Raw genomic sequence first — 57671 nt, forward strand, 5'->3', positions numbered from 1 at the left:
GCGAGGTCTGAACCAATATTTCTTTGAGACATCTTCTGAAATCCCCTTGACAACTGCCATACAGGCTTAACTTGTTACGAATGGGGTGCGATAGCCCTCAAAAAAATCCACGTGTAAATAATCTGGATTTTTAACAAATTGGAGTTTAGACTAAGCACGTCTTAAAGCGCGGTTAGATTTCAAATTAAGAACGGCAATGGTCGCTGGTGAAGAGCTATGAGGCGAGGCTCAACCACTAGCATAGATGCCGACGACCGTTGACGTTCTCTTCGGCTGACAACCTCACAAAAAACTGTCTGCCATAGTTTCAAAAGACAGTGTAAGGGTAGAAAATTGAGAATTCAGCAAAAAATCTCAAATCTACCTGCCATCTCTGTTTGAACAATTACGGGAATTTCGTCAACTTGCTTATGAATGTCTCGGCAATGCCTGCATATGCCACCTTTGAACTAGCAGACGCGATAATGACGAGGCGCCACGTCTCATGTTTACGAAATTTAGCCTACATCCTTTATTTCGGCGTGAGTGATCCAGCGTCTACGAAGCGCTGCAAGATTGTAGACTCGCCCCTTGACCAATTGATGCAACTATACATCCAGCAGATGTCACAAGTAGAACGTCCAGTATTAGCGATCGATCATACAGCATGGTTAAGACCCCATGCACCTACCCTCAAAGAACGTACCTATGAACATCAACCCACAGCCTTACCTCACGGCATACCTGTTGGTATCGGTCAAGGTATTAGGGCGTTGCTGAGTTAGAGTATGAATAGGAGGAATAATTTATGCAATGCCCAGAATGTAAATCAACCCATATCCGTAAAAACGGCAAGAAGAAAGGAAAACAGAATTACATTTGTGTCCAATGTGGTCGTCAATTCATCAATGAGTATGAGCCCCAGCGAGGTTATAGCGAAGCCATCAAACGTGATTGCCTAAAAATGTATGTCAATGGTATGGGTTTACGGGCGATAGAACGAGTTAAGGGTGTTCATCATACCACAGTAATAAATTGGGTAAAACAAGTCGGAAAACAGTTGCCAGATGTTTATGACCCTGAAGTCATTCCAGAAGTTGGTGAGCTCGATGAATTACAAACTTATGTAAAAAAAAACAGACAAGATATGGCGAGCGACGGCGGTTGACCACTTTAAACCAGGAATTTTAGGATGGGTATTAGGGGATCATAGCGCTAAGACATTTGAACCATTATGGGACCAACTAAGTGCATGGAAATGCTATTTTTATGTAACTGGTGGATGGTCTGTATATCCCATGTTTATTCCTGATGGTGAGCAAATTATTAGCAAGACTTATATGACCCGAGTAGAAGGGGAAAATACCAGACTAAGACATTACACAAGCTCGGCTACATCGTAAGACTATTTGTTATTCTAAATGTGAGGAAATGCTCAAGCATTCTATTAAGTTATTAATACATTACTTGAAGTTTGACGATATTCCCATTCCTGGGGCATTCATACCTTGATTCAGCAACGCCCAAAAATCTACAACTACTTCACCGACATTGCCACGATGAAAAGACAGCCAACGATGGAAGTCTCGGCAACAAATCTGGCTGTAATAGCGCCAAGCCTAAGCCCGTCAAATCGGGTAAGAGAGGTACTCATGAAAAGAGCCTTATTACTGAGGAGCCGTGTGATGGGAAACTATCAAGCACGGTTTTGGAGACGAGCGGTTCTCGTGAGGGAATCGCTTAGTTTAACCCTTGCTATGACCATGCCAACCGTAGCCGATCCTTGAAAACTTCAATGTTTACGCAGGCTTTTGGCATATCGCAGATTTATCGCACTTTATGTTTGAGTATGTCAGATCTTGTCATCCCTTATTGAGAATGACAACCGGCTGCGAAATTTACAAAAAATAATGGAACCCTTAGTGTATAAGGATTCCATCTATCGGAGCGGCGGGATTTGAACCCACGACCCCTACTACCCCAAAGTAGTGCGCTACCAAGCTGCGCTACGCCCCGACAGCTTTAACAGCTTAGCATAGAGTTCCCGAAAAAGTCAAAAAACTTTTAAAACTTTTGCGGCCTGCACCAAACTCGGAACCGCAGCCGCCGGCCAAAAACCCTCGCACCTCCGGCCAGCATTCAAGATCAATTGCACGCTGTAAGCTTCGGGATAGCCTTCCACCTGCACCCACAGCAAGTCGCTTTCGGCTTCAATGGCGATTTTTTCCTCGTCCATTAACTCAGAGGCCATGTGACTCATTGTGCCGGCTAATTGCCCCAACAATCGGCAAAAATCGTTCAACTCAGCCTCCGTGAGTTCGATCGCCCAACCCTCCCCAGCTACCAAACCCTGAAACTCCTCCGCCTCCGGGTTCCATCCCAAACGCCATCCGCTACCCGTCTTAATTACACGTTCCACCATTGAAGGATTTTAGATTTTAGATTTTGGATTTTAGATTTTAGATTAGTAGGACTGACCCATAAATACGAAAGAAACAGGGTTTTTTACCCGTGTTAAAGGCTCAACAGCAGTATTTCCGTAAAAAACCCGGTTTCTGCATCCCTGAGTATTACGGTAGTAACAACTTCGCATCTCCCGGCTGCGGCTGCGGTATTTCCGGGGAATTCGATCGCCCTTGTGGTTTTTCCCCCGTCGCAGGTGTGCGCCCACCCCCGGAATTCTCCGTAAAAACATCAACCAAAGCTTGAACCAAAGCATCTCGCTGTGCTCTATTTAACCTTTGAATAGCAGCACGATCCTGTTCCATTGGATTTGAGCGCAAAACGTCCTTTCCCGGATAAACGCTTTCAACCAAATAATCAGGAGTTGCCCCCAAATAGTCAGCTAAACTCAACTTCCAATCAAAGCGGTAATTGGGCGGCCGTCCTTTGACAAATACGTGATATCGAATCAACCGCCCGACTAAAGTATTGGTAGGATCGACTTTTCCTGTTTCCTGAGAAATGTAGTTATTTTCGATCGGGAAATCCGGCAATTTTTCGTACACCAATTTCCACGCATCTTGCACCCTAACTTGCGGCGGCGCAGATTGTTGAGCCACCCGCTGCACTGAGGCAGACTCAGAACTCCGCAGCAGCGAAGGTTCCAAAGCGGACATACTCAGTTCCCCGGATTCCAAGACCCAACTCAAAAGCGTGAAAATCGCTACACTCAAAGTAACAAACAGAAAACTTAAGCCCTGCTTTAATCTATTCACGGTTTTGACAACAATTTGAAAAATAGAATAATTTCATACACTTAGCCCCAGGAGATGTCCTAGTTTATACTTTTAGGATTTACGCTCATCCACCCGGTTTATTAGTAAAACAATCAGAGGTTTTTTAACGAGGCAGCTAGGAATAAACCGCGTTTCTCGTCCCGCGCGCCCAAGTCTAGTTTAAAAAAGTTGTGAGTTTTGAGTTGACAAAAATTGCTGGCAATTCACCACTCAAAACCCAAAACTCCTGAAGTCTAGATGTCTCCGATAATTTCCGGCTGAGTCAGTTCGTCCGACATCTCAAATATCGCCCGCATTACAGGTTTCATTTGATGGTCGTCCATATTGTCAAAATCTTCATAGCGACGGCGTTTTGCGCGGTTCGCCACCTGCACCGTAATCCGATAGCGGTTGGATGCACCGTTAATCAACTCTTCCGCCCGACGGGTTAGCTGAGTTGAATCGAAAGTTGGACGCTTAACCATGAGACTCCCTACTTTAGGTAATGTTACATTCTAGTTTAGTATGTCAAGATTCATAATTTATTAACTGAGTATCATTGCTTATGCAGGCAGCAACAGCCTATTTCTTTGGTAACTTGCATCGGGTAAATTCTCATCCCCTCAAATTGGTTGCTTTCGGCGACAGCTTAATCTACGGTTTTGGCGACGGTGTAGGCGGTGGCTGGGTGGAAAGATTGCGACGCCAGTGGATGTTACCGGAGAGTGCAGGACACGTTTTATACAATTTGGGCGTTCGGGGCGATCGCACCTATCAAGTCTCCCAGCGACTCGAAAACGAGTTTCGCCACCGTGGCGAGCTCAGAAACCGTGTCCCGGATGCGATTATTCTTTCAGTAGGTCTCAACGATTCGGCGAGAGTGCAGTCGCCTACCGGGCGCAGCTACACTGATTTTGAACATTTTAAAACTGTTTTGGATCATTTGTTAAACCTGTCCCAACAACTTTGTCCGGTGATATTTGTGGGGATGGTGCCGGTGGATGAAAGTAAAATGCCTTTTCAAGATTGTTTGTATTACAGTCATGCTGACCAATATCGGTATAAAGAAGCAACGAAATTAGCTTGTGAGTTGCGGGGAATTCCCTATTTAGATATTTTTGATAAATGGATAAATCGGGGCAGTGATTGGTGGCAATCGCGTCTGATTGCAGACGGGCTTCATCCCAATGCAGCGGGGTATCAATCTTTATTTGAAGATGTGACAAGTTGGGAGCCACTCGCCAGCATTAGTCATTAGTCATTAGTCATTAGTCATTAGTCATTAGATAAGGATTCATGTCAGGGGGTATTGACAAAGATGATTCTGGAGGGAGATTATTAGAATTAGGAAAAAAGAGCAGCCTCTCAAACTAGACAGTGAAATATTGAACCAGTTGGCTCCCTCGCCACTGGTAGAGATAATTATGGAGGAGGCAAAGGCTATAGAGCAATTAAAATCGAGAGTAGTAGAACTAGAAAAAAAAATACAGGAACTAAAAGTCAGCATAGATTTAGAAAGTACAATATCATCAAAACCTCCATCGGCCGACCTCCTCAAAAAAGCAGAGAAGAAACCAGAAGATCAACCATCCAAGAGGCAAACACCAAAACGGAAACCAGGAGGGCAACCAGGACATCCGGGAAAAACCAGAAAAGGGTTTGACCGAGTAGATAGAGAGGAGATATTACGGCCGCAAGTGTTTAGATGCTGTGGTCAACAGGAATTCAGTGGCAAACCAATAAAAATAGAAACACAGCAAGTAGCACAGTTAGTGAAGCGGCCAATTGAAATTGTAGAATATCAAAAATATACCTGTATTTGCAGCCAGTGTGGGGAAACACTCTTCAGCAGACTGGTCAGCCGAGATAGTACCAGGACAAGATATCGGAATCAGACTGCAAGCTTTTTTAGGATGGCTCAATCATTACGGGCATTTATCCTACCAAAAACAACAAGAACTATTATGGGAATGGGGAAAAATAGAAATCGGGGTGGGAAGATTAGTAGCCACAAATGAACGAATAGACGGTGCAGTAAATCCAAGTATTGACCGGCTTAAAGAGTGGCTCAAGCAAACACAGCCAAATATCAATGTTGATGAAACACCTTGCTTAGTCAAAGGGATAAAAGAATGGCTATGGATTTTTGCCAATACCGACTTCGGTCTATTTCATGCGGCTGATACTCGTTCTCGCGCCGAGTTAGAGGCCATCCTGGGTTCGAGCTACTCAGGGGTACTGAGTTCTGATGATTATAGCGCTTATAATGGTTATCCGGTGAAAGCAAGGGCAGAAATGTCTGGCGCATTTATGCCGTCATTTCAAGAAGCTGATCAAACCTCCCGGATTAAATAACCAATAGATTGGGGCCTTCTTTCTCAGTCGGGTCGATGAAACATTAAAAAACTACGCTTTATTCCAATAGAACCAAAATAGTGATGAATTCTTGAGTTGGACATCAGGGTTTCAACTTTTAGTTGAAACTTCAATTCATTCCTGGATGGAGCAAGCCGGAGGGGAAGCTGGTAAACTTTGGCGCTCCTTGCAAAAGAAATCCCATCAGTGGTGGTATTTTTTAGAGCACCCGGAGAGCCCACCGGATAATAATTTAGCCGAACGAACATTACGTAAGAGCCGTCACAAAAAGAAATTTTAGTGGAGGTTCCCGCTCAATGGAGCGGTTCCAAGATACTGCCAATCTATTGACAGTTATACAAACTTGTCGTCGTCAAAGACGTTCTGTAATTGAGTTTTTTGACCAGGCTATAAAAGCAAGGGTTAAGGGTTAATTCGGCTGTGCAGACCCCATCTTTAATCCCTCAACTTGAGACCTGAATCCTTACGAATAAAGACCAGTCTGGACTGTTGATGTATCCGAGTTACCACCTCTGCATAATCAAAAATTATGGAGGGGATTAAAAATAGCTGTCATGATAGTTAGTGAACGACGGGTGTGGAATAAAACCACGACTGAAGCTCATTTTTACGCTTAGTAGTTTAAGCAGTAATGCTGAGACAATTGCTGGGGCGCTCCGCAGTCATTGGGGCATTGAAAATAGCTTATATTGGACGCTAGACGTTACATTTTTTGAAGATGAAAGCCGAATTCTGAAACAGAACTCTCCCGAAAATTTTGCACTTCTACGTCGCGAGTGCTATAAACTTACTGAAACCAGAAAAAACTTCAAAACTAAGTCTAAAAATGAAACGGTATCGAGCAGCAATGGACAATAATTATTTAGTGAAAATTTTAAACTCTGCCAGTTAATACTCGAAATATAATAGGAATCTAAGAAGGAAAATTAGCCGGCTTTAAGAAGTTCAGAAAATCTTAAGGTTGTGATTTAATCTGCTCAAGTCGGGTTAAAATTAATAAGGTTTTTTTAGTTATTTAGTAATGCACAAATACACGTTTTTGTCAAATGAATTTAGATGCGTTTACCCTGACCGCAGAAGGAACCTGTGCGTGGGAAGTGTTTTTTTATTTAGTTGATACTTGTCGCAAAAAAAAGTGAATTTTTACCACTATATTCTCGATCGAATTACACAAGCTTTTGAGCTACCTAAATTGGCATATATCATCAGAAATGCGGCTGTTTGAGCTGACCCACTCATCACTATTTAACATCTATTCTTCCCCTGCCTCTGAACAATTATAGCGACGATCGCACCTCATGAGCTGCACCTGATTCTCTCAATTTAAGGATTGAAGAGCCTTTTTCTATACCTCACCTACCACCTGAAAGGCGATATTTTTTAAATGGCGATCACACCCAACATTTAAGACACAAAAAAACCACTGCCCCGACTCGTCATACCGGGCGCGGTAGAGAGTCGGGGCAGATTGGGAACAACGATCGCAATATTTGATTCTGATTGCCCTGGCCATTGTTACTCAGTTTCAAACAATAACGGATTCTTGAGGACGGGCGAATATCATGCGGCCGGCGCTTGTTTGCAGGGCGCTGGTGACTACAACTCGGGCTTCGCCGCCGACATAGCTGCTTCCTGCTTCCACGACAACCATTGTGCCGTCATCCAAGTAACCGATTCCCTGAGAGGGTTCTTTGCCTTCTTTGCGGATTTTTAGTTCGATCGTATCTCCCGGCAAATAAGTCGGGCGCACCGCATGAGTCAAATCGTTGATATTCAAAACCGGCAGTTTTTGGACGGTTGCTACTTTCGATAAGTTGTAATCGTTGGTGAGCAAAATACCGTCGATATCCAAAGCGAAGCGGACTAATTTCGCATCGACTGTGGCAATATCTTCGTAGTCAGCCGAGTGAATTTGAATCCGTTCTGGATATGTTTCTTTGATACGGTTGAGTACATCTAAGCCGCGGCGTCCGCGCACTCGCTTTTGATCGTTGGCGGAATCAGCTACCAGTTGCAGTTCTTGGAGCACGAATTGCGGCACGATAATTTGACCTTCGAGGAAACCTGTTTCTAGCAAGTTTTCAATTCTGCCGTCAATAATGCAGCTAGTATCGACAACTTTGGCAGTTGCTGGTTTGAAAGTACCTTCGGTTAGCAACACCGTGTCAAAGCTTTTGGGGTTTATCAGTCGCAAGAAAGCGCGGCCGTGGGTGTCTGTCAAACTGACGCCTGTGAAGCCGAACATGACGCTACCCAAGACTGCGACTAAAGGTTTGATGAAGCCGAACTCGCGGGGTATTGGCAGCAGGAATAGCGGAGCCAGCATTAAGTTTGCTACTAGCAGTCCGATGATTAAGCCGATCGCCCGCGTCAGTAACATCTCCACTGGCATATCGCGAACTTGTTTTTCCAGCCGGCGGTAGGTTGTTTGAGCCACTAATCCCATCACGAAGCCGATTAATGCTCCAAAGGAACCTAGTACAGAACTTAAGCCTTGTATATTTGTAACTTGCAGCAGCAGATTGCTCGGCAGGAGTTCGACTCCGTAATAGCCGATACCTCCGCCTGCGATTATGAATGAGATTATTATGATTGCGTCTAGCATTAGTTCTAGGTTAATGAATTTATTCCTATTATATCTTTCCAGTGCTGATACTTGTTTTCATGCTTTGGTCGGATCTCGCTATATCTACTCAAGGATTCTCATAAACTTATATTTCGGGGTTGTACCCTCTGAGGGATGTGCGATCGAGCATATCGGCGTTTACCACGCCGGGGCGAAAGCAGGCACGAGGTGCGAATAAACCGCCCTGCGGGCTGTTCGGGAATTGTGACGCAGCGAAACTGGTACGAGGTTAAATTACAAGAGCCGATCGTTCGCAGCGCTTTTTTGGTAAGCAAATGTCATAATATACATAATTATTCATGATGGTTTAATTAAAACTTTAGATTTGAAGTTGCCCTTTTGGCTTGAAATGTAATGAACCCTACCACAGATTATTTAACATTTAAATTAAAAAAAAGTGTGCAAGCGACAAATCCCAGCATTCCCACTTCGGCTTACCTGCACATACCTTTTTGTCGCCGCCGCTGTTACTACTGCGATTTTCCGGTTTTTGTGGTGGGCGATCGCAAAAATGGCGAGAATTCCGGCACAATTGTGCAATATGTTGCCGTACTGTGTCAAGAAATTCAAGAAACTAAAAATTTAGGCGCATCTCTGAAAACAGTTTTTTTTGGTGGAGGCACACCTTCGCTGCTTTCTGTGAGTCAGTTGAGCAATATTTTAGAGACTCTCGACGGCAAATTTGGGATTGCTGCTGGGGCGGAAATTTCTATAGAAATAGACCCGGGTACGTTTACTTTAGAACAGTTGCGGGGATATGCAGCGGCGGGAGTAAATAGAGTTAGTTTGGGAGTGCAGGCTTTTCAGGATGATTTGCTGCAAGCTTGCGGGCGATCGCACTCAGTCGCTGATATTTTTGAAGCAGTGGAAATAGTGCGATCGGCTGGTATTGTCAATTTCAGTTTAGACCTGATTTCGGGACTGCCTCACCAAACTTTAGAAAACTGGGAAGCTTCCCTAAAATCGGCGGTGGAAATTAGCCCGACTCATCTGTCGAGTTACGACTTAATTGTTGAGCAGGGAACTGCTTTCGGGCGCTACTTTGAAGCCGGCGCGCAGCCGCTACCAGCAGATGAAACCGCTGCTGGAATGTACCGTTTAGCGCGGGAAATTCTGACCGGTGCTGGCTACGAACATTACGAAATTTCTAATTACGCTCGCGATGGCTATCAGTGCCGCCACAACCGCGTTTATTGGGAAAATCGGCCTTATTACGGCTTGGGAATGGGGGCGGCGAGTTACGTGGAAGGCCGGAGGTTGACAAGGCCTCGCAAAACTCAAGAATATTATCAGTGGGTGCGATCGATGTCTGGCCTCAATTCCCCAGCTACTCCTCAAATTGGGGGGGAAACCCAGCCCGATATTTACCCAGCAATTGAGCCAAATTTTCAAGTCTCAGAAAATGACGTTTTGTTAGAAACGCTGATGCTAGGTTTGCGTCTAGCAGAAGGAGTTAGCCTGTCGGCGCTGACTCAAAAGTTTACTCAGGAAACGGTTGATAAAATTTGGCGTTGTTTGCAGCCCTACTGGCGGCAAGGATGGGTGGAAATTATAACTGCGGATGGGGCGATTCCCTACGGGATAGCTCCGCTTCACGCAACTTTAGGCGAGGGCGCGAAACTGCCACTTTCGGGCCATTTGAGGTTGAGCGATCCCGAAGGTTTTTTATTTTCTAATACAATTTTAGCCGATTTGTTCAGCAAGTTAGGCGAGGATAATTAACTCTGTCTGAGGAAGTATATCCCCAGCAAGCGCGATCGACACTAAAGCTGGGGCCGCCAATGCGATGGGAAGGAAATTCAATTGCTCCCTAGCTTGATTATCTCCAAAATAATATATTTTCTATTGATCCCTAAACAAATCTTAAAGGCGAAGTAAGCCTTGAGATAGACGCAACGACTGCACTCCAGCCGCCATACTTAATACTGAACATTTAAAAAGTAATTTAATGAACACTTTAACTATCGAGCGCAACCAAACCCAAAACCAGCCGTGCCTTGTGATTAGCGAGCGCGCTTGCAATCCGGCTTCCAAGTGTAATTTTTGCGGTCACTACCAACAGGCAAGAGGTTCAGTCGGTCACTGTCAATTGTTGAACGCACCTGTTAGAGGAGGATGGAAATCTTGCACTTTAGCAATGCCGGCTTTTGCACCTTCTTGGGAATAGGGGGAAGGCGCTGATGTTTCCCCCGTGAAATTTATTAATTAACCCAAACGATGTAAAAAAAATGGTAAAAAAAATGTATAAAAAATTGTGTTTTAACTGGGAAGCTGCTATACTAAGCTTAGGCCCTTCGCCGATCGCTCGCACAATTGCACACACAAGTTAAAAAGATGAATTTGACACTAAATCAGGTAATTTCCGAAGGTCATACGCGCATTTTGTGTTGGTATCTTAATAATACTAGCAAAGTGCAAATCGCTCGCATTACAAATATTCCTAATTGGTATTTTGAGAGGACGGTGTTTCCGGGGGAACGTTTTTTGTTTGAAGCACTGCCGGAAGCTCAGTTAGAAGTTTGCAGGAGTGCGGATACGGGTGCTATAGTGTGCGAGCGAATTTTGTGCGATCGGCTGCGAGTTGAAGAATTAAGCACGGCTGATTAAACATAATCCTTAGACTTACCAACGAGGGGTAGAAACCCGGTTTTTTTTCAGAAACCGGGTTTCTCTGTATGATTATAAAAACTTAGTTGGCTTACGCACTCGCGACCTCAAAAACCTCGTTTCTTCGTATACTTCTGGTTCCTCGTCGCAAAATTCGTAGAAAGCGGGTTTATAACCCTCATGCGTCAGCCCTGAAACTGTCGCAAATGTTAATCTAAGCTAAATTATAAAAAATCCACCACTCTTCAATCCTAAAACCCGATGTCCCTCACCGAACAAATCCTCTCCCAACTGCCAGGAGACGCCCTCGGAGGCCTGAGAAAAGTCGATCGACTCTGGGAAAACCTCAAACAAAACACCGCACCAGCACCCCAAGCAGTCAAACACAGCCAACAACCCCTGGAAACCCTCGACTTCGACATAGTTATCGGCGGCGGAACCCTAGGAATATTAATCGGTACAGCCTTAGCCGTGCGGGGTTGGCGAGTAGCCTTGCTCGAACGTGGCACTCTGCGAGGCCGCGATCAAGAATGGAACATTTCTCGCAAAGAATTAGACGCATTCTTAGAACTAAATCTGCTATCTGTTGAAGAGATAGAAAAAGCCATAGCCACCGAATACAACCCAGCCCGCATCAGCTTTGCCAACACCCCAGACATTTGGATTTCGGGCGTACTAAACATCGGAATAGATCCAGTTTACCTCCTCGAAACCCTCAAACAGCGATTCCTCCAAGCTGGAGGAAAAATATTTGAAAATACCCCATTTAAAATTGCCACAATTCACCCAGATGGAGTCCTTGTAGAATCTGAAAATACCGATTTACAACTTGGTAAAAATTTATTTAAAAGCCGATTATTCTTAGACGCAATGGGACATTTTTCACCCATTGTCCGCCAAGCTAGACAAGGCAAAAAACCCGACGCGGTATGCTTAGTAGTCGGCACTTGCGCTCAAGGATTTCCCAAAAACGACACGGGCGACTTATTTGCATCCTTCACCCCGATGCAAAATCAGTGCCAATATTTTTGGGAAGCATTTCCAGCCAGAGACGGCCGCACCACCTACTTATTTACCTACATAGATGCCGACACAGAAAGATTCAGTTTAGAAACATTATTTGAAGAGTATTTGCGCTTGCTTCCCCAATATCAAAACGTCGAACTCGAACAGTTAAAATTCCAAAGAGCACTCTACGGATTCTTCCCCTGCTATCGCCAAAGTCCTCTAAAAACGCCTTGGGATCGCATACTCCCAGTCGGAGACAGCAGCGGTAGCCAATCTCCCCTCAGCTTTGGCGGTTTCGGCGCAATGGTACGCCACCTCAAACGCTTGACTCTAGGAATTGAGGAAGCTTTGACAAGCGATAGTCTCAGCAAAAATTCCCTGGCACTTTTGCAACCCTACCAGCCGAATCTATCAGTTACCTGGTTGTTTCAGCGTTCGATGAGTGCTGCGATGAATCAAAAAATAGACCCCAATCAAATTAATCAACTTTTGGCTGCCGTATTTCAGGTAATGGAAGAGTTGGGAGAACCGGTACTCAAACCGTTTCTTCAAGATATCGTGCTGTTTCCGGCTTTGTCCAAAACCCTGTTTAAAACAGCAATTAACCATCCCGGATTAGTTATGAAAATTATCCCGCAGGTTGGAATAGCTAATTTGCTCGATTGGATGGTTCATTATGTGAATTTAGGAATTTATACGGGATTGCAGCCTTTGGGGAAAGCCGTAGAACGGCAGGTAAAAACGTTAGAGCCGGAGCAGCAATACTATTTTCACCGATTAGTTGAAGCGTGGCAATATGGCGCTGGAGGTGATTATTAAGTGAACAGACTATCCGGCCTGTTGCACAAGAAAATTACTCGTTACCAGGCTCCAGCCTGGTAACGCAGATCCCGAGGAAGAGCCTCCATTTTCGACAGCGAGGCAGAGCCTCTAGATATGGGTTCCCAGGCTGGAGCCTGGAAACCAGTTAAAAACATTAGAGCTGGAGCAGCAATACTATTTTCACCGATTAGTTGAAGCGTGGCAATATGGCGCTGGAGGCGATTATTAAGTGAACAGGCTCTCCGGCTTGTTACACAAGAAAATTACTCGTTACCAGGCTCCAGCCTGGTAACGCAGATTCCGAGGAAGAGCCTCCATTTTCGGCAGCGAGGCAGAGCCTCTAGATATGGGTTCCCAGGCTCCAGCCTGGAAGTTAACTGATATATTTATGAAGGAGCTATAACTGCTAAAGCTTGAGGAATTACTCGGAATTTTGCAGGGGTGTAAGTTGTGATTTCACCGTCGGTATTAATCGGACGACGTTTGCTAGTATTAACCTCAAATTCTTGAGCTTGCAATGTGCGAACGTTAGGCCGACTGGTATGATTGCCTTGCTTCATAGCCGGCAGTAAACCAATGATTTCCCACCAGTTTTTTGTTTCCAAACTGTACAAATCTAGTCGCTTGTCGTCGATGGTGGCATCCTCGGCCACTGTCATCCCGCCGCCGTAATAGCGACCGTTGCCAATGGCTATTTGAATAGTTTTAACATTAAAAGATTGGTTTTTTACCTTAATTTCTGCTCGAAACGGTCGCGCTGACAAAATTGTCTGCAAAGCAGTAAAAGCATAAGCTAAAACTCCCCAGCGCTGCTTGACGTTTTTAGTCAGCCGCTGGGTAATTTGCACGCTCAATCCCAAACTCGCCACATTAAAAAAATGCTGACCGTTCACCCAACCTAAGTCTATTAGCCGAACTTTACCGCTGGCAATTACTTGACAAGCTGCGGATAAATCTGTAGGAATTTTCAGAGTGCGAGCGAGGTCGTTAGCAGTTCCCATGGGCAAAATACCCAAGGGTAACTTGGTGTCTATCAAACCTTCTATGGCGGCGTTGAGAGTGCCGTCGCCGCCGCCGATTATTACTAATTCGACTTGATTTTGGTAGCGCCGAATTGTTTCGGGAAGTTCGCGGGCGTGGTCGGTAGATTCTACAATTAACTCAAAACCCAGTGCTTCTAATCCGACAGTGGCTTGAGATAATAGCTTTTGCCCTTTTCGGGAGTGCTGGTTTACTAAAAGTAGAGCTTTCTTCATTTGTTAATTTTTAATTGGGAATATGGAGTATTTTTAACTACAAAAAGTATAGCTTGATGGCTTAACTGCATGAAATTAATGCTTTAGTTCGATTTTACTGGTTATGATGGATTGACAAAAATGTCAAAAAATGGATAATTGTAGCAAAAGATTCCTAAAAAGTACCTCCGGTCTGGGCTAGCAGCAAACAATCTCGCTTTTAGATCGAAGCCAAACTAAAATTATGTCTAATTTTTTAGAACAAGCGCAAGTCGCTGCCGATCGCAAAAACTGGCCCTTGTTAGTCGAATGCTTGCAGCAAGTGACAGCCAAGGGGGGCAAGCCGCAGGAACAACACATTTTAGAGCAAGCTGTCAGTTTAGCAATAGAAGCCTTGGAATGGGGTGATTTTCAAGACCGCTGGGAAATTGCTAAAGTATTGCCCAATCTGGGAAATGGCGCGATCGCACCTTTAATTTCGATTCTGGAAGACGAAGAGGCAGACACGGAACAGCGGTGGTTCGCCGCCCGCATCCTCGGAAAGTTCGATCGCCCGGAAGTGATTCAAGCTTTAGTAGAATTGGTCAAAAATTCCGACGAAGAATTGAGCCAAATCGCCGCCGAAACCCTAGGGAATTTCGGCCCTCGGGCCATAGAATCCCTCGCAACTCTCCTACTCCAAGAAGACTCGCGACAGTTTGCAACAGCAGCACTCGCCCAAATTCGGCGCACCGAAACCATCGCACCGCTTTTGAGCGTAGTCGGAGACTCTCAAGTTGCGGTGCGGGCGCACGCAATCGAGGCCCTGAGCAGCTTTCACGACTCCCGTATCCCGCCGGTACTGGTAGCAGCACTCAAAGATCCGGCGACAGCAGTCAGAAAAGAAGCCGTGCGAGCTCTCGGGGTGCGCGCCTATTTAGACGCAGAATTAGATTTAGTTAACTTGCTCAAACCTTTGCTTTCGGACATCCGATTAGAAGTTTGCAAGCTGGCGGTGATCGCGATCGGGCGAGTGAAAACCGATGCAGCAGCGGCTGCTTTATTTGAATTGCTGCGATCGCCCATAACTCCGCTTGAATTGCAAATCGAAGCTGTGCGCGCCCTAAGCTGGAGCGAAACTGCAGTCGCTTTAGAATATTTGCAGCAAACCTTAATCGCCGAATTTAATAACACAAACTCTCTTGTTTGTCAAGAGATTGTCACTGTTTTAGGGCGAGTAGAAAAGCCGGAATTAAAAGCCAAAGCTGCTGAAATTACGATCGATTTGCTAAAAACCGCTCATCCCGCCGTGGAGTCTGTGGAAATCAAACAATCTTTAGCTTTAGGGTTAGGGCAATTAGGGGATATGAGAGCGCTAGATGTCCTGATTGAAATGTTAGCAGACGCCGACACTAGCGTCAGGCTGCACTGCATGGCAGCGCTCAAACGGCTAGGTGCTGCCGAGGGGAGGCGGCAATTAGAAAGTTTAGTTAAGCAAGAGAGTCTTGAGCCAAAATTAAAACAGGGAATTGCGATCGCATTAAAGGAATGGTAGGAAAATTAATCAAAAGACAGAATACCCAAATCCCCAACTTCTTGAAGAAGTCGGGGATATAATAGCGATCGCATCTTTCTTCTTCCTGCCTCCGTTACATCCGTTACAAAATCCGTAGCCGAACTTCCTTCGGCTATATCATCGATTTTCTTTGTGAATTTGGGCGATCGCACTTGTCACCCGCTCTAAATCTTCATCAGTTAAATTAGAGCCAGAAGGCAAACAAAGCCCGTACTCAAATAACTCTTGGGCCACCGCACCTTCAATACACTCGCAATCGGCAAATACTGGTTGTAAGTGTAAAGGTTTCCAAACCGGACGCGCTTCTATTTTCTCTTGAGCAAGTGCTAAACGAACTTGTTCTCTATCTGCACCGAAAGCGGCCGGATCGATTGTTAAACAAGTCAGCCAGCGAGTAGATTTTCCAAAATCAGCTTCCGGCATAAATTCGATCCCCGGCAAGTTTCCTAAAGCTTGTTGGTAAACTTCAAAATTGTGTCGTCTAGCTTGAACTCGCTCCTCCAACACCCGTAATTGACCGCGACCAATTCCCGCCAAAACATTGCTGAGACGATAATTATAGCCAATTTCTGAATGTTGGTAATGAGGAGCGGGGTCACGGGCTTGTGTTGCCAAAAAACGAGCTTTTTCTACCAGTTTTTGGTCATCGGAAACTAACATTCCGCCGCCGGAAGTGGTGATAATTTTATTGCCGTTGAAGGAGAAAATGCCGATTTTACCAAAACTTCCAGGCGAGCGATTTTTATAGCTAGCCCCTAGAGATTCTGCTGCATCTTCTATTAGCGGAATTTCATAAGCATTGGAAGCTTCTAGAATTGGGTCGAGATCGCAACTTTGACCGTAGAGGTGTACGATTACAACAGCTTTGGGTAATTTACCAATTTTTGCTCGTTTCTCAAGTGCTTCTCGGAACAAATCGGGGTTGAGATTCCAAGAAGTGCGATCGCTATCGATAAAAACAGGTTTTGCGCCAAGATAAGTAATCGGCGTCGCAGTCGCAATAAAAGTTAGAGTCGAGCAAAAAACCTCATCTCCTGAACCGACACCAATTAATTGTAAAGCCAAATGCAAAGCTGCGGTACCGGAACTAACAGCCGCTGCGTGTTTAGCGCCAACTACTTGGCAGAATTATTGCTCGAAAGCATCCACATGGGGGCCGACCGGGGCGATCCAGTTGGTATCAAAGGCTTCTTTGACGAACTCCTGTTCGAGGGAACCCATGTGAGGTGTTGAGAGGAGGATTTGTTTGTTCATTCTCCTGTTCGAGGGAACCCATGTGAGGTGTTGAGAGGAGGATTTGTTTGTTCATTTTATCTTTAGTTGGGAGATGGATAGGCAGGAAAAAAGTTTGACTTGAGGAGTTCTTTAGGCTGAATGTTTAAAATTTTGACCCGCAATCCCACTAAATAATTATATTTTTTTTTGTGTCGTTTTAGTGTCTTATAAATTGAGCAATCAGAGAAGCCAGGGGATTTAACCCCGGGCTCATATAGCAATCCTAAATGATTTTCTCTATCTAGAGCAATCCTAAATTATTTTCTCTGTGTAAGTATATTGACGTATTTTGGGGAAATCAAATTTATGTTCGTTAGTAAAAAACTCAAACAAAAACTTGACAATCTTAAAAGATCTACATAAATACCAATACTTTCTTAAAAAGTTTTTAGCTTGTAGCCAAATATCTTCAACGGGATTCTGTTGGGGAGCATTGGGAGCAAATAACATACAAGTAATTGACCAATTCTCAGGTTCTTTGTCACCATTTAGTTCTAATAAAAAGTCTCTAAATTCTCCATATTTATGATAACTAGCTCCATCCCAAATCAAGATTATCTTGCGATTTTGATATTTATTTTGTAAGTATTTTATGAATTTAACTGTGGATTCTCCATCACCAGATGGATGGCTCTGAATATGGAATTCTTTGCTTTGATAATTGAGGGCGCCAAAATAAGTTTGTCTATCTTTTTCATTGGTAATTGGGACTTCAATTCTGATTTTAGATTGACCCCAAACATAACCAGTTAGATCACCATGAAGTAGATGACATTCATCTAAAAACAATACTATTATTTCCCCAGACTCTATACCAGCCTTGTTTTTAAATAAAATATCGTTAATCTCTTCCGTCTTTTTTTTTACCAGTTCTTTATCAAATTTAGGATTAGCTTTTTGAGTTTTTTTCCAACTTATTTTCGCCCGGTCGAAAAGTTCATAATAACTCTGTTTTGATTTATACATCACACCAAACTCTTGAGCTAAATAAGTAACCAACTCATCTAAATTCCAATATTCTTTATTCTTTAACCACTCGATTACTTCCGTATTTTGTCGAGCTGTTAAATACCCTTTTGACCCTTTATGTCCTAGTTTGATTCCGGCGATGCCTTGGGTTTTAAATTGTTTTTTCCAATAACCAATAAAAAATTTACTTACACCTAATATTTTGCTGATTTCATGGTAGATATTACCTGAAAGCGCCATCCTTACAGCTATTGCTCGTTTGAGTTCTCTTGCATCGATATCGCTTTTAATGAAATCTTCTAATTGGGCTATTTCTTTTTCCATATCTTTTTCTTGCAGTTGTAAGTTATTCATCTTTTTATTCACGATCGAGTATTGCATATAATTGTATCATAGTCTTGATAATGATTTAGGATTGCTATAGCTTAAGTCCTTTTTAGAAGACTCTCCTATAATAACTAGGTTAGAAACTAAAAAAGCTACCATAAAAAATTTACTCTACCAACAAATACAACAAGTTTTAGGTGGTCAACAGCCGTTGCCAAATCAAAGTTTACAGATAGGAGACGTGAAACAAAAACTGATCGAATAATTTATCAAGGTAGATGTAGAACGCCAGGGTTTGGCTGAGCGAGTTACTATTCTATCAAATGCTCTAGCTGGCTACAAGCAGCGGGTAAAAGTTTTGCCGAAGCTAGAGAAGGAAAAGCGGGAACTAGAAAGAAAACTTCAATAAGCCGAAGCTGATTATAGCGACTCACTTTATTGATTAAGCAATTTTCGGCTACTTATGATGCAGTGATTATTGATGCTCCTGCTCTGAATGTTGCTGCTGAGGCTCTGATTCTCGGGAATAAAGCAGATGGGATTTTATTGGTTGTGCGGCCTGGAGTTCTTAATTCTGGTACTGTGGCTTTTGCGAAGGAGCTATTGAAGAAATCAAGCCAGCACGTTCTGGGCTTAGTCGTGAATGGAGTAAGTCCTAAAAACGAACCGCACAGCCATTACTAGTTTACCAATGAATCTTACGCTCAATAGCAGAGTCCTGGTATCAATAAAGTAACGAATAACCAGTAACCAATAACAATAGTTAACTGTTAACTGACAACTGACTAAATTGGGAGCCGCACTCCGAAAGTCGAGCCGAGTCCTTCCCCAGGACTTTCGGCCCAGACACTGCCGCCGTGGAGTTCCACGAGATGGCGGACGATCGCCAATCCCAGTCCCAGCCCGCCGTAATTGCGCGTAGAAGTGCTGTCAGCTTGGCGGAAGCGATCGAACACAAAGGGCAAAAACTCCTTGCTGATGCCAATTCCCGTATCGCTGACAACGATCAAAACAGAGTGAACCGGAGACGGCCCAGACAACATAGCGCCACCCGCTGCTCCCGGTTCCCCCTCCTCCGAGAGCGTGATTTCCACGCGACCCGATGGCGGCGTAAACTTAATAGCATTCGAGAGCAAATTCCATACCACCTGCTGCAAACGAGTAGCATCGCCCCTCACCAAGCTCACCCCTTCTGCACAAAAACTCACCAATTCAATTCCCCTAGCTTCAGCATCAAGGCTCAGCGCCTTCACCGCCGTTTCTACAATCCGCACCAAATCCACCGGGAACAGCTTCAAACAGACTTTGCCGCTCACAATCCGGGAAACGTCGAGCAAATCCTCAATCATCTGAGTCTGCAACCGCGCGTTTCGCTCAATAGTCTCCAAACCGACAGCCGTTTTTTCGGCACTCATCTGGCGCTGCCGCAGCATCTGCGCCCAGCCCAAAATGGCGTTCAGAGGCGTCCGCAACTCGTGAGAAAGCGTTCCCAAGAACTGGTCTTTAATCCGGTTAGCCTCCGCTGCTTCCCGGTAAAGCCGCGCATTGTCGATCGCCACCGCGGCATCCCGCGCCAAATCCTCCAGCAAAACCAAATCCTCCTGCCCGCAGCGGCGGCCCGACTCCCCGCACAGCAACGAAATCGCTCCCAGCGTCCGCCCGCGAGCGATCAGCGGCACGCAGATTGCCGACAGCACTTGGGATTGGGATCGCAGCACCAACTGCAGTTCCTTGTCCGGCACAACCGCTTCGATCACCCATTCCGGTATTTCTGGGTAGAGCTTCGACTCACCAGTCCGCAGCACCTTTGCTACTCCGTGCCTTCCCTGGGGGTCTAGTGGCATACGCCGATCGATTTGCCGCAGCAGAGCGACTTTGCTCGGATCTGAGTGAGCAACTGCTTGCAAGCGGATCGAGCCGTCGGCATCAAGCAAATGCACACAGCACCAATCCCCCAGCTCCGGTACTGTTAAATCTGCCAAACCTTGCAGCGCCTTCTCGTAATCCAGGGAAGCCGACGACAGCAAAGCCAAAGCTTGAGCGTTAAAATAGGCTGTTTGGGCCGATCGCTGGCGATCGTCAATATCAGTACAAGTCCCGAACCATTTGAGAATTTTCCCGTCAGCGTCCCGCACGGGCAATGCCCTGCCCAGATGCCAGCGATAAGATCCGTCAGATGCCCGTTTAAAACGGTATTCCACCTCGTAAGTCTTCCCTGTCTCCACCGAGGTCTTCCAGCTTTCTACGGAATTTTCCACGTCATCTGGATGCAGGGCTAGCTGCCACCCCCAGCCTTGAGTTTCCTCCAGGGTCAAGCCAGTATATTCAAACCAGCGCTGGTTGTAGTAGTCGAGCCAGCCGTCGGCTTTGGCAGTCCAAACTATTTGTGGGATGGCTTCAGCGAGGACGCGGTACAACTGTTCGCTGGCTTCGGCTTGGCGACGGGCGGCCTGTTCCCGCGCCAATGCCCAATTCCGCTGTTCTTCGGCCTCTTTGCGAGCGGTGATGTCGCTAATCACGCCGATCCATTTGTAGGGATTGCCTTGTTTGTCAAGCACTGCTTTGCCCCGATCGATCCAGTGGAGCAAGCGGCCCCGCTGGCACTGAACGCGGTATTCCTGAAAAAATGGGGCGGCAGAACTGTCTGGCGCACTCAAATACTGATCGACTGCGGCCAAAACTCGATCGCGGTCGATCGGGTGCAAGATACTGTTCCAAGCTGCTCTTGTCCTCGGAAATCCGCCTTTTGCGTACTCCAAATGTTCGTCTACGTGACCGAACCACAGCACGATCCCGGTTTCGATATCCCATTCGTAAATCAAATCGCTGGCACTTTCTGCAGCAATCCGAAACCGCTCTTCAGACTGTCGCAGCACTTCCAGAAATTTAAAACGTTCCGTCACGTCCAAAACCAGAGACAGCACCGATACCAACTGTCCCGAATCGCTGTAAAAAGCCGAATTGTACCATTCGCAGTGTACCAACGAACCCCACTTATTATAATTGCTGTTGCGAACTACATTGCAGCGATTTTCGGGTTTTTTTAAACTATAAATTGCCGATTCTACCTCTTCCAAATCGCCCTTAGAAATAAAGTTCCATTCGCTAAAATGCTTGCCTAAAACTTCTATTTTTTCCCACCCGAAAATCTTCTGTGCAGCCGGCGACCACCCGCTGAGACGAAAATTTTCATCCCACTCAATCACCGCTAGGGGCGTATTTTCAAAATGAGAAGTGAGTTTTTGTAGCGCCTCGCGCAGGGATGCTTCTACTTGCTTACGCCCAGTAATATCGCTAAAAGAAATAGCAATGCCGTCGCCCAATTTAACGGTCATAATCCGAAACCAGGCGACAATGCCTTCGTTGTTGTAATAAATCTCGGTATCGAGGGGAATTCCTGTTTCTACAACTTGCACGTAACGGTCGAACAAATTGTTATCTTTATGACCAGGCAGCACTTGCAGCAATCGCTTGCCCGTTAATTCTTCAGGGGTACGGTGTTGCATTTTTGCCGCTGCGGGATTGACGTATTCCCATTCAAAATCCACAATTGTGGATTCGTCGCGGATGCTGCGGAATACGTTAAATCCGTCTAGAGATAATTCCTGAAAAACGCGGAAGCGTTCTTCGCTTTCTTGCAACTTGTCTACAGTGTCAAGCAGGAGGTCCTCGACTCGCTCGCGCTGTGTTATTTCTGCAAGCAATTGCTGGTTAATTTGCTGGAGTTCGGTTGTGAGGGAGGGGACGGAATTTGTAATAGCAGAGTTGGCTTGCAGTTGATCGACCTTTTCAGTTTCCAGCGCCGTATTTGCTGGTAAAGAGGCCGCCCCAGCCAAAGCCAACACTTGAGGAACCCAGGGTATCAGGGACGCTACAGCCCACAAACAGATGATAGCGGTAACGGCGGCGATCGAACTTGACAGCCAGTAGCTGGGATGCACCAGCATCCAAACTTGCATCAAGTGAGTTGTCCCGCCGCAGAAAAACCAGGCTCCCAATAGCAGAAACCCCTTGCTCAAAGGCACGTCCCGCTGCTTCCGGGCATAGTATGTCAGAATTGCTGGAATTGAATAATAAGCCAAGGCAATTAACAAATCGCTGACCGCGTGCAGTCCCATCAACTGGGGTTGCCACTGGCAACAGCCATCTTGGGGAATAAAATTGTGGTTAAATGACATAATCTTAATAAATGGCAGCATTTCGGCTTTCCTGTGCGATCGATCCTAGTTGCACTTGTGTTGCTGAACCGCTAATTTCTAGTTTATACACAAAAAAACATAAAACAAGAGTGACTTTAGTCCGGGGAGGAAAGTTCACAGCAGGCTTTAACCTGCCTGAAATATTCGTAAATTTATTGAGAGGTTAAGGGAGAGTGAGGTACTATAATTCCCCAGGAGGTACGAAATTCAATGCTATATTTTGAATTCACAACTTACGGAAAAACAAAGCAATTGAGCGCACGGGATGAAGGGATTACTAGAGTGCCGTTCATTGACACGGTTTAGCTAGAAGCTGGCAATATTCGATAAATTCATCTTTATTGAATCTATTTTTTGATAACTTTGCAGATTCAGAAATCCCTTCAACATAGGAGAATCGACCTCTACTTCGAGGCTCAGAAATCCTGCCGGAGCAGATTCATACTTGGAGCGAACCATCCCCGCCTCTCGCCTCGGAATGAAAACTAATCTGTACCTGTATCAAAGTCTACTAAATTCTGCTACTAAATCGGTTAATGTCACAGATTATCTTCCAGTCAAATTTCTGAAACCATCTCGAATTAAACCTCCATGCGCTTAGAGCAGCTTCAAGCATTTCTTTCAGTTGCTGAAACTGGTAGCTTTCAGCAAGCGGCCCGGAAGTGTGGCGTTACCCAATCGACTATTAGCCGCCAAGTGCAGGGATTAGAAGCGGAAGTGGGTTTGTCGCTGTTTCACCGCACGGCCCACGCGAAACTGACTGTGGGAGGGGAATGCCTGCTACCTCACGCTCGCAAAATCTGTCAGACTTGGCAAAATGCTGCTGAAGAATTGGGAGACTTACGGGCGGGAAAGCAGCCGGAACTTTGCGTGGCTGCGATTCACTCGGTTTGCGCTGCTTATTTGCCGCCTGTGCTGCAAAAGTTTTGCCGCGACTATCCAGACGTGCAGTTGCGGGTGACTTCCCTCGGAAGCGATCGAGCTCTGAAAGTCCTCAAAGACGGTTTGGTGGACATAGCGGTGGTGATGAACAACCGCCATTTTACTCAAGCCCCGGAAATGTTGGTTGAGGTGCTCTACAATGAGCCGATCGAGGTGTTGATGGCGGCGGGTCATCCCCTGGCTCAGTACGAACGAGTACCTTGGCCGGAATTGATTTGTTACCCGCAAGTGGTGTTTAAGGACGGGTACGGAATGCAGCGGATGGTGCAAGAACAATTTGGACGCATCGGTGCTAAACTTCATGCTGTTTTGGAACTCAACACTCTTGATGCTTTTCGGGGTGTGGTGCGACAGGGAGAGTTGATTGCTTTGCTGCCGCATTCAGCTTTGCTGGAGGCGAAGGGCGATCGCACTTTAGCTATTCGGTCGATCGCCCAAGATCGGTCAAATTCCAAGGTTTCGACGATCGGTCAATTGGCAGCAGATCCCACTTGGACTCGCGAAGTGGTGTTGGTGACAACTCACGATCGAATGCAAATTCCGCCGATCGCCCATTTCTGGAATCTGGTACGCGAATTTGTGCCGCCATTTGATTTAATCAAGCTAGAAAAATCAGGGAGTTAATTCGATAATTTTGAATTGAATTTTGGGAAGTTTAAATTTAAACGGATTCAAATATTACCAATTACTAACTACCAATTACTAACTACCAACTACCCATTACTAACTTCAAAAGTTATGAGTGACGCATTTAGAGAACTGCTGCGAAAAATTGGCAGCGGAGTACACACAGGAGAAAACTTAACTCGCTCCGAAGCAGCAGCAGCCACGCGGATGATGCTGCTGGGGGAAGCAACACCAGCTCAAATCGGAGCTTTTATGATTTCCCACCGCATTAAACGGCCCACCGGCGAAGAATTAGCCGGAATGCTCGATGCTTATGAAGAATTGGGGCCTATGCTTGCCCCCCCAAACCGAGAAAAAGGTTTTTCCGTCTCAACCGTCGCCGTGTTTGGCGTTGCTTACGACGGGCGATCGCGCACGGCTCCAATTAGCCCTTTAACAGCCCTAATTTTAGCCGCCTCTGGCGTCCCAACTCTCATGCACGGGGGGGATACCATGCCAACGAAAGAAGGCATTCCCCTGATTGAAATTTGGCGTGGTTTGGGAGTGAATTGGGGAAAACTCAGTTTAGAAAAAGTCCAGCAAGTTTTTGACAATACAGGTTTGGGTTTTGTTTACCTTCCCAAGCATTTTCCTCAAGCCACCGCTTTAGTTCCCTACCGCCGCGAAATTGGTAAACGGCCACCTTTTTCGACAATGGAGTTGATGTGGTGTCCCTGTGCCGGCGACGTTAACGTCATCTCCGGCTACGTCCACCCGCCCACAGAAGGTATGTTTCAAAAAGCCTTTGAGTTGCGGGGAATCAAAAATTATACCACAGTCAAAGGATTGGAGGGAAGCTGCGATTTGCCGCGCGATCGTACTGCGATTATCGGCATTGCTAAGCCGGACGCTGAGTTTGAACGAGTGCTTTTAGCTCACGGAGATTACGGTTTTAGCAACACAAATCCTGCCTTTGAATCAGCCCCAGAGTTATTCAAACAAATGCAGGAAGTGTTGCTGGGAAAACCCTCGGAATTGATGCAGTCCGCTATCTGGAACGGCGGATTTTATCTGTGGCGCAGCGGAGTTTGTTTGGATATAAACTCGGGTTTGATTGAGGCCGAAACTTTATTAAGTCGCGGTCAAGTGGTGCAAAAACTTGAGGAAGTTAGCCAAGCCGTTAGTGTTTTGAGTTGACTGTTGACTGTTAACTACTGACTACTGACTACCAGACATCTCCAATAATTATTGTGGAACAGGCATCTTGCCTGTTCAAAACAGGTAATTCTTGCGATGACTACTGACTACTGACTGCTGACTACTGACTACTGACTAATGACTAATCATAAAATTGCTGTAATTGTGCTTGCAGGCGGTCAAAGTTCGCGGATGGGTAAGGATAAAGCTCTACTGGAAATTGAGGGCAAATCCCTATTGCAGCGGGCGTTGGAAGTGGCCGCAGTTGTAACCCCCGAAGTTTATGTTCTGACTGCTTGGCCCGATCGCTATCGATCGACCTTAACCGAAACATCCCAATTTCTGGTAGAGTACAATCCGGGCTCCGGGCCCTTGGTTGCATTGACTCAGGGATTGACAGAAATTGCCGCCGAGTGGATTTTACTGTTAGCTTGCGATTTGCCTTTGTTGGATGCCCAGATTATTCAGAATTGGGCAAGTCAGTTAACAGAATTTTCCCCATCAACTTTAGCAGTTGTGCCTTATCAAAATTCGCGCTGGGAGCCTTTGTGTGGCTTCTACCGCCAACAATCTCTGCCCAGCTTGCAAAGTTTTATTGACAAAGGGGGACGTTCCTTTCAAGTGTGGTTAAATCAAATCTCCTCAATACCTCTACCTGTAGGGGAACCAGAAGCAGTAATGTTATCCAATTGCAATACATTAGAAGAGTTTGAGCAATTAAAAGGTAAAATGGTTAACGGTTGACAGTTGACTAATGACTAATGACTAATGACTAATGACTAATTACTAATTACTAATTACTAATGATTAACCAATATTGGTTGCTTGATCGCAATATAACTTTCCTCAATCACGGCTCTTTTGGGGCCTGTCCCATTCCCGTACTCGAAGCGCAAACCATTTTTCGAGAACAACTGGAAAGAGAACCATTGCGCTTCCTTCTGCGGGAATTTGAACCCTTGTTGGATAATGCGAGAAATCAGTTAGCAGCATTTCTCGGTGCGGCTGAGGATGACTTGGCTTTTGTGCCGAATGCCACGACGGGAGTAAATGCTGTTTTGCGATCGCTCTGTTTTTCTCCGGGCGACGAATTGCTAACTACAAATCAGGAATACAACGCTTGCCGCAATACACTTAATTTTGTAGCCGAGCGTACAGGCGCTAAAGTAATAGTAGCAGAAGTCCCCTTTCCAATTGAATCACCCGACCAAATTATTGAAGCAATAATTAAGTGCGTTTCACCGCAAACAAAGTTAGCTTTATTAGACCACGTTGTTAGCCAAACAGGTTTAATTTTTCCCATCAAACAGTTAGTGGGCGCGTTAGCTAACCGTGGCGTGGATGTATTGGTAGACGGAGCTCATGCGCCGGGAATGGTAGCACTGAATTTAGATGAAATTGGCGCGGCTTACTATACGGGAAATTGCCATAAATGGCTGTGTGCGCCCAAAGGTGCGGGCTTTTTATACGTGCGGCGCGACAAGCAAGATGCAATTCGCCCAACTACGATCAGTCACGGTGCTAACTCGCCGCGCGCTGATAAATCGCGCTTTCAATTAGAATTTGACTGGATGGGGACAGTCGATCCTAGCCCCTATTTGTGCGTACCTGTAGCTATTGATTTTATGGGTTCTTTGTTGAGCGGCGGCTGGCCGGAATTGAGGGCAAAGAATCATGCTTTAGCATTGGCGGGGAGAAAAATATTGGCGGACAAATTAGATTTGCCGCTGCCTTGTCCTGATGAAATGGTGGGTTCGATGGCTGTTGTGCCTCTGGCAGACGGCCAGTCTGATGAGGTTGCAAAGGGAGGAATTCCACCTTTGCAAGAGGCGCTGTGGGAGATTTTTAAAATAGAAGTTCCGGTGATTCCTTGGCCGAATGCTAGTAAGCAGTTGGTGAGAATTTCGGCTCAGTTATACAATACTTTGCCGCAGTATCAATATTTAGCTAAGGCGCTGGTTGAGCTGACGAGAATTTGAGCTGGAGCTTCCCCAAAAGAAACATCACACCCAGCTACAAACAGTTATAAGTTTGTAGTTAGGGTGTCGGTTCTCATAGTTTGGGAGAAGACAGACTATTCCTCCTTACTATAAACGTAGTAAGGGTTATATAAATAAGCAAAATAAGAGGAAAAATCCTGCAATTAATCACCTTTATTCCTATTTAATTTTGCTACTTTTTACCTCACAAAAAATACTCAAAAAAAATTGCTCTAAAACCCCATCGCCCTCAACTTCGCCCATCCACCCAAACCGAATAAAATTTTTAAATAACCCGGAAAAATTCCTAAGTTAAAACAGGCTGGTCAAAGCGGATAGCGCACAACTTCCGCGCAACAGAATATAATGTATCCACACTTGCATTTTTGCAAACAAAACATAAGGAAATGAAAAGAGGCGAATACCATGTCCAATGCCATGATGGTAATTTACCCCTATCGCGAACAGTACACCTGGGTTTTTGACGACGAGCGAGTCGGACTTGTCCGAGAACCATTTGTTCAGGGCGTCCCCGAAATGATTAACGCGCTTGTCGCAGACATTCCCAATGCCGCTCAAGGTTTCCGACTTTTATTTTCAGCCAATCCATTTCCCGGATATCAAGCAGAAATGCTGTGGTTGAAAGCAGAATACGGCGGTAACTGGTATCGGTGGGAATCGAAAAATCTCGAAGGCTGGCTGTGTCCGGCTATGTTCAAATACTTTCCCGAAGCACCGCCCAAGTTTTACTGCAAAGCTGAAAAACTGCAATAACCAACAGCAAGTCAATGAAAAACTTGTCAATTTTTAAAAGAAACTTTGTTGAACGAGTCGATAAAACATCTCGAAAAAAGCCTAAATTCTTCCTGTATATAGTGGGGCTATTTTTCTTGGTTTTCACAGCCGCCATCTCGGCCACTATGGGGGCAATTACTGCCCTGTTAGCTCCCGTGGAACCGCCAATTATCAATAGAGTATTAGAGGCGACTGGCTTTGACTATCTATCCTCCAACCGCTCTGGATACCGCCTATCGCGGCCCGTTAATATCTTGATATTGGGAATTGACCGCGTGCCGGAAGCTGCAGCCAATGGCCCTAAGATATTTAACGGTCGCAGCGATACAATACTCTTATTACACCTCGATCCTAGAGATAAATCTATTAGTTTGCTTTCAGTTCCACGAGATACTAAAGTCGAAGTTCCCGGAATTAGCTTCAGCAAAATTAGCGAAGCCAATGCTAGAGGAGGAGCTGCTTTGGCGACGCGATTGGTTAGCAGTATGCTGAACAATACGAAAATTGAACGATACGTGCGAGTCAGCAGCAGTGCGTTTCGGGAATTAGTGGATTTGTTAGGCGGAGTAGAGGTATTTGTACCTCGACCAATGTCCTATACAGATACCGCCCAAAAGTTAAAAATAAACTTAGCTAAGGGATGGCAAACTGTCAACGGAGAACAAGCAGAACAATTTGCTAGATTTCGCAACGACGGTTTAGGAGATATCGGCCGCATTCAGCGGCAGCAATCTTTAATTCAAGCTATTCGCGATCGCCTCGCAAGTCCATCAGTATTGGTGCGCTTGCCACAAATTGTGCGATTGATGCAAAAATATGTGGATACAAACCTAAATTATGAGGAAATATTGACGCTGGCAAATTTCGGTTTGCAATTGGATCGAGAGAATTTTAAAATGGTAATGTTGCCGGGAAGTTCTAGTTCAGAACAAGCCGATTTGAGGAGTTATTGGATTGTAGATGCGATGGGGCTCGATCGCATTATGACACAATATTTAAACCCGGGCGTGCCGGATTTTGCACAAGGACGATTTCGCAACCCAACCGAGTCCGTTTTGCCCAAAAACCTCAAAATAGCTGTCCAAAATGCTTCTAACAAAGCGACAACCGCAAAAAATGTTGCTGACTTTCTCACAAAAAAGGGCTTTTTTAATGTATCTGTAGTGCAGGATTCGCCGGAGAAGCAGCGTCAAAGTCAAATTATTGTTCAGCAAGGAGATTTAGAGGCAGCGAATTTACTGCGAAAAGAGCTAGGCGGCGGTAAAATTGAAGCCTCTTCTACCGGTGAAATCAATTCTGACTTGACGCTTCGCGTCGGCGAAGATTGGGTAAAGCGATTTTAATTAGTCATTAGTCATTAGTCAGCAGTTAAGCGTCAACAGGTAACAGTCAACAGTCAACTATGCCCAATTCCCCATTCCCCTCATCATGAAAAGTGTTTTCCGAATTGTTCTGAGCCTGGTTTTAAGTTTAGTGTTGGCTTGTGCGTGGGTGCTGCTGAGTGCTACTCCGGCATTTGCCCTGCCGAAAACAAGTATTAATTACACAAATATTAATTTGTCCGATCGCGATTTTTCAAACTCGGATTTAGCGGGGGGAACATTTGTCGCTGCTGAAATGCGGGGAACAAATTTTCAAGGTGCTGATTTAACTAATGCAATTTTGACTAAGGGAGTTTTGCTGAATGCCAACTTGTCAGGTGCTAACCTCTCCGGTGCTTTGGCAGATAGAGTTACATTCGACGGCGCTAATTTGACGAATGCTAATTTTTCCGAGGCAATCATGACTCGAACTCGGTTTTTTGATGCTGCAATTTCCGGGGCTGATTTTACTGACGCGATTATCGACGCTTATCAAGTGAGTATCCTGTGCGAGAAAGCAGATGGTGTCAATCCCGTGACGGGAGTGTCTACCCGAGACAGTTTGGGATGTCCGTAGAAATTCACACTAAAAAAATCCCTGGCTAATTATTTGATTAGATGCACTTGTAGGGAAGTGAAATACACAAATTAAAGCCCCTCTCCTGCAAGGCGAGGGGTTTGAGGAAATTTCCAAGTATTGGCTCTATCGAGCGCTACAAATGTCTGTGCTGGCAGTACCAACTACCAAATCGGAATTCAGAAGCAAATCTAAATCGGTGTCAGGATTAACAGCATACAAATCGACTTTATCTCGACCCAAAAATACTCCGATCAAAGTCCCAATTCCCGCACCGCCGAGCACCTCTTCAGTCGCGATCGCCCGATCGCCCGTAACACCTGCGATCGCCGCCGCTGCTGCTGCACCCAACGCCGTATTCTTAACCAGATTACCAACATTAACGCCCTTGGTAACAGTTTCTTTCCTAGTAATCACTTGCGAAGTGGCATTGAGAGGCACTCTGCTGCCGTTGAGTATACTTAATTCTTGAGCCACAAACTGAACGCCCGAAGCAGTCGATCGCAATTCGCCGCTAATTTTCGAGCCTTCCGGTATCACCACTTGGCCATTATTACCCGTGATATCCGAAGCTACAGTCAGCGTAATCGGAGACTTGTCATTGGGGCCGAGCAAAATCTTGCCTTTTGTGTACTCAATGGGGATAGTCACCCCCCTAGGAATTTGCACAGCAACCGACTCGCTAACATCAATCTTAGCAATGTAAGGAGAATTAATTGCTCTTGCTTGATTGGTACTCACTAATGTTTGATAGATAAAAGCAGCTACTTCAGCTCGCGTTGCTGACTTGTTGGGTTTGAGAGATTTAGGACTGGGATAGCTGACAACCAACTGTTTTTCAGTAGCAGCAGCAACGCTTTTAACAGCATAACTTTGAATCTCACCCGCATCATTATAGTAGCTGAGAACATCTTGAAAATCGCACTTAGGCTCATAGCCCATGCCGTTATTTAAAGCGACTACAACTTGAACGCGAGGAATCTGCTGTGTCGGCCTGAAAACATTGCCGGGATAGCCAGACATCCATCCCATTTCGTAAGCTTCGGCGATCGCCCCGCTTGCCCAAAAATTAGACGGAACATCGGCAAACCTTACAGCAGCGCGGGTTTTTGCCTTTTTCACAGAACGGATCATTGCCGCGAATTCAGCCCGCGTTACCGGTGCATCCGGGCGAAAACTGCCATCGGGAAATCCTTTGATAATGCCTCTTTCTGACAAATCTTGAATAAAATCTTTTGCCCAGTAGTTATTATTAACATCCGAAAAAGCTGTCTGAGCAAAAGAAGGCGCGGGAGCTAGCATCGGCGCTGCGGTTGCGGCAACGGTTCCTAATGTTAATAAAACAGATGTACCGGATTTGATGCGATGTAATACAGACATTTTTTGATTCTCCAATTTACACATTTTTTTATTGAGGAGAACTAAGCTTTTAATAGGCGGATTTATTCGACCAGAACTTGCTCTTTCCCTCAGTTATGTAATCATTATTGAATTGTTTTATTTTTCGTGCGGGGAAGATACGGTCTTTTAAAATAAATATTTTTATTTTTGGTGTGGAATTGTAAAATGCTTAAATTCCTTAAAATCCTTATGTTGCTTATCTCCCTTATCTACCATGTCTGTGCAATTAACAGGATTTAGGGACAAAGCCCTTTGATATTAGTTAACGATATTAACTAAAAGTGAATATAATTGACTCGATCGAGAAATACCTGTTTGTTGCTTATGAGTAGCCTGACGTTTGCCTCTGCCCATCAGCTAGCGCGAATGATTCGCGATCGCGAAGTCTCTGCCGTCGAAGTTCTCGACGCTTACCTTACTCAAATCGCCAAACACAACTCGCAATTAAACGCCATTTGTACGCTGGATGAAGACAATGCCCGTACTAGAGCAAAACTTGCGGATGAAGCCCTAACCAGAGGAGAAAACTGGGGTGCTTTGCATGGGGTTCCCATCACGATTAAAGACATTTTTGAAACAGCCGGACTCCGCACCACAGCAGGCTATATTCCCCTCAAAGATTATGTGCCTCAACAGGATGCAACTGCTGTTGCGAGATTGCGGGCAGCAGGTGCTGTCATCATGGGAAAAACCAACATGGCGGAACTAGCAGCCGATTATCAAAGCACAAATTCTCTGTTTCCACGGGTGAATAATCCTTGGCATCTTGACTACACACCTGGGGGCAGTTCTGGAGGAAGTGCCGCGGCTGTCGCCGCCGGACTTTCACCGTTAGATTTGGGCAACGATTTCGGGGGTTCGGTGCGTCAACCCGCTCATTTCTGCGGCATATATGGTTTAAAGCCGACAGATCGCCGTATTTCTACAGCAGGGCAGATTCCTGAAGTGCCGGGAATGCCACTATCTATTCGGCAAATGATGACCGTTGGGTGTTTTGCTCGATCGATCGAAGATATCCGGCTTTGTTTTTCGTTAATTGCAGGCGCGGATCTGCGACGCCCCGATGTCCCGCCGATGCCGCTCGATCGACCCTCTGGCAAGCCTTTGCAGCATCTCAAAATCGCTTGGACGGCTGAATGGGCAGAAGTTCCGGTTGCTTCGGAAATTCGAGCAGCTATGGAGTCGATCGTCCAGACACTCTCTCACGCAGGTGTCCAAACCGAACGCTGGCTTCCCAAAGACTTTGACCTTTCCAAAATATTGAATCTCTATGGGCGGATGTCAATGTACCTTACTATCTATGCTCAACCGCAGGATAGATATAACGTGCGTCGTAGTTTAGAGTTAATCTTCCGCACCGCAACCCAAGGCGACAAGGAACTCCGAAAATTGGGAGATTTCAGCAGATTCCTACCTGAGATATTGAATCCAAGTTTGAAAGGATATTTCGAGGCACTCACACAGCGCGATCGCTTCACTGCCCATATAGATGAGGCATTAGAACCGTGGGATGTATGGCTTTATCCAGTTGCGGCAACCACTGCGTTTACTCACCGTCCCGCTTGGAGTGCCGTTGACATTGATGGCAGATCCTATCCTTATGCAGTGGCCAACGGGGCTTACACCATGCCTTCTAATCTTAGTGGACATCCTGCGGTGGTAATTCCTATTGGACAAACTCAAAATGGTTTACCGATTGGAATGCAAATTGTTGGTAAGCGGTGGTGCGAAATGGAGTTGTTGGCGATCGCGACTGAGATTGACAAAGTGGTTGGTAGCTTGCAACACCCACCTGGTTACTGAGCATTTTCTCAAGTTTCACTTGATGGTCAATGTTTACTCTTGTGGTAGCGTGCGTCAGGTTTGAGATTTTTAATTGGCACGGAAAGTATTAATTTAACCCACAGTTTTTTGCGGGGGTGCGTCAGTTGTTAGATTATTAGTTGGTAATCAAAATAATCCTAGCTGACGCACCCTAATTGATTGTTACTGATGTGTAATGACTACCTTGTATCTGCCATTAACAGGATTTACGGACAAAGCGGTTTGAGAAGAACTGTCTCTGTTTTTTTAAGTTGAGTTTACCTAGAGAGAGCGATCGCACCCAACATTTTGAGCAAGTTCGTATTTTTATCTCTTAAATGTTGGGAATCGGTAAGTGAAAACAATCCTTTGTACTTCTACGGCGGCACTTGGAAAACCAGCAAGAAAAAATAGCAATTACCAGCTTCTTCTTCTGTTCTCTTCCTTCGCGTCCTACCCTACGGGAACGGCTTCGCCGAAGGCGTCTTCGCGGTTCGATCGCCCTTTTTCAGCTTTCCCCCACAGTTTTAACGACGGCGCGGGGCCGGAAGCCTCGCGCTATTGCCATTTTGCGGTTGCGGTTTTTCTTGCAGCTTCATTGTCAAACTAACCCGCTTTAACTTCTCATTCACCTCCAAAACCCGCACTTTCACAACTTGTCCGACTTTAACAATCTGTTTGGGGTCATCTACAAAGCGATCGGCTAATTGAGAAACGTGAACCAAACCATCTTGGTGCACTCCCACATCAACAAAGGCTCCAAAGTTAGCTACATTCGTGATTATGCCTTCTAATTCCATCCCAACTTGCAAGTCGGAGATTTCTTTGATTCCTGCTTGGAAAGTGGCATATTTAAACTCGGCGCGCGGGTCTCTTCCCGGTTTTTCTAGTTCGGAAATAATGTCTCGAAGTGTTGGTTCACCCACTTTTTCAGTGACATATTTCTTGATATTTACAGTCTTGATTTTTTCCGATATTTGTGTTATTCCTGTCAGCGGCAAGTCTAAATCCTTGGCGATCGCTTGCACGACAGGATAACTTTCGGGATGAACTGCTGTATTGTCCAGGGGGTTTTCGCCGCCGCGAATGCGGAGAAACCCGGCTGCTTGTTCAAAAGCTTTTGGCCCGAGTTTGGGAACTTTCAGAAGTTGACGGCGATTTTTAAATGCGCCGTTTTCGTTGCGGTAATTGACGATATTTTTGGCAACTGTTGCCGTCATTCCTGACACAAATGTCAGCAGTTCTTTGGAAGCTGTGTTTAAATCAACTCCCACATAATTAACGCAGCTTTCGACTGTTTCGTCGAGTTTCTTTTTGAGCAATTTTTGGTCAACGTCGTGCTGGTATTGACCGACTCCTATTGATTTCGGGTCGATTTTCACGAGTTCGGCGAGGGGGTCTTGCAAGCGCCGTCCGATGCTGACTGCACCGCGGACGGTGATGTCGAGGTCTGGAAATTCGGCGATCGCCACCTCGCTTGCGGAATAAATCGATGCACCGGATTCATTCACCATGACTTTAATCGGTTTCCTGTCCATTTCTGCCAAAACTTCCGAAACAAATTCGTCTGTTTCCCGGGAAGCTGTACCGTTGCCGATCGCGATTAATTCAATTTTATATTTTTCAATTAAATGCTTGACAATTTTACCAGCTTGCTGTCGCTGAGCGGCTGCTTGGTGAGGAAAAATTGTTTGATATTCTAAAAATTGCCCGGTTTCATCGAGGGCGGAAACTTTACACCCCGTGCGAAATCCCGGATCGATCGCCAATGTGGGTTTCATGCCCGCCGGCGCCGACAGCAGCAACTCGCGGAGGTTGGTTTCAAAAGTGGCGATCGACTCGATATCAGCGACGGCTTTGTTGTGCGATCGTACTTCTGTAATTAACGAAGTCTTCATCAGTCGGTTGAAGGCATCCTTCAAGGTCGATCGATAAAACTCTTTAACTTCCGGTATCCTAGTTCTAATTTCCTGAGCTTCCAAATAAGCCATCACTGCGGATTCATCAAAAGCCAGTTCCAAATCTAAAACCCCTTCCGTTTCCCCCCGAAACAGCGCTAACATATTGTGCGATTGAACGCTTCTCGCTGCAACTTGGTAATTGCGGTACATTTCAAATTTAGTGCTTCCTTCAGGGAAATCATCTTTAATTTTCGAGACAAAAACTCCTGTTTTCATCAAAAAATCTCGTAAATAAGCGCGCAATTCGGCTTTTTCCGAAACCGCTTCCGCCAAAATATCCGCAGCACCTTTGAGAGCTTCTTCTGCTGTTTTCACTCCCTTTTCTTCCGAAATATATTTAGATGCTTCCGCATCAAAATCTGCTGGTTTAGCCGTCGGTAAATTCAGACCTTTGATAAAATTCGCCAGCGGTTCCAAGCCTTTTTCCCTAGCAATTGTGGCTCGCGTCCGCCGCTTGGGTTTGTAAGGCAGATAAAGGTCTTCGAGTTCGTTCTTTTGCAAACACGATTCGATTTTAGCTTGCAGTTCTTCCGTGAGTTTCCCCTGAGAGCTAATCGTCTCTAAAATCGATTTTTTGCGCTCTTCAATTTCCGTCAGATACGTGAAGCGATCGGAGATGTCTCGCAACTGAATTTCATTCAGCAAATCCGTGCGTTCTTTGCGGTAGCGGGCAATAAACGGAATAGTTGCTCCCTCGGCGAAAAGTTCCAGAGCATTATTGACTTGAGACAGATTAATGGAAAGTTCTTGAGCAATCAGTTGAGGAATGTCGATCATAGTGCAGAATTTCAGCTCAGTCGATTTGAGATTTGAGAGGTAAGATTTACTTCACCAAATAGAGGAAAAAAAGTTTGAAATAAACGTTTTACAGGGTGTTGGCGCTCGTCCTGCAAGTATTAAAATGATGTTAGCATAAATGCAGTCATTTCTCAATATTATATGTTGCCTTTTAAATATCCTGTGCCGCAAACCGATCCGCCGCGATCGCCCAGAGAAACGCTGCCGACAATGTATGATTTACCCAGCGAAGACCCGGAGGAACCTGGTTTGCGGGACGAATTTCACGATTTGCAGCCGCAGTTGTTGAGTCTGACGTTTCGACCTCGGAATTATCCAGCTTCTGAGATATTTAGCGGCACCGACATGAACCTTTATTATGACGTGAATCACACTCTGTGGCACAAGCGACCGGATTGGTTTGCAGTTGTGGGAGTTCCCCGACTTTACGATCGCTCCTAACAGCGGATGAGTTACGTTGCTTGGCCCGAAGGCGTGAATCCTTTTGTAATTGTAGAACTGCTTTCGCCGGGAACATAAAAAGAAGATTTAGGCGACAATACCGATGAGGAAAAGTTGCCACCTCAGTCGGAAAACGCTGCGGGTAACAGGCAAGTTTTGGAGGCCGAGACGAAGGAGGAACCGCCGAGAAAATGGGAGGTTTACGAGCAAATTTTGCGGGTTCCTATTTATGCCGTTTTCAGTCGCTATACTAATAAATTGCGAGTGTTTGAATTGAAGGGCGGACACTATCAAGAATTAGAATTGCCAGAGTCGCGAGTGTGGATTGCTGATCTAAGTTTGGGCTTGGGTTTGTGGCAAGGAGAGTTTCAGGGAATCGAGCGACTTTGGTTGCGCTGGTATGATATTGATGGCAATTGGATTCTGACTGAAGCGGAACAGCAGCGTCAGCGGGCCGAGTCAGCAGAAGCTCAATTGCAATCTTTAATTCGGCGGCTGCGGGAATCTGGCATCGATCCCGATCGATTTTTAAACAGTTAGAGAAGACTGAAGTCCTGACTAAAAACGGGTTCGCAGTCAGGACTTTTGTTTTTTTACTTCACAAGAAGACTGAAAGCCTCACTATACACAGGCTTTAACATTTGATCAAAACTTGATTTGTTGTGGCTTGTTTGTTTGTTGCTGGTACTCTTTGCGGTTAAGTCATCCGCGTAGGGAGAGTGATGCAAATGAGCTTTACCGACAGAACCGAAAAGTTGCAGTTTGTCAGAAATGACCCATCGCATGGCATTGATAGATTTTTCCATTATTTCCAACAAATCCGGATTTGCCTCAGAAATGCTACTTTTTAACACGTCCATATAAGCTTCGCGAACTTCTGTATTCACATTAAATTTCGATACTCCGAATTTAATACATTGATGAATCATTGAGTCCGGCAAACCGCTAGCACCGTGCATCACTAACGGCACTGAAACAGCATCCCGGATTTTTGCCAGACGCGGAAAATCGAGTTTCGGTTCGCTTAGATATTTGCCGTGAACGTTACCAATTGTTACGGCTAAAAAATCCACCTTAGTTTCTTTGATAAACTCTACTGCTGCTACGGGATCGGTCATCCTTGCGGCTTTCTCATGGATTGTCAAACCGTCTTCCCTGCCACTAATTCTGCCGATTTCTGCTTCCACTGCCGCACCGTTAGCGTGGGCTAATTTAGTCATTTCCCGGCTAAATATTAAGTTTTGTTCGTATGGCAAAAAAGAACCGTCTGCCATAATTGATTTAATGCCCGCAGCTAGGCCCAGGTGAATGTCTTTTTCTGAGGTGCTGTGATCTAAGTGTACTGCGATCGGCACTAAAGATTTGCGGGCGGCTTTGATGCACAGCGCGACTAAAGGCGATTGTCCGTATTGGAGGGCGCTGGGGTGAAGTTGCAGTATAGCAGGGCTGTACAGCGCTTCGGCCGCATTGATGACGGCTTTTACTCCTTCGAGGTTGTAGACGTTAAAAGCGCCGATCGCATAACCATTTCTCAAAGCCGTGTTCAGCAATTCGCTAGTTGAGGCGAGCATATAGTACCTACTTTAAAAACTTTTGTGAATGTCGATCATTCTATGTCGATCATTCTATCAAAGCTCTATGGCAAACTCAGCTTAATTTGTGTTTATTTTAATTGCGAATTCTTCCGCTAGCATTTATTCTGAATGTCGATCGTTCTATCAAAGTTCAAGGGCAAGCTCAGCTTAATTTGTGTTTATTTTAATTGCGAATTATTCGGCTACGATTTATGTTGTGAAGTGCATTTATTATTGGGTAAGGTGCGCCTAGCGCACCCTACTATTTGTTTGGTGCGCTGCACCTTACTCCTTAAGTGATTTACTATTTTTGGGCGTTACCAGCGTGCAAACCGCATTCTTTTACGGTCGCTTCTTCCCACCACCAGCGACCTTCGCGTTCGTGTTGGTTCGGCAATACCGGCTTCGTACAAGGTTCGCAACCAATACTTACAAAACCCCGTTCGTGCAACTTGTTGTAAGGCACATCCAAAGCGCGAATGTATTCCCAAACCTCTGCTGAAGACCAGTTTGCTAAGGGGTTGAATTTAATTAATTCATGGTCAGGAGTTGAGAATGCAGTGTCAACTTCAATGACCGGAATACCGTTGCGGGTACTGGGACTTTGGTCTTTCCGCTGACCAGTAATCCAAGCATCGAGAGTATTCAGTTTGCGGCGCAGCGGCTTGACTTTCCGCACGCCGCAGCATTCTTTGTGACCGTCTTGATAAAAACTAAACAATCCCTTTTCTTCTACTAGGGCTTGTACTTCTGCTGCATCGGGAAACATTACTTCTAATTTAATGCCGTAATGTTTTCTGACTTGATCCAAAAACTGATAAGTTTCCGAGTGCAATCGTCCGGTGTCTAGGGTGAAAACGCGGAAATTCTTGGTAATTTTTGAGGCAAGATCGATCAGAACTACATCTTCAGCCCCGCTGAAAGAAATTGAGATATTGTCAAAATTTTCTAGGGCAAATTTGAGAATGTCTCGCGGTGTTTTTTGACTGTATTCTGCTTCTAGCGCGGCAATGTTGAGATTTCTTTGGATGGCAACCATATTTTCGGGTTTTCGGTGTTCTTTTCCTCTAGCCCTTTATTATAGCCGATCGCCGTCTCTCTCTCACCGACTAATTTGACAATCAAGCAATGTCGTCCGGGGCCCCCGGATTCATCCGTGAAGCGAGAAAAAAGCTCCGACTGCTCATCACCCGCCCCGAATTTATCAGTGTGAGCGCTTCTTCAATTCTGAAACCTAAAATCTAAAATCTAAAATCGATTGACCGCCTCTTGCAGCAGTCTTTTCGGCTGAGCCCACAATCAAGCTCAAGGATGGTAGTCGCCTTCTGGTAGTAGTTTTAGTGAAACCCACACTTCTCTACTGGGTAAAATGGGACTGCCGCGCGGTCAGTTTATTTTCCCCCAAAATTATAAATTACAGACAATAAAATTCTTTAAATGTCATTGTTACCATCCTCAATTTGGGCATTAATTATTAATTCAATAATAGCGACAACTCAGCAATATAGTGCTGTATATTAAGTTAAAATTTTTATATCAGTACCAGTATTAACTGCGCCCTAGCTACTTTTCAAGGGCTGTTATTTGGACCAATGAAATAACTTAACCAGCACGACTTAGGCAATGCGCTGAACTAGACTATTGGGAACAAATCTCAAAAAAATACGTAGAAAATCCCGCTTTGGTACCCCAGTCGCTCTTTCTCATAAGAGCTGTTGGTTTCAACACAGCGAATTACCAATAATCAATTACCACTTACCGATTAATTTATTCAGACCGATTCCGTTAGCAAAGTAAATTTTTATCGTTTTTAATCACTGACAGCTAACCTTCAGCCATGCGATCGGCTATATTGTATTTGGAAGTACATTAATTTGTCCGCAAAGCGGTATAGTCCCATCGCCGCCGGTCGCGCCAGCTTCTGAATAAACGTAGTCCGCTGTCAACAACAGCAAGGAAGTGTGGAATTATGTCAAAAATTTTAGTAGTGGACGACGTTAAGACCGAACTAGAAATCATCTGCCGCATTCTTCAAGATGCGGGACTGGATGTGATGCGGGCAGGCGACGGCGAAGAAGCGATCGCCATGATCCGCAAAACTCCTCCGGCTTTGGTCGTTTTAGATGTAGTGATGCCACGAATGAACGGGTTTGAAGTGATCAGAGAATTGCGGGGCGATCGCGCAACGGCAAAATTGCCCGTAGTATTTTGTACTCATAAAAACACCGAGATCGATAAAGCTTGGGGAACTGATTTAGGCGCCGACGCTTACGTTAGCAAACCCTTTGAACCTCAGCAACTGGTCCACATAGTGCAGCGTCTGCTTTCGGCGTAGTCCGAATATAAAGTGATCGCCAGCTTTCCCAAAAATATTATACCGATAAACCCCGTTTTTTTTTAATAAACTGGGTTTTTGAATTCCATAAAAGTTTATGTTTAATGATAAAAACCTGCTTATTTGCCCAGCCGAGATTTATTTAACGGAAACATTTGAGGCACCCAAAGTTATCCTGAAAAACTCGATCGGCGATCGACTTTAGGGTCTAAGCAAAATTCTAATTTGTAAGCTACACTATAAACTAAAAATAAGCCATGAAAATAACGGCTTCCCCCGCTGGGGGGAATCAGACAAGTGGAACAAAGCAATTTCTCCTGTTCGGTCAAGGAGGCAGTCTGTTCGCTATAGACTTAGAGGCAGTGCGGGAAGTCCTTTCCCTCAAGGAACAACCGATTTCCCTGGTTCCCAACACCCTGCCATTTTTGCTGGGATTAACCAACTTGCGGGGCGAAATCTTAGCAGCAGCAGACTTCGGACTGTTCGTCGGTATTGAGTCGGTTGACATCCACCACCCAAACAGCCGCATCTTAGTTGTAGAAGCCCCCGATCCACGAGACGTGAGATTGTTGTCGAGAATCAGCCTGGGATTAGCCGTCTCCCGCGTCGAAGGAGTTTTACCTCTCAATCCCGATCGCATTGTCTCAGCACTAGATGTCAGTCCCGACCTAGCTCCATTCTTAAAAGGTCTGTACAATTCCGAAGGACGTTTGCTAATGATTGTCGATGTAGAAGCGATCGCCCATTCCGAACGCTGGTAAAAAGCAACCATACAGGTAAGTCTACAACTGCTTTCCATCAATAATTTTAACTAACGATCGCCCGCATCCGATTTGCCCATCCTTAATTTTATGATCAAAATTCTCTATACCTTGATCGCAACGACTTTAACCCTGACGTTGCCTGACTTCTCCCAATCGGTGCTAGCTGGAGCTGCTAATTGCATCATTTGTGTGTGTTACTTTGCCATCGCCTGGATAATCAGCTTAGGTTTGTGGCGAAACCGTCAATTCGGGTTGGACATCTTCGCCACAGCCACAGCAGCCATATTTTGGACCTGCGCTTTCGGCCACAGCGGCCACGCCGCCGAATACCTAGGGCTGCCCCACTCTCCAGTGGCACAAACTGTGTTCGATTGGATCACTGTAATGGCGGCGCTCGTTTTTTTGAGTTTGTCCAACCGCTACGGATTCTTAGTAGGTTCTACCCGCATCCTTAACGCTAAAAAAGAAACAGAACAAGCACTGAGCGAAACTAACCAGCGATTTCACGCAATTTTCGACCAAGCTTTTCAAGCGATCACATTATTGGAGCCAGACGGTACTGTGCTCGAAGCAAATCAGACAGCGCTAGAAGTGGGCGATTTCCCAGCATCAGAAGTGCTGGGGCTGAAATTTTGGCTGACACCTTGGTGGGCCTCAACTCCAACCAACCAGCAGCGCCTAAAAGCGAACATTCAACAAGTTTCGGCCGGTAATTTTGTCCGTGAAGAATACGAAATCATCGGCCCCAATAACCATGTGACAGTAATGGACGTGTCGTTTAAGCCGCTGTTAAATGCAACAGGAGAAATATTTCAAATCCTCGCCGAAGGCCGCGACATTACCCAGCGCAAAAAGGCAGAAGCCGCATTGCAGCAGCTAACTGCAGAACTAGAGCATCGAGTGAATGAAAGAACCGAGCAGCTCCTGCAAACTAACGCACAAATGGAACAGGAAATTCGCGATCGCACCGCAGTACAAGAGCAATTAAAAGCCTCAGAACAATTCTTAAACAACATCCTCAACAGCATCCCCGACCCGATTTATGTCAAAGACCAACAGCACCGTTGGATCATATTAAATGATGCCTTTTGTCAATACATAGGTCATAGCAGAGAAGAACTAATTGGCCAATCCTACGACCAGTTTTTGCCCAAAGAGGAAGCAGAGACATATCGAGAAAAAGACGAATTAGTTTTTTCGACAAATACCAGCACCGAAATCCAAAAAACCATCACAGATCCAGCAGGAAACACCCGCTTTGTCTCCGCCAAAAAATCTACCTTTGTAGATGCCGACGGCAGACAATTTCTCGTTTGCGCGATTAGAGATATCACCAATCGCGTGGAAATGGAAGAACAACTGCGGCACACACTCGCCGAAGCAGAAAGCTCCCAAAACTTGCTGCGTACAGTCATTGACGCTACGCCAGACTGCATTTTCGTCAAAGATCGAAACTTGCGCTACACCCTAGTCAATGCAGGTTTCGCCGCCGCATTCGGCAAAACTCAAGCAGAAATTATCGGCAAAGACGACGCAGAAATCGGCATATCGGTCGATCGCATCTTCCCCAACTTCCACGCTCAAACCGATTCCGAGAACCAAATCCAAAACTTCCGGGCCGGCAACCACCTCGCCCCCGGTTCCAACGACTTAGCCACCTTAGCCGACGGCAAAGTACACAGCTTCGACACCCAGAAATTGCCCCTCAAAGATGCAGAAGGCAATATTTTAGGAATGCTCGGCATGGCGCGCGACATCACAGAGCGTCGCAAATCGGAAAAAGAACTATTGCGGTTCAAAGCAATTTTAGAAACCACAACAGACTGGGTAGGCATCGCCGACTCCCAACAGCGCGCCATTTATCTCAACCGCGCAGCCAGAGAAATGTTGGGAGTTGGCGACGACGCAGATTTAACTGGAATCAGCATTTCTGACCTGACATCCCCCAAAAGTATCGACACTATTGTGAAAGTCGGCATCCCCGCAGCTTGCCGAGACGGGGCGTGGAGTGGCGAGACAGTTTGGCAGAGTTTAGACGGCGAAGAAATACCAGTTTCTCAAGTAATTGTTGCCCACAAATCCGAGAATTCAGAAGTTGAATTTGTCTCAACGATCGCCCGCAACATTACAGAACGCAAGCGCGCAGAAGAAGCATTGCAGCAGAACTTGCAAATGCTCGACCTTGCCAGCGACGCCTTGATCGTTCGGGATATAGACGGCACGATTAATTATTGGAGTCAGGGAGCCGAACGGATGTACGGCTGGACAAAAAAAGCAGCCTTGGGAAAAGTCACCCATACTCTATTGCACACCATTTTTCCCCAGCCTTTCGCAGCTATTTCGGCACAGTTAGAAGAGCAGGATTATTGGGAAGGAGAAGTAATTCACACCACAAATTATGATGCCAAAATTACCGTATTTAGCCGCTGGAATTTGCAGCGAGACGAACATGGTAAACCCAAAGCTATTTTAGAAACTAACAACGACATCACGGATCGCAAGCAAGCCGAAATAGAAAAACAAAGATTGATTTCGCTCGTAGAAAGTAGCTCTGATTTTATCGGCACGGCTACCCTAGAGGGAGAGGCAACATACCTGAATGTCGCGGGAATGAAACTAGCAGGATTGCCAAATATTGAAGAAGTAAAAAGCAAAAGCGTTTATGACTTCTTCTCAGCAGAAGATGTTAATATTTTCAAAGAAGAAATCCTGCCGGCTACTGTGCGAGACGGTTTTTGGCAGGGCGAATTCCGCTTGCGGAACTTTCAAACCGGCGAAAACTTTCCGGTTGACTTCACCCTATTTACCGTCAACAACCCAGAAACGGGCGAGCCTATGGGGCTAGCTACAGTTAGTCGCGACATCAGCGATCGCAAACGTGCAGAACAGATGCTGCGCGATCGTGAAAGACTCTTCCGAGCCATTTTCGACCAATCTTTCCAATTCATAGGTCTGCTCAAACCGGACGGCACCGTTTTGGAAGCCAACCAAACAGCCTTGGCCGCCGCAGGCCTGCGGAGCGAAGAAATAATAGGCACTCCGTTTTCCGAAACCCTGTGGTGGCAGATTTCCCCGGAAACCAAGCAACAGATACAAGAAGCGATCGCCCTCGCAGCGGCCGGCGAGGTAGTCCGTTACGAAGTGGATGTGCTGGTTGCCAACGGTGCAGTGGCGACCGTTGACTTCTCCATCAAACCCATCACAGACGACAGTGGCAAAGTCTTGATGCTAATTCCAGAAGGCCGTGACATCAGCGATCGCAAAGCCCTAGAACGAGAATTACTTTTGCGTCAAAGCCGCTTTGACGCATTTTTCACAGCCGCCCCCACCTCAATGTGTATTTTTGACGAGCAGTTGCGCTTCGTGCAAGTCAACGAGAAATTAGCGGCAACCACCGGCGTCTCAGTTGCCGAACACTTCGGTAAGACGGTGAGGGAAGTTATACCCGAAATGAGCGATACCCAAGTGCCGATGTTGCAGCAGATTCTCGCCACCAACCAACCGTTGTTAAACGTTGAGGTATCGGGATCATTCTTCAACGAACCGGGCGTCCTGCGAGATTGGCTGGCGTCATACTTTCCTTTGCCCGGCCCTGACGGCAAACCGATAGGTATCGGGGCTGTGGCGATCGAAATTACCGATCGCAAAAAAGCAGAAGAAGAGCGCGATCGATTTTTTACCCTTTCCCTAGACTTGGTTTGTATTATAGATTTTGAAGGCAAATTCAAGCGCCTCAATCCCGCTTGGCAAACAACCCTAGGCTACAGCCTAGAAGAAGTGAAAGACCAATCTTTTCTCAATTTTCTCCATCCAGACGATCGCGAAGAAAGCATAGCCGCAGCAAAAAGAATAACCGAGGGCACAGAAATAAAGTTCTTTGAAAATCGCTACCGCTGCAAAGACGGTTCCTACAGATGGCTGTCGTGGAAAGTGCGACCTGAAACCGAACAAAAGCTCATGTATGCAGTCGCTCGCGACGTTACCGAAAGCAAACAGGCGATGGTGCAACTGGAAAAAGCAACAGCTCAATTAGCCAGTTCCGAAGACCAATTTCGACAGCAAAGCAATCTCTTGCAACTGCTAATAGACAGCATTGGCGACGGCATAATTGCTGCCGACGAAAAAGGCAATTTTCTTTTGTTCAACCCCGCCGCCGAAGATATCTTTGGCATGGGTGCGACAGATGCTGTTCTCAACGAATGGTCGGCAAAATATGGTTTATTCTTGCCCGATACGGTAACTCCCTACCCCCCAGCCGACATACCTTTAGCGCGCACGGTTCGAGGAGAAGCCGTTGACGACGTAGACCTTTTCACCCGCCACGCAGGCAAGCCAGAAGGCCTGTGGGTGAAAATTAACGGCCGGCCACTCAAAGACGAAACGGGGGCGCTTAAAGGCGGCGTAGTAGTTTGCCGCAACGTCACTGAACAAAGAGCATCTCAGCAGCGAATGCAGCAGTTGGCAGAGGCACAGGAACGCTTGCTGCAAGAACTCAAAACTCGGCAGAATGCCCTAGACGAATCGGCCATCGTCAGCGAAACTGATGTCCAAGGCATGATTACCTACGTCAACGACAGATTCATTGAAATCTCCGGTTACAGCATGGGAGAACTCCTGCACCGCAACCACCGCCTCATCAATTCCGGCTACCATCCCAAATCATTTTTTGAAGAAATGTGGGTGACACTTTCTCGCGGTTTGGTGTGGCAAGGGGAAATCAAAAACCGACGCAAAGATGGCTCGTTTTACTGGGTATATTCAACGATCTCCCCCATCTTTGATACCAGCGGCACAATAGTCAAATATATCGCCATTCGCTTTGACATCACCGAGCGCAAAGAAGCAGAAGAACGACTAGAAAAATTGGCCGCCGAACGCAAAGCTGAAGCTGATTCTCTGACGCAGCAAGTCCTTAAATTGTTGGGAGAAATTAAAGGGGCTGCTCAAGGCGACTTGACAGTCAGGGCGGAAGTGACTAACGACGTTTTAGGTGCTGTCGCCGACTCTTTCAACTTCTTAATCGGTTCTCTGCGGAAAGTGGTAACGGGAATTCAAACTTTAGCCGAACAGGTAACATCTGCCACCGACGAGTCAATTACCAATACCAGTCAACTCACCCAACAGGCAGAAATTCAAGCAGCAAAAATATCTGCTATCATGCGCGAAATTGAGCGGATTGTGAATTCGATCCGCGACGTGCGAGATGTTTCGGTGCGTGCCGAAACAGTCGCCCAGCAGTCTTCTCAAACGGCTGAAGTCGGCGGTATGGCGGTTGATCGAGCTGTCGAAGGCATTAACGGGCTCCGGTTGACGATCGCCTCTACCTCGAAAATGATGAAGCGTTTGGGCGAATCTTCGCAGCAAATTGGCAAAATTGTAACTTCGATTTCTCAACTTGCTTCGCAAACTAATTTATTAGCTCTGAATGCTACTATTGAGGCGGCGCGAGCCGGCGAACAAGGTTTAGGCTTTGCAGTTGTTGCCGAAGAAGTGCGGAAATTAGCAGAAAGATCCGCCGGGGCTACTGAGGAAATCTCGGAAATTGTCGGTACAATTCAAGAAGAAATCAGCCGCGTGATGAAGGCAATGGAATCGGGAACGCTGGAGGTAGTGGAAGGCACTAAGCTAGCAAGCGAAGCTAAAACTCACCTCAATGCCATCATCGAAGTTAGTCGAGAAATGAATGCTTTGGTGCAGAATATTACTAGCGCATCTGCCAAGCAAACTGTTTCGGCTGAGGGAATTGCTAACAGTATGCAGCAAGTCAACGAGATTGCGAATACGACCGCACAAAAAGGTGCGGATGTCAAAGCATCTTTGGACGAGTTGTCTGGTTCTCTGGGCCAATTGCAAAAGTCGGTGGCGAATTTCCGCAGTTAGTTCAGTTGACAGTTGACGGTTGACGGTTGACGGTTGACTGTTAACTGTTCACTGTTGACAGTTATACGAATCACTAATAACTATCGTTGTTGCCGGGGCGGGTTGAGAAATATCCTGAAGGCGAAGTTATAGATAATCGTGAACCCGCCCCGAAAACAATTACAGTTAAATAACGGGACATCATATATAAAAAAACTGACAACAGTTAACAGTCAACAGTTAACTGTCAACAGACAACAGACAACAGACTAATATGAATGATGACGATTTAAACGAATTAATAGATGCTTTTACCGCAGAATGCGAAGAGTTTCTCCAGTCAATGGAGACGAATCTGCTGGCGATGGAAGCTGCGGGTTTGAAAGAGCGACAAGCGGCAGTTAAAGAAATGTTTCGGGCGGCGCACTCGATTAAAGGTGCGGGTTCGATGTTGGGCTTTCAAAACGTATCGGCGGCGGCTCACACGCTGGAGGACTGTTTTGTCATTTTGCGCGATCGCACAGACTTGTCGGCTCTGGAACCGACTACTGTGAGTGTTTTGCTGCAGGGGGTGGATGCTCTCAAAAAGATTACGATCGAATCAGTTCAACACTCCGATGTCACAACTCCGGATCAAACGGAAAACTTGGAGGCGATCGCCCAAATTTTCGCCCAGTTCCAGGCCAAGTACGGCGAGTCAGAACAGCCGCCAGTCCCCGCAGCCAGCCAATCGCCCGCCCCCGACACCCTGAAACTGATTTTTGAACAGCAAGTGCCGGCACTCTTCAATCGCCTAGAAACCGAGCTTTCCCAAGCTTCCGAGGCAGATTTGGCAAAAAGTGTCACCGCCCTCAACCAGGTTTACTACCAACTCTCCGGTTTGGCTGGAATGCTGCTATTGCCGGAATTTGGGAAAATCGCCGCAGCCCTCAGCGCTTTGATCGACTCTCCCGACTTGACTCTACAACGGTTGCAATCCGAGGGTTGGGCGATCGCCCAAAACTTGCAAACCGCACGCCAACAAATATTGGAAGGAAGGGCGATCGACATCCCCGACATCTCCCCCTCCCCCACTCCCCCCGACTCCCCCCCACTCTCCGACTCCCCGCCATCCCCGGAAATCTCCCCCTCCCCCTCCCTCTCCCTCCCCGACTCTCCCTCTCCCTCCCCGACTCTCCCCGACTCCCCGACTCTCACAGTCTCCAACCCGCAAAGACCGACCATCCGGGTAGACTTGGAACGCTTGACAGAATTAGTGAATCTAGTCGGAGAATTAGTCATCAACCGTACAAATTTAGAACTTCAAGAATCCGAACTGCGTGGTGAAGTCAAGCGCATCCGCCGCAATATCGTAGATTTAAACCAATTCGGCGGTCAGTTGCGAGAAGAATACGACAGACTGACTTTTGCAGAGTGGAGAGGGGGAAACGGGAACTCTGGATTCGGAAAACTTGCAGCAGCAGAAACTGAATTCCCCATGATTGCTAACGGCAAATCCTCTCCGGTTCATGCTCACTTCGATATCTTAGAGATGGATCGTTATACAGAGTTCCACTCGACAGCCGCAGAAGTCATCGAAACTGCCCAAGCAATTTCTCACTCCGCCACCAAATTAGACACCTTAGCGATGAAATTCGAGCGCAGTACCGACCAACTGCGCCGCATTACCGAACAACTACGCAGCCGCGTCATGCAGTTGCGAGTCGTGAGTTTCAGTCGCGCCGTCGATCACTTGCCCAGAGCGCTCCGGGAAATGTGCCTCACATACGATAAAGATGTCAACCTGCTGCTAGTGGGAAGAGACACCAAAATTGACGAAAGTTTGCTCGACGCTTTGCGCGATCCCTTAATACACTTAGTGAGAAACGCTTTCGACCACGGTATCGAAATGCCCGAAGTTCGGAAAGCAAGTGGCAAGCCCGCCAGCGGTCAAATTGAAATAGAAGCCCGCCACCAAGGCGGCCAAACGATTATTACTGTCGCCGATGACGGCAAAGGCATTGACCCGGAAATGATTCGCCGTAAAGTTGTCACAAAGGGTTTGGCGACGGAGGAACAAGCTCAAGAATTTTCCATTGCCGAACTCTACGATTTTCTGTTTTGGCCGGGTTTCAGCACTGCAGAAGGGGTCAGCGACCTTTCGGGGCGGGGAGTCGGGCTCGACGTGGTGCGAACAAATTTGCGGACTGTGCGGGGGACTGTGAAGGTAGACTCTCGCCTGGGAAAAGGTACGAGTTTTATTATTAAACTGCCACTGCTGCTGTCGATTACTGATGCTTTGATGGTGAAGACCGATCACAATAAAATAGCAGTGCCGCTGGATGCAGTCGAGGAAATTCTGCACATTAAAGCCTCGGAAGTTCACATTGCCGGCAATCAGCCAATGCTGTGGTGGCGGGAGGAATTTATTCGTTTGGTGAGGATGCAAGATTTGCTCGAATATAGCGTCGTCGGGCCGGATGCCCCCTCTCCTGACCCTTTGACCCAAGACGAAATTCCCGTCCTGGTTTTGGCTTCTACCGAAGGAATGCTGGCGGTGGCCGTAGAACGGCTCATCGGTCAGCAGGAAATAGTGGTTAAACCTTTGCCACCGCCTCTATCCAAGCCTCGCGGCGTTTTGGGGACTACGATTTTGGGGGACGGGCGCGTGGTGAATATTCTGGATGTGGACGATTTGGTGGGCCAACCTGGGGTAAATAGTTCGATCGCCGCTGTCTCCGGTAAAGTGCAGGAGATAACGCCGAGTTCGAGTAAGTCACCGCTGATTTTGGTAGTGGATGATTCCTATACAATTCGCCAGTTGCTGTCTATGACGCTGACTCGTGCTCGCTACCAGGTGGTACAGGCTAAAGACGGTGTGGATGCCCTGGAAAAGTTGCAAAATGGTCTTGATTGCAGTTTGGCGATCGTGGATATTGAAATGCCTCGGATGGATGGATTTGAATTGTTGCGATCGATCAGATCGACTGAGCGGTTTGCTAAGATTCCCGTAGCCATGCTGACATCCCGTAGCGGGGAAAAACATCGGCAAATGGCAATGGAATTAGGCGCAAATCAATACTTCACCAAACCTTACAGCGAAGCCCAACTTTTACAAGCCATCCCCAAATTAATCCACCAATCAATAATTTAATCCATAATCTCAAATTTCCATCAAATAATCCCTAATGTCAAACAAAACTTAGGTCAAAAGTAATTGAATACGCAAATAAGAGTGGGAACTACGCACCCGACTCACCTACTCAAATCGAATAATCTAAAATCTAAAATCCAATAATCCTCAATCTAAAATCTAAAATCCAATAATTCTTAATCTAAAATCTAAAATCGAATGACTCACGCCAATTACAATCGCCGCTTTCGGAGCAAGAAACAAGCCACTGTTAGAATTGCCCCTAAAAAATTTGTTTCCTTTGAACTGGGAAATATTTACTATGCTGTTCCTATCGAACGAGTGGAGCGCATTGTTAAAAACTTTAAGGCCTACGGTCTTTTACCGAACGGTAATAGTCTACTGCGGCATCAAGAAGAACTGATTACCATAATTAATTTATCCAAAATATTTCCCAGCAGTCCGAGCATTGCTGACTGCAAATACCTGATTATTTGTACCTTAAATAAAAGCGATCGGTTAGGGATTCCCCTTCCTGAGATGCCAAAAATTTTGGAAATTACCGAAGAAAGCTTCTGCGAGATTCCCGAATTGTACCGTCAACAACAACTGCCTCCGGTAATAGAAAAGTTAATTCGCGCACCTGATGGTTCCGAAGTTTTTTATCTAAATTTTGATTTATTTAGCGAAATGTAGGGTTTTCACTTTTCGAGGTATTATACCATATAAATGGTATTTTCGCAAACAAAAAGTTATAGATTTATGAAAAAACTCACCATAATGTCGATCGCCCTACTAATTTTTGCAGCAACTCTCGAACTGCCGAAGGTGGGGCTGCAACTAAGTGCGATCGGGCAAATAGAAACACCCCAACCAATCCCAACACCCCAACCAATCCCAACACCCCAAACAATCCCAACACCCCAACCAATCCCAACACCCCAACCACAAACACCCCAACCACAAACACCCCAACAAATCCAAACACCCCAACAAATCCAAACACCCCCAATACAAACACCCCAACCAAAACCAGCCGACCCCAAAAACCTCGGCTACGTCTCCCCAGAATTTGCCGAAAATTTCTCCCAGCAACAAATCGACCAAATCAACGCCAACGTCGAAATGCTGCTGCTAACTCAAAGCTGCTCCCGCTGCGACCTCCGCGCCGTAAAATTAGTTAACATTAACTTAAAAAATCCCATCCTTACAGGAGCAGATTTATCAGATGCCAACCTCAGCGGTAGTCGCTTCGAGATCTCAGATTTTGTCAACACCAATCTAGCTCGCACAAACTTAAGCGGAGCCGAATTAGTAGGAGCGAGAATCAGCAACGCTAACCTCAGAAAAGCTAACTTGACAAAGACAAATCTAGACGGTGCAGACCTGCGATTTTCCGACTTGAGAGATGCCAATCTTTCCGATGCCAACCTCCGCAATGCTAATATAGATGGCGCTAGTATCGATCGAGCAAGTATGGCCGGCACCACAATGCCAGACGGCAGGAAAAATCAATAATAATAGAGGTAGTCTTATGTCGCCGATTAAACAACGCCTTCTCGAAGCGATCGAACGGACTCCTGAGCCACTTTTAGAGCAAACGCTGGCATTTCTGGAATTTTTGACCAGTCGGACACAATCCGCGATCGCCCCAGACTTCGACTCAGATTTTGACTCAGATACCGACTCCAACGAGCAAATCCTCGCCGATCTGAAAGCCTCCCTCCACCAAGCCAAAGCGGGACAAACCTTTCCCATATCGGAACTCTGGGACGGTATCAATGTCTGATATGTCAGTCCAAGTCACATTCACGGTACTCTTCAAACGTCGCCTCAAAGGACTCGCTAAAAAGTATCGCCAAATTCAAACCGATATTCAGCCAGTCCTTGATGAGCTTATCCAATGAAACTTCATAGGAGACCAGATTACAGGGACTCAATACACCGTTTACAAAGTCCGGGCTAAAAACAGTGATTCCCAAGTTGGTAAGAGCCGCGGTTATCGCTTGATTTATCAAGTTGAATCACCGACTCAAGTTGTTTTACACCTGATTTACTCGAAATCAGAACAAGCAAATGTGTCCGCCGAGGAAATCCAAACTGCGATCGCAGAATACCAAGCGAACCCAGACGAATAAGCCATTTTTCAAATCTAAACGCTTGCCCTTCTTGCTCTTTGAGGCGATCGCTGTCATCGTCAAAATCCGTATCGTGCCTTCCTTCAATTCTATTCAAACAGCCAAAAACCTCTGAATCACCTCATCACTTAACTCCCTAGTGCTTCCAGAAGCCACAATCCCGCCTTTTTGCATAGCATAATACCAGTCAGCTTGCCGCACAAAATGCAAATGTTGCTCCACCAACAAAACAGAAATTCCCCTAGTAGCAACCACACGGCGCACCGCAGCTTCTATGTCTAAAATAATAGACGGTTGAATCCCCTCCGTAGGCTCATCCAAAACCAGCAACTGCGGCTCACCCATCAAAGCCCTAGCAATAGCTAACTGCTGCTGCTGTCCCCCGCTCAAATCACCTCCCAGGCGATCGAGCATAGTTTTCAAAACAGGAAATAAATCAAAAATTTCATCAGGAACTTCAGGATTTTTGATTTTGGTTGGTTTCGCTTCCAAACCTAACAAGAGGTTTTCCTTCACCGTCAAACGGGGAATAATTTCGCGCCCTTGAGGCACATAACCAATCCCTAATCTAGCCCGCTGGTGAGTCAACTTAGAAGCAATAGATTCTCCGCCAAAAGCAATAGTGCCGCTGCGCGGTTGCAGCAACCCCATAATCGTTTTTAGCATAGTAGTTTTGCCCACACCATTGCGGCCGATCAAGCAAACCATTTGCCCCGCCATGACGCTTAAATCGACATCGCGCAAAATGTGACTTTCGCCGTAATAAACATTCAAATTAGAGACTTGTAGCATAGTTTTTAATTGGTAATTGTGCCTGAAATTAGTAGCAACTAACAAATAACTTCTTCCTTCTTCCTTCTTCCTGATATCCCTTACATCCGTTACATCCGTTACATCCGTTACATCCGTTACACAATCCGTTGCCGAACTTCCTTCTTCCTGATATCCGTTACATCCGTTACATCCGTTACACAATCCGTTGCCGAACTTCCTTCTTGTTACTCTTCCGGTTTGCCCAAATATACCTCAATTACCCGATCGTCATTTTGCACCTCATCCATAGTCCCCTCACACAAAACCGCACCCTGATGCAACACCGTAACCTGCCGCGCAATTTGCCGCACAAACTCCATATCGTGTTCAATTACCAACACCGAATGACTTTCCGCTAGCGAAATTAGCAACTCACCAGTTAACATCGTTTCCTCATCCGTCAAACCCGCCACAGGTTCATCTACCAACAACAAATCAGGAGATTGAGCCACCAACATTCCAATTTCCAACCATTGCTTTTCCCCGTGAGAAAGCAAACCCGCCGAAATATCAGCTTTAGCAACTAAACCAATTGTTTCTAACAAACCGGCAACCGTGCGTTTTTCAGCAGCAGAAGCAGGCTTGAACAAAGTCGAAAAAACATTTTTATGGCGGCTGCAAGACAATTCCAAATTTTCGCGTGGCGTTAAATTCAAGTAAACTCGCGGCGTCTGAAACTTGCGACCAATTCCCAAGCGCGAAATCCTATCTTCGGACAGCTTACATAAATTCTGTCCCTTAAATAACACCCGGCCCTCTGTCGGCTGCACTTTCCCGGTAATCGAATCGAGAAAAGTTGTTTTGCCCGCACCATTGGGCCCAATAATAACTCGTAGTTCGCCCGCATCCATGCTGAAATTTAAACCGTTAATGGCTTTAAAACCATCAAAACTAACAGTCAAGTTTTCTATTTCTAATACTTTGCCATTCATAATTAGCAATTAACTCACTAATGGATAACAACTGATACCTTTTGTAGGTACGGAGAGAAAATTTTTCCTTGGTTTAGCAGATTTTATACCCTGCCGTAGCACCATACTTTATACTTTTTTTTAGCAGTTTCTTCTCAACTAAAACTGCTAGAACTGCTCGAAATAGGAGGGGGAGCTGCTGCTAAAATGCGCTCAGCTAACTTCGAGAGGGGCAAACTTTGCACATATACTTTTCCAGGCCCAGTCATCTTTGCCAAAAACAAGCCTTCACCTCCAAACAAAGCATTTTTAAACCCGCCCACAAATTGAATGTCGTAGTCTACTGTGGAAGCAAAAGCTACTAAACAGCCTGTGTCCGCCCGCAACACTTCGCCAACTCCTAAATTTTTCTCAACTATTGTTCCTCCCGCATGAACAAAAGCTAGCCCGTCACCCTGCAATTTTTGCAGAATAAAACCTTCTCCGCCAAAGAAACCGGCACCGAGTCGCTTGGTGAAAGCTACCTCAATTTCAATCCCGTTGGCCGCACAGAGAAATGAGTCTTTTTGACACAAAAATTTACCGCCAAGTTGGCCTAAATCTAGGGGAATTACTTTACCCGGATAGGGGGCGGCAAAAGCGACGCGGGCCTTGCGATTTCCGGCGTTGACAAAGGTGGTAATGAAAAAACCCGCTCCTGTCAGCATCCGTTTGAAACCTTGAAATAAGCCCCCGCCTGTGGATGTTTGCATTTGGATGTCGCCTTCCATGTATGTCATGGTTCCAGCTTCAGCCCTGACGCCTTCTTTGGGGTCGAGTTCAATCTCGATGAGTTGCAAATCGTCGCCGTAGATTTTGTAGTCAATAATATCTGCCATATGTTTCCCCTTAAGTTAAAAAACGAAGCTGTTTGCTAGGGATATCTAAGTAGGTGGATATATATATTGCGTCTCCTCCGATAGAAACGCAGCTTTTCCCCAGTCTATTGTGATTGCTTTGTTTGTCTCTTCCAAGTGAAATTAATTTATTTCCACCTACTTATAAAGTACACGATATTTTGGCACTCAATGTTCAAGTTCTTCTTTTTCGAGCTGCACTTGGGGGTCTTGTTCCAGGCTGGGGTAAGTAGATACGTACTTCGGTTTTCTGAACAAGCTGCGGATTTGGTCGAAACTTTGATCTTGCAGCCATCCGACTATGCCGTCGGGCAGGACTGTTACTACTATTAAAAATAGCGCGCCTTGGAAAAATAGCCACACTTCGGGAAATTGTTCGCTCAAAAAACTCTTGCCAAAGTTGACTAGCAGCGCTCCTAATATTGCTCCAGATAATGTGGCGCGACCTCCCACTGCGACCCAGATTACCATTTCAATTGAAAAGGCAATATCCATTGCTTTTGGCGAAATAATTCCGGTTTGTACGGTAAATAATGCGCCTGCAATCCCGGCTAAACCGGCCGAAATAGCAAAGACTAAAACTTTGTAGCCTGTGGGATTGTAACCTGAGAAACGCAGGCGCACTTCGTCGTCGCGAATGGCTACTAGCAGGCGGCCGAAACGCCCGCTGGTCAGCCATCTGCAGAGGGCGTAAGTTGCTGCTAGAAAGAGTATGGTGAGAATGTAGAAAATATATTGAGTATCTCGGTCATTTACTGTGGCTCCGAACAGGGTTTTAAAGTCGGTGAGTCCGTTGGTGCCGTTAATCAGTTTTTGCTGGCCGTTAAAGAAGTTGAAAAATACAATGGTTGCTGCTTGAGTGAGAATTGAAAAGTAAACGCCTCGAATTCGATTGCGGAAGACTAAATAACCTAAAAGTGCGCCCAAGATGGCGGGGATGAGAACTACTGCTAATGCTGAGAAAGGAAATGAATAAAATGGTTGCCAAAACCAGGGGAGTTCGGTAACGCCGTAGAGGTTCATAAATTCTGGCAATTGACTGCTGGCGGTTGGGGGAATTTGCAATTTTAGGTACATGGCGAAAGCGTAACCGCCGATCGCAAAAAATACCCCATGCCCTAAACTGAGCAAACCCGTGTATCCCCAAATCAAGTCTATGCCGAGGGCGGCAATTGCTAGTGCTAAAAATCGCCCCAATTGATTGAGCCTAACATCGGGGAGTATTCCTGGAATGAGCAATATGAATGTGAGGGCGATCGCGCTGACAATTGCCGCTTCTTTTAGCCAGGGTTTTTGATGTGTTTTCTGCATTTTTCGGTACACTCGCAGTTGTAATTTTTAATTTTCTACCGTCCGCCCTTTTTGCGGAAAAATCCCTCCCGGCTTCACTTGCAGAAAAGCCATAATTAAGGCGAATACCATTACTTTTGCCATGCTGGTTGTGGCGAAAAATGTGAAGAAGTCGGCTAAAGGCTTGACTGGAGCGAACATTATTGCTAAGGTTCCCGAACCGATCAGGTAATTTGCAGTGCCGATCGCGATCGCAGCAACTACACTCCCCACAATCTTGCCGACACCGCCCACAACCACCACCATAAACGTATCGACTATATAATTTTGTCCGGTATTTGACCCTACCGAACCAATCAAACTAATCGCGCACCCAGCCACACCTGCCAACCCCGAACCCAAAGCAAAAGTCAGCGCGTCTACTTGTTCGGTAGGAATTCCCAAACACGCACTCATGCTGCGATTTTGCGTCACGGATCTAATCCGCAATCCCCACACAGACTTTTGCAAAAATAGGTAAATTCCCGCCAAACAAATTCCTGTCAGCACAATAATAAAAATTCGGGCGTAGGGCAACTGAAAATTGCCCAGCGGTATGCCACCCCGCAACCATTGCGGTGCAGTTACATCCACGTTTTGAGCGCCAAACCAAGGTTGAGTTACTGCCAGTTTGTAAGTTTGCCCTAAAAAAGCGCTCACCGCCCAGGAAATACCCAAAGATAAAGGCAAAATTAGGGCGATAATTTTGCTGCGAATGCGATCGAAATCCAGGCGAGATTTCAGCAACCGCAAACCGCCAAAAAACAGCAAACAAAACACCGCAATCCCAATTACCAGCACCCAACTAACGCTGCGGACAAACTGCTGCAAAATTAAACTTACACCCCAAGTTGCCAGCAGAGTTTCTAGCGGCCGCCCGTAAAGATAGCGAATCACTCCGCGTTCGAGAATCAATCCTACCAATGCAGCTACTAAAAAAGCTAGGGGAATTGCAAATAAAATATAGGTTTCAAAAGCAAATCCTCCCATACCTTTGAAGACATTTTGCACCACGAAAGTTGTATAAGCCCCCAGCATCATCAACTCGCCATGAGCCATATTAATTACGCCCATCAGCCCGAAAATAATCGCTAATCCCAGGGCGGCAATTAGTAAAACTGCGCCGATGCTAAGGCCGTTAAATAAACCATCTAATATCGCCAATTTTGTTACTCCTGCATCAAGTCTCTTAACTTTGTTCGCGGCTAATTAGGGGCGGATTTTACCCCATTGCTGTCAACTTAAACGTCGAGTTTTATATAAAAAATGCTTAGACTCAGTATCTCGATCCCCCTAAATCCCCCTGATTAAGGGGGACTTTGAAGACTCAAGTTATCCTTGATTAAGGGGAGTAGGGGGTGACGCAAGAACGCTCTTGTCCGCCCTTAATAAAAGGGGGATAGGGCAGGGCGGTTTCATTTTCTTGTAGGGGCAAACCCCCCGTGGTTGCCCCGATGCCTGAAAAGCCCATAAAATCATCTGTGGGTGGGGGCGGGCACAGGGGCACCGCCCCTACAAAATCCTGGTTTTTTTGAGAATGAAACAGCCCTGGGGGTTAGGGGGGAGCGAAGATACGTTACCAACGTTAACAAAACTGGTATTACCTACTTATCAAGCTTTGAACTTGCCACCTTTTGCGGGGTCTGACCAATCGCAAGAAAAGCCTTTTGTTTCAGCGACAAATTGATTCCAAGGCACGGGTTTCACTGCTGCTGGTGTAGCAAAAGCGATGTTAAACAAACCGTCTTCCCTCACTTCGCCCAACCGCACAAATTTAGAAAGGTGATGGTTAACATCCATCGTTACTGTGCCCCCAGGCGCGTCAAAGGTTTGACCCAAAGCTGCTGCCCGCACTTTTTCCAAATCGTCGGCTGTCCCTGCTT

The 57671-nt window shown here is 46.0% G+C and carries 42 protein-coding genes, 1 tRNA gene and 5 pseudogenes (1 of these 48 running past the window's edge); 27 read left to right on the plus strand and 21 right to left on the minus strand.

Annotation, left to right across the window (positions count from 1 at the left end):
• Window positions 1-410: 410 nt before the first annotated feature.
• The 3 genes and pseudogenes from QUA25_RS06260 to QUA25_RS06270 form a co-directional block, all read left to right on the plus strand.
• A complete protein-coding gene (locus QUA25_RS06260; RefSeq protein WP_333036409.1) occupies window positions 411-764 on the plus strand; it encodes a hypothetical protein in 354 nt (117 codons plus the stop codon).
• Between the two features lie 23 nt (window positions 765-787).
• Window positions 788-1491, plus strand: a pseudogene (locus tag QUA25_RS06265) (IS1 family transposase).
• 16 nt (window positions 1492-1507) lie between these two features.
• A pseudogene (locus QUA25_RS06270) lies at window positions 1508-1723 on the plus strand (group II intron reverse transcriptase/maturase); the annotation flags it as partial.
• Window positions 1724-1921: 198 nt separating this feature from the next.
• Here the strand turns inward: QUA25_RS06270 and QUA25_RS06275 are convergent.
• The 4 genes from QUA25_RS06275 to QUA25_RS06290 form a co-directional block, all read right to left on the minus strand.
• Window positions 1922-1995, minus strand: a tRNA-Pro gene (locus tag QUA25_RS06275).
• A gap of 37 nt (window positions 1996-2032) precedes the next feature.
• Window positions 2033-2401, minus strand: coding sequence for a DUF1818 family protein (locus QUA25_RS06280; RefSeq protein ID WP_333036410.1), 369 nt, complete (start codon window positions 2399-2401; stop codon window positions 2033-2035).
• 148 nt (window positions 2402-2549) lie between these two features.
• Window positions 2550-3197 (minus strand): hypothetical protein, encoded by a 648-nt coding sequence (locus QUA25_RS06285; RefSeq protein ID WP_333036411.1) that lies wholly within the window; start codon window positions 3195-3197, stop codon window positions 2550-2552.
• 254 nt (window positions 3198-3451) lie between these two features.
• A complete protein-coding gene (locus QUA25_RS06290; RefSeq protein ID WP_015175138.1) occupies window positions 3452-3682 on the minus strand; it encodes a DNA-directed RNA polymerase subunit omega in 231 nt (76 codons plus the stop codon).
• 80 nt (window positions 3683-3762) lie between these two features.
• Between QUA25_RS06290 and QUA25_RS06295 the strand changes: the two genes are divergently transcribed.
• On the plus strand, window positions 3763-4455 hold the full coding sequence (locus tag QUA25_RS06295; RefSeq protein ID WP_333036413.1) for a GDSL-type esterase/lipase family protein: 693 nt from the start codon (window positions 3763-3765) through the stop codon (window positions 4453-4455).
• A gap of 85 nt (window positions 4456-4540) precedes the next feature.
• Window positions 4541-5986: pseudogene (gene tnpC, locus QUA25_RS06300) on the plus strand (IS66 family transposase).
• Window positions 5987-7098: 1112 nt separating this feature from the next.
• On the opposite strand, the gene QUA25_RS06305 reads toward tnpC, so the two are convergent.
• Window positions 7099-8178 carry a PIN/TRAM domain-containing protein gene (locus QUA25_RS06305; protein WP_333036414.1) on the minus strand — a complete coding sequence of 360 codons (1080 nt, stop codon included), beginning with the start codon at window positions 8176-8178 and terminating at the stop codon, window positions 7099-7101.
• A 375-nt stretch (window positions 8179-8553) separates the two neighbouring features.
• Here QUA25_RS06305 and hemW point away from each other — a divergent pair, with 375 nt between their 5' ends.
• The 4 genes from hemW (at window position 8554) to QUA25_RS06325 (ending at window position 12633) form a co-directional block, all read left to right on the plus strand.
• Window positions 8554-9921: a radical SAM family heme chaperone HemW gene (gene hemW / locus QUA25_RS06310; RefSeq protein WP_333036415.1), complete on the plus strand. Its 1368-nt coding sequence runs from the start codon at window positions 8554-8556 to the stop codon at window positions 9919-9921.
• Between the two features lie 226 nt (window positions 9922-10147).
• Window positions 10148-10366 carry a hypothetical protein gene (locus QUA25_RS06315; RefSeq protein ID WP_333036417.1) on the plus strand — a complete coding sequence of 73 codons (219 nt, stop codon included), beginning with the start codon at window positions 10148-10150 and terminating at the stop codon, window positions 10364-10366.
• Window positions 10367-10533: 167 nt separating this feature from the next.
• Window positions 10534-10806: a DUF1830 domain-containing protein gene (locus QUA25_RS06320; RefSeq protein WP_333036418.1), complete on the plus strand. Its 273-nt coding sequence runs from the start codon at window positions 10534-10536 to the stop codon at window positions 10804-10806.
• Between the two features lie 261 nt (window positions 10807-11067).
• Complete coding sequence (locus tag QUA25_RS06325) at window positions 11068-12633, plus strand: FAD-dependent oxidoreductase (protein ID WP_333036419.1); 1566 nt, start codon at window positions 11068-11070, stop codon at window positions 12631-12633.
• 389 nt (window positions 12634-13022) lie between these two features.
• Here the strand turns inward: QUA25_RS06325 and QUA25_RS06330 are convergent, their stop codons facing one another.
• Window positions 13023-13892, minus strand: coding sequence for a lipid kinase (locus tag QUA25_RS06330; protein ID WP_333036421.1), 870 nt, complete (start codon window positions 13890-13892; stop codon window positions 13023-13025).
• A gap of 223 nt (window positions 13893-14115) precedes the next feature.
• On the opposite strand from QUA25_RS06330, the gene QUA25_RS06335 reads away from it, so the two are divergent.
• On the plus strand, window positions 14116-15405 hold the full coding sequence (locus tag QUA25_RS06335) for a HEAT repeat domain-containing protein (protein ID WP_333036422.1): 1290 nt from the start codon (window positions 14116-14118) through the stop codon (window positions 15403-15405).
• Between the two features lie 138 nt (window positions 15406-15543).
• On the opposite strand, the pseudogene QUA25_RS06340 reads toward QUA25_RS06335, so the two are convergent.
• The 3 genes and pseudogenes from QUA25_RS06340 to QUA25_RS06350 all read right to left on the minus strand — a co-directional run.
• Window positions 15544-16542, minus strand: a pseudogene (locus QUA25_RS06340) (DegT/DnrJ/EryC1/StrS family aminotransferase); the annotation flags it as partial.
• Between the two features lie 12 nt (window positions 16543-16554).
• Window positions 16555-16680, minus strand: a complete 126-nt coding sequence (locus QUA25_RS06345) for a hypothetical protein (protein WP_333036424.1) — start codon at window positions 16678-16680, stop codon at window positions 16555-16557.
• A gap of 273 nt (window positions 16681-16953) precedes the next feature.
• Window positions 16954-18024, minus strand: a complete 1071-nt coding sequence (locus QUA25_RS06350) for an IS630 family transposase (RefSeq protein WP_333036425.1) — start codon at window positions 18022-18024, stop codon at window positions 16954-16956.
• Between the two features lie 411 nt (window positions 18025-18435).
• Between QUA25_RS06350 and QUA25_RS06355 the strand changes: the two genes are divergently transcribed.
• The gene (locus QUA25_RS06355) at window positions 18436-18681 is read left to right on the plus strand and encodes a hypothetical protein (protein ID WP_333036426.1); all 246 of its coding nucleotides are present in this window, start codon (window positions 18436-18438) and stop codon (window positions 18679-18681) included.
• Between the two features lie 101 nt (window positions 18682-18782).
• Here the strand turns inward: QUA25_RS06355 and QUA25_RS06360 are convergent, their stop codons facing one another.
• Window positions 18783-22196: a PAS domain S-box protein gene (locus QUA25_RS06360; protein ID WP_333119651.1), complete on the minus strand. Its 3414-nt coding sequence runs from the start codon at window positions 22194-22196 to the stop codon at window positions 18783-18785.
• Window positions 22197-22787: 591 nt separating this feature from the next.
• Here QUA25_RS06360 and QUA25_RS06365 point away from each other — a divergent pair.
• The 7 genes from QUA25_RS06365 to QUA25_RS06395 all read left to right on the plus strand — a co-directional run bounded on the left by QUA25_RS06365 (window position 22788) and on the right by QUA25_RS06395 (window position 29653).
• Window positions 22788-23762, plus strand: a complete 975-nt coding sequence (locus tag QUA25_RS06365) for a LysR family transcriptional regulator (RefSeq protein WP_333036428.1) — start codon at window positions 22788-22790, stop codon at window positions 23760-23762.
• Between the two features lie 114 nt (window positions 23763-23876).
• Window positions 23877-24941: an anthranilate phosphoribosyltransferase family protein gene (locus QUA25_RS06370; RefSeq protein WP_333036429.1), complete on the plus strand. Its 1065-nt coding sequence runs from the start codon at window positions 23877-23879 to the stop codon at window positions 24939-24941.
• Window positions 24942-25079: 138 nt separating this feature from the next.
• The gene (locus QUA25_RS06375) at window positions 25080-25685 is read left to right on the plus strand and encodes a molybdenum cofactor guanylyltransferase (protein ID WP_333036430.1); all 606 of its coding nucleotides are present in this window, start codon (window positions 25080-25082) and stop codon (window positions 25683-25685) included.
• A 59-nt stretch (window positions 25686-25744) separates the two neighbouring features.
• Window positions 25745-26920, plus strand: a complete 1176-nt coding sequence (locus QUA25_RS06380; RefSeq protein WP_333036432.1) for an aminotransferase class V-fold PLP-dependent enzyme — start codon at window positions 25745-25747, stop codon at window positions 26918-26920.
• A gap of 426 nt (window positions 26921-27346) precedes the next feature.
• Window positions 27347-27694: a DUF6717 family protein gene (locus tag QUA25_RS06385; RefSeq protein WP_015175132.1), complete on the plus strand. Its 348-nt coding sequence runs from the start codon at window positions 27347-27349 to the stop codon at window positions 27692-27694.
• Between the two features lie 146 nt (window positions 27695-27840).
• A complete protein-coding gene (locus QUA25_RS06390) occupies window positions 27841-29058 on the plus strand; it encodes an LCP family protein (RefSeq protein WP_333036434.1) in 1218 nt (405 codons plus the stop codon).
• An 85-nt stretch (window positions 29059-29143) separates the two neighbouring features.
• Entirely contained in the window at window positions 29144-29653 is a 510-nt protein-coding gene (locus tag QUA25_RS06395; protein ID WP_333036435.1) for a pentapeptide repeat-containing protein, read from the plus strand.
• A gap of 126 nt (window positions 29654-29779) precedes the next feature.
• Here the strand turns inward: QUA25_RS06395 and QUA25_RS06400 are convergent, their stop codons facing one another.
• Complete coding sequence (locus QUA25_RS06400) at window positions 29780-31033, minus strand: S-layer homology domain-containing protein (RefSeq protein WP_333036436.1); 1254 nt, start codon at window positions 31031-31033, stop codon at window positions 29780-29782.
• Between the two features lie 345 nt (window positions 31034-31378).
• Here QUA25_RS06400 and QUA25_RS06405 point away from each other — a divergent pair, with 345 nt between their 5' ends.
• On the plus strand, window positions 31379-32857 hold the full coding sequence (locus tag QUA25_RS06405; RefSeq protein WP_333036438.1) for an amidase: 1479 nt from the start codon (window positions 31379-31381) through the stop codon (window positions 32855-32857).
• A 527-nt stretch (window positions 32858-33384) separates the two neighbouring features.
• On the opposite strand, the gene QUA25_RS06410 is transcribed toward QUA25_RS06405, so the two are convergent.
• A complete protein-coding gene (locus QUA25_RS06410) occupies window positions 33385-35595 on the minus strand; it encodes a Tex family protein (protein WP_333036439.1) in 2211 nt (736 codons plus the stop codon).
• Between the two features lie 162 nt (window positions 35596-35757).
• Between QUA25_RS06410 and QUA25_RS06415 the strand changes: the two are divergent.
• A pseudogene (locus tag QUA25_RS06415) lies at window positions 35758-36597 on the plus strand (Uma2 family endonuclease).
• A 53-nt stretch (window positions 36598-36650) separates the two neighbouring features.
• Here QUA25_RS06415 and QUA25_RS06420 read toward each other — a convergent pair.
• A complete protein-coding gene (locus QUA25_RS06420; protein ID WP_333036440.1) occupies window positions 36651-37628 on the minus strand; it encodes a class II fructose-bisphosphate aldolase in 978 nt (325 codons plus the stop codon).
• Between the two features lie 307 nt (window positions 37629-37935).
• Window positions 37936-38670 carry a phosphoadenylyl-sulfate reductase gene (locus tag QUA25_RS06425; protein ID WP_333036441.1) on the minus strand — a complete coding sequence of 245 codons (735 nt, stop codon included), beginning with the start codon at window positions 38668-38670 and terminating at the stop codon, window positions 37936-37938.
• 930 nt (window positions 38671-39600) lie between these two features.
• Here QUA25_RS06425 and QUA25_RS06430 point away from each other — a divergent pair.
• From QUA25_RS06430 to QUA25_RS06460, 7 genes are all read left to right on the plus strand, one after another.
• Window positions 39601-39966: a response regulator gene (locus tag QUA25_RS06430; RefSeq protein WP_333036442.1), complete on the plus strand. Its 366-nt coding sequence runs from the start codon at window positions 39601-39603 to the stop codon at window positions 39964-39966.
• A gap of 257 nt (window positions 39967-40223) precedes the next feature.
• Window positions 40224-40727, plus strand: a complete 504-nt coding sequence (locus QUA25_RS06435) for a chemotaxis protein CheW (RefSeq protein WP_333036443.1) — start codon at window positions 40224-40226, stop codon at window positions 40725-40727.
• Between the two features lie 90 nt (window positions 40728-40817).
• On the plus strand, window positions 40818-46610 hold the full coding sequence (locus tag QUA25_RS06440) for a PAS domain S-box protein (protein WP_333036445.1): 5793 nt from the start codon (window positions 40818-40820) through the stop codon (window positions 46608-46610).
• Between the two features lie 253 nt (window positions 46611-46863).
• Window positions 46864-49722 carry a hybrid sensor histidine kinase/response regulator gene (locus tag QUA25_RS06445; protein WP_333036447.1) on the plus strand — a complete coding sequence of 953 codons (2859 nt, stop codon included), beginning with the start codon at window positions 46864-46866 and terminating at the stop codon, window positions 49720-49722.
• Window positions 49723-49920: 198 nt separating this feature from the next.
• Complete coding sequence (locus QUA25_RS06450) at window positions 49921-50397, plus strand: chemotaxis protein CheW (RefSeq protein ID WP_333036449.1); 477 nt, start codon at window positions 49921-49923, stop codon at window positions 50395-50397.
• Window positions 50398-50463: 66 nt separating this feature from the next.
• Entirely contained in the window at window positions 50464-51219 is a 756-nt protein-coding gene (locus tag QUA25_RS06455; RefSeq protein WP_333036451.1) for a pentapeptide repeat-containing protein, read from the plus strand.
• 16 nt (window positions 51220-51235) lie between these two features.
• Window positions 51236-51490 carry a hypothetical protein gene (locus QUA25_RS06460; RefSeq protein ID WP_333036453.1) on the plus strand — a complete coding sequence of 85 codons (255 nt, stop codon included), beginning with the start codon at window positions 51236-51238 and terminating at the stop codon, window positions 51488-51490.
• 274 nt (window positions 51491-51764) lie between these two features.
• On the opposite strand, the gene QUA25_RS06465 is transcribed toward QUA25_RS06460, so the two are convergent.
• The 7 genes from QUA25_RS06465 to urtA all read right to left on the minus strand — a co-directional run.
• Window positions 51765-51926, minus strand: coding sequence for a hypothetical protein (locus tag QUA25_RS06465; protein ID WP_333036456.1), 162 nt, complete (start codon window positions 51924-51926; stop codon window positions 51765-51767).
• A gap of 6 nt (window positions 51927-51932) precedes the next feature.
• Window positions 51933-52631 (minus strand): urea ABC transporter ATP-binding subunit UrtE, encoded by a 699-nt coding sequence (gene urtE / locus QUA25_RS06470; RefSeq protein ID WP_333036573.1) that lies wholly within the window; start codon window positions 52629-52631, stop codon window positions 51933-51935.
• A 206-nt stretch (window positions 52632-52837) separates the two neighbouring features.
• Window positions 52838-53584 (minus strand): urea ABC transporter ATP-binding protein UrtD, encoded by a 747-nt coding sequence (gene urtD, locus QUA25_RS06475; protein ID WP_333036457.1) that lies wholly within the window; start codon window positions 53582-53584, stop codon window positions 52838-52840.
• 134 nt (window positions 53585-53718) lie between these two features.
• Entirely contained in the window at window positions 53719-54441 is a 723-nt protein-coding gene (locus QUA25_RS06480; RefSeq protein WP_333036459.1) for a TIGR00266 family protein, read from the minus strand.
• Window positions 54442-54627: 186 nt separating this feature from the next.
• Entirely contained in the window at window positions 54628-55770 is a 1143-nt protein-coding gene (urtC, locus tag QUA25_RS06485; protein ID WP_333036460.1) for an urea ABC transporter permease subunit UrtC, read from the minus strand.
• Between the two features lie 27 nt (window positions 55771-55797).
• Window positions 55798-56952 (minus strand): ABC transporter permease subunit, encoded by a 1155-nt coding sequence (locus tag QUA25_RS06490; RefSeq protein ID WP_333036461.1) that lies wholly within the window; start codon window positions 56950-56952, stop codon window positions 55798-55800.
• Window positions 56953-57399: 447 nt separating this feature from the next.
• A protein-coding gene (gene urtA / locus QUA25_RS06495) for an urea ABC transporter substrate-binding protein (RefSeq protein ID WP_333036463.1) crosses the window boundary here: on the minus strand, window positions 57400-57671 show its 3' end. Its footprint extends 1048 nt past the window's final position; only the last 272 of its 1320 coding nucleotides appear in the window; the start codon falls outside the window, past its right edge; the stop codon is at window positions 57400-57402.

Source organism: Microcoleus sp. Pol17C6, from assembly GCF_036701145.1.
Lineage (GTDB): Bacteria > Cyanobacteriota > Cyanobacteriia > Cyanobacteriales > Microcoleaceae > Microcoleus.

Coding starts and splice junctions, on each gene's coding strand:
- QUA25_RS06260 (WP_333036409.1), top strand. CDS start 411: ATGAATGTCTCGGCAATGCCTGCATATGCCACCTTTGAACTAGCAGAC.
- QUA25_RS06280 (WP_333036410.1), bottom strand. CDS start 2,401: ATGGTGGAACGTGTAATTAAGACGGGTAGCGGATGGCGTTTGGGATGG.
- QUA25_RS06290 (WP_015175138.1), bottom strand. CDS start 3,682: ATGGTTAAGCGTCCAACTTTCGATTCAACTCAGCTAACCCGTCGGGCG.
- QUA25_RS06295 (WP_333036413.1), top strand. CDS start 3,763: ATGCAGGCAGCAACAGCCTATTTCTTTGGTAACTTGCATCGGGTAAAT.
- QUA25_RS06305 (WP_333036414.1), bottom strand. CDS start 8,178: ATGCTAGACGCAATCATAATAATCTCATTCATAATCGCAGGCGGAGGT.
- hemW (WP_333036415.1), top strand. CDS start 8,554: ATGAACCCTACCACAGATTATTTAACATTTAAATTAAAAAAAAGTGTG.
- QUA25_RS06315 (WP_333036417.1), top strand. CDS start 10,148: ATGAACACTTTAACTATCGAGCGCAACCAAACCCAAAACCAGCCGTGC.
- QUA25_RS06320 (WP_333036418.1), top strand. CDS start 10,534: ATGAATTTGACACTAAATCAGGTAATTTCCGAAGGTCATACGCGCATT.
- QUA25_RS06325 (WP_333036419.1), top strand. CDS start 11,068: ATGTCCCTCACCGAACAAATCCTCTCCCAACTGCCAGGAGACGCCCTC.
- QUA25_RS06330 (WP_333036421.1), bottom strand. CDS start 13,892: ATGAAGAAAGCTCTACTTTTAGTAAACCAGCACTCCCGAAAAGGGCAA.
- QUA25_RS06335 (WP_333036422.1), top strand. CDS start 14,116: ATGTCTAATTTTTTAGAACAAGCGCAAGTCGCTGCCGATCGCAAAAAC.
- QUA25_RS06345 (WP_333036424.1), bottom strand. CDS start 16,680: ATGAACAAACAAATCCTCCTCTCAACACCTCACATGGGTTCCCTCGAA.
- QUA25_RS06350 (WP_333036425.1), bottom strand. CDS start 18,024: ATGAATAACTTACAACTGCAAGAAAAAGATATGGAAAAAGAAATAGCC.
- QUA25_RS06360 (WP_333119651.1), bottom strand. CDS start 22,196: ATGCTGCCATTTATTAAGATTATGTCATTTAACCACAATTTTATTCCC.
- QUA25_RS06365 (WP_333036428.1), top strand. CDS start 22,788: ATGCGCTTAGAGCAGCTTCAAGCATTTCTTTCAGTTGCTGAAACTGGT.
- QUA25_RS06370 (WP_333036429.1), top strand. CDS start 23,877: ATGAGTGACGCATTTAGAGAACTGCTGCGAAAAATTGGCAGCGGAGTA.
- QUA25_RS06375 (WP_333036430.1), top strand. CDS start 25,080: ATGACTAATCATAAAATTGCTGTAATTGTGCTTGCAGGCGGTCAAAGT.
- QUA25_RS06380 (WP_333036432.1), top strand. CDS start 25,745: ATGATTAACCAATATTGGTTGCTTGATCGCAATATAACTTTCCTCAAT.
- QUA25_RS06385 (WP_015175132.1), top strand. CDS start 27,347: ATGTCCAATGCCATGATGGTAATTTACCCCTATCGCGAACAGTACACC.
- QUA25_RS06390 (WP_333036434.1), top strand. CDS start 27,841: ATGGGGGCAATTACTGCCCTGTTAGCTCCCGTGGAACCGCCAATTATC.
- QUA25_RS06395 (WP_333036435.1), top strand. CDS start 29,144: ATGAAAAGTGTTTTCCGAATTGTTCTGAGCCTGGTTTTAAGTTTAGTG.
- QUA25_RS06400 (WP_333036436.1), bottom strand. CDS start 31,033: ATGTCTGTATTACATCGCATCAAATCCGGTACATCTGTTTTATTAACA.
- QUA25_RS06405 (WP_333036438.1), top strand. CDS start 31,379: ATGAGTAGCCTGACGTTTGCCTCTGCCCATCAGCTAGCGCGAATGATT.
- QUA25_RS06410 (WP_333036439.1), bottom strand. CDS start 35,595: ATGATCGACATTCCTCAACTGATTGCTCAAGAACTTTCCATTAATCTG.
- QUA25_RS06420 (WP_333036440.1), bottom strand. CDS start 37,628: ATGCTCGCCTCAACTAGCGAATTGCTGAACACGGCTTTGAGAAATGGT.
- QUA25_RS06425 (WP_333036441.1), bottom strand. CDS start 38,670: ATGGTTGCCATCCAAAGAAATCTCAACATTGCCGCGCTAGAAGCAGAA.
- QUA25_RS06430 (WP_333036442.1), top strand. CDS start 39,601: ATGTCAAAAATTTTAGTAGTGGACGACGTTAAGACCGAACTAGAAATC.
- QUA25_RS06435 (WP_333036443.1), top strand. CDS start 40,224: ATGAAAATAACGGCTTCCCCCGCTGGGGGGAATCAGACAAGTGGAACA.
- QUA25_RS06440 (WP_333036445.1), top strand. CDS start 40,818: ATGATCAAAATTCTCTATACCTTGATCGCAACGACTTTAACCCTGACG.
- QUA25_RS06445 (WP_333036447.1), top strand. CDS start 46,864: ATGAATGATGACGATTTAAACGAATTAATAGATGCTTTTACCGCAGAA.
- QUA25_RS06450 (WP_333036449.1), top strand. CDS start 49,921: ATGACTCACGCCAATTACAATCGCCGCTTTCGGAGCAAGAAACAAGCC.
- QUA25_RS06455 (WP_333036451.1), top strand. CDS start 50,464: ATGAAAAAACTCACCATAATGTCGATCGCCCTACTAATTTTTGCAGCA.
- QUA25_RS06460 (WP_333036453.1), top strand. CDS start 51,236: ATGTCGCCGATTAAACAACGCCTTCTCGAAGCGATCGAACGGACTCCT.
- urtE (WP_333036573.1), bottom strand. CDS start 52,631: ATGCTACAAGTCTCTAATTTGAATGTTTATTACGGCGAAAGTCACATT.
- urtD (WP_333036457.1), bottom strand. CDS start 53,584: ATGAATGGCAAAGTATTAGAAATAGAAAACTTGACTGTTAGTTTTGAT.
- QUA25_RS06480 (WP_333036459.1), bottom strand. CDS start 54,441: ATGGCAGATATTATTGACTACAAAATCTACGGCGACGATTTGCAACTC.
- urtC (WP_333036460.1), bottom strand. CDS start 55,770: ATGCAGAAAACACATCAAAAACCCTGGCTAAAAGAAGCGGCAATTGTC.